This window comes from Chloroflexus sp. MS-CIW-1 (genome assembly GCF_030444705.1).
Classification (GTDB): domain Bacteria; phylum Chloroflexota; class Chloroflexia; order Chloroflexales; family Chloroflexaceae; genus Chloroflexus.
The window spans coordinates 1897573-1955243 of sequence record NZ_JAUBWR010000001.1 but is presented as its reverse complement, the minus strand read 5'-3'; the positions used below and the strand labels follow the sequence as shown (position 1 = coordinate 1955243).

Annotated in this window: 46 protein-coding genes and 1 pseudogene (2 of these 47 only partly in view); 19 read left to right on the top strand and 28 right to left on the bottom strand. The window is 54.7% G+C overall.

Annotated features, from left to right (window positions below; all coding sequences use genetic code 11):
• The 9 genes from hemB to bchM form a co-directional block, all read right to left on the bottom strand.
• Positions 1 to 596, bottom strand: the 5' portion of a protein-coding gene (gene hemB / locus QTO31_RS07895) for a porphobilinogen synthase (RefSeq protein ID WP_031459126.1). 463 nt of this gene lie to the left of the window's left edge; the window shows 596 of its 1059 coding nt (coding positions 1-596); its start codon is at positions 594 to 596; its stop codon lies beyond the left edge, outside the window.
• 4 nt (positions 597 to 600) lie between these two features.
• The gene (locus QTO31_RS07890) at positions 601 to 1353 is read right to left on the bottom strand and encodes a uroporphyrinogen-III synthase (protein ID WP_301428656.1); all 753 of its coding nucleotides are present in this window, start codon (positions 1351 to 1353) and stop codon (positions 601 to 603) included.
• Positions 1350 to 2324 carry a hydroxymethylbilane synthase gene (gene hemC, locus QTO31_RS07885; RefSeq protein ID WP_301428655.1) on the bottom strand — a complete coding sequence of 325 codons (975 nt, stop codon included), beginning with the start codon at positions 2322 to 2324 and terminating at the stop codon, positions 1350 to 1352. Before hemC ends, QTO31_RS07890 begins: the two co-directional genes overlap by 4 nt.
• A 9-nt stretch (positions 2325 to 2333) precedes the next feature.
• The gene (hemA, locus tag QTO31_RS07880; RefSeq protein WP_301428654.1) at positions 2334 to 3638 is read right to left on the bottom strand and encodes a glutamyl-tRNA reductase; all 1305 of its coding nucleotides are present in this window, start codon (positions 3636 to 3638) and stop codon (positions 2334 to 2336) included.
• A gap of 181 nt (positions 3639 to 3819) precedes the next feature.
• Entirely contained in the window at positions 3820 to 5118 is a 1299-nt protein-coding gene (locus tag QTO31_RS07875) for a BCD family MFS transporter (RefSeq protein ID WP_301428653.1), read from the bottom strand.
• On the bottom strand, positions 5115 to 8852 hold the full coding sequence (locus QTO31_RS07870; protein WP_301428652.1) for a magnesium chelatase subunit H: 3738 nt from the start codon (positions 8850 to 8852) through the stop codon (positions 5115 to 5117). Before QTO31_RS07870 ends, QTO31_RS07875 begins: the two co-directional genes overlap by 4 nt.
• Positions 8853 to 8971: 119 nt before the next feature.
• Positions 8972 to 10099, bottom strand: coding sequence for a magnesium-protoporphyrin IX monomethyl ester (oxidative) cyclase (gene acsF / locus QTO31_RS07865; protein WP_035419164.1), 1128 nt, complete (start codon positions 10097 to 10099; stop codon positions 8972 to 8974).
• Between the two features lie 62 nt (positions 10100 to 10161).
• Positions 10162 to 10497: a hypothetical protein gene (locus QTO31_RS07860; RefSeq protein WP_031459133.1), complete on the bottom strand. Its 336-nt coding sequence runs from the start codon at positions 10495 to 10497 to the stop codon at positions 10162 to 10164.
• 44 nt (positions 10498 to 10541) lie between these two features.
• Positions 10542 to 11222 carry a magnesium protoporphyrin IX methyltransferase gene (bchM, locus tag QTO31_RS07855; RefSeq protein WP_031459134.1) on the bottom strand — a complete coding sequence of 227 codons (681 nt, stop codon included), beginning with the start codon at positions 11220 to 11222 and terminating at the stop codon, positions 10542 to 10544.
• A 560-nt stretch (positions 11223 to 11782) separates the two neighbouring features.
• Here bchM and ltaE point away from each other — a divergent pair.
• The 7 genes and pseudogenes from ltaE to QTO31_RS07820 all read left to right on the top strand — a co-directional run bounded on the left by ltaE (position 11783) and on the right by QTO31_RS07820 (position 18120).
• On the top strand, positions 11783 to 12865 hold the full coding sequence (gene ltaE / locus QTO31_RS07850) for a low-specificity L-threonine aldolase (protein ID WP_301428651.1): 1083 nt from the start codon (positions 11783 to 11785) through the stop codon (positions 12863 to 12865).
• A 176-nt stretch (positions 12866 to 13041) separates the two neighbouring features.
• The gene (locus QTO31_RS07845; RefSeq protein ID WP_301428650.1) at positions 13042 to 14799 is read left to right on the top strand and encodes a sensor domain-containing diguanylate cyclase; all 1758 of its coding nucleotides are present in this window, start codon (positions 13042 to 13044) and stop codon (positions 14797 to 14799) included.
• The gene (ilvA, locus tag QTO31_RS07840) at positions 14786 to 16306 is read left to right on the top strand and encodes a threonine ammonia-lyase, biosynthetic (protein ID WP_031459137.1); all 1521 of its coding nucleotides are present in this window, start codon (positions 14786 to 14788) and stop codon (positions 16304 to 16306) included. Before QTO31_RS07845 ends, ilvA begins: the two co-directional genes overlap by 14 nt.
• A 136-nt stretch (positions 16307 to 16442) precedes the next feature.
• Positions 16443 to 16634: pseudogene (locus QTO31_RS07835) on the top strand (DNA methyltransferase); the annotation flags it as partial.
• Between the two features lie 392 nt (positions 16635 to 17026).
• Positions 17027 to 17281 (top strand): BglII/BstYI family type II restriction endonuclease, encoded by a 255-nt coding sequence (locus tag QTO31_RS07830; RefSeq protein ID WP_201771204.1) that lies wholly within the window; start codon positions 17027 to 17029, stop codon positions 17279 to 17281.
• A 103-nt stretch (positions 17282 to 17384) separates the two neighbouring features.
• Entirely contained in the window at positions 17385 to 17738 is a 354-nt protein-coding gene (locus QTO31_RS07825; RefSeq protein WP_031459139.1) for a nucleotidyltransferase domain-containing protein, read from the top strand.
• Complete coding sequence (locus QTO31_RS07820) at positions 17716 to 18120, top strand: HEPN domain-containing protein (RefSeq protein ID WP_028459752.1); 405 nt, start codon at positions 17716 to 17718, stop codon at positions 18118 to 18120. The genes QTO31_RS07825 and QTO31_RS07820 overlap by 23 nt, the downstream gene beginning before the upstream one ends.
• Before the next feature lie 36 nt (positions 18121 to 18156).
• Here the strand turns inward: QTO31_RS07820 and QTO31_RS07815 are convergent, their stop codons facing one another.
• The 6 genes from QTO31_RS07815 to QTO31_RS07790 all read right to left on the bottom strand — a co-directional run bounded on the left by QTO31_RS07815 (position 18157) and on the right by QTO31_RS07790 (position 24517).
• Positions 18157 to 18693 carry a class I SAM-dependent methyltransferase gene (locus QTO31_RS07815; RefSeq protein ID WP_301428648.1) on the bottom strand — a complete coding sequence of 179 codons (537 nt, stop codon included), beginning with the start codon at positions 18691 to 18693 and terminating at the stop codon, positions 18157 to 18159.
• Complete coding sequence (locus QTO31_RS07810) at positions 18671 to 18925, bottom strand: hypothetical protein (RefSeq protein WP_301428647.1); 255 nt, start codon at positions 18923 to 18925, stop codon at positions 18671 to 18673. The genes QTO31_RS07815 and QTO31_RS07810 overlap by 23 nt, the downstream gene beginning before the upstream one ends.
• Before the next feature lie 404 nt (positions 18926 to 19329).
• Positions 19330 to 19833: a DinB family protein gene (locus QTO31_RS07805; RefSeq protein WP_301428646.1), complete on the bottom strand. Its 504-nt coding sequence runs from the start codon at positions 19831 to 19833 to the stop codon at positions 19330 to 19332.
• 53 nt (positions 19834 to 19886) lie between these two features.
• Complete coding sequence (locus QTO31_RS07800) at positions 19887 to 21122, bottom strand: AI-2E family transporter (protein ID WP_301428645.1); 1236 nt, start codon at positions 21120 to 21122, stop codon at positions 19887 to 19889.
• Between the two features lie 28 nt (positions 21123 to 21150).
• Positions 21151 to 21696: a helix-turn-helix domain-containing protein gene (locus QTO31_RS07795; RefSeq protein ID WP_301428644.1), complete on the bottom strand. Its 546-nt coding sequence runs from the start codon at positions 21694 to 21696 to the stop codon at positions 21151 to 21153.
• Positions 21697 to 21928: 232 nt separating this feature from the next.
• Positions 21929 to 24517, bottom strand: a complete 2589-nt coding sequence (locus tag QTO31_RS07790; RefSeq protein ID WP_301428643.1) for an FHA domain-containing protein — start codon at positions 24515 to 24517, stop codon at positions 21929 to 21931.
• 337 nt (positions 24518 to 24854) lie between these two features.
• On the opposite strand from QTO31_RS07790, the gene QTO31_RS07785 reads away from it, so the two are divergent.
• From QTO31_RS07785 to QTO31_RS07765, 5 genes are all read left to right on the top strand, one after another.
• Positions 24855 to 26003: a PP2C family serine/threonine-protein phosphatase gene (locus tag QTO31_RS07785; protein WP_301428642.1), complete on the top strand. Its 1149-nt coding sequence runs from the start codon at positions 24855 to 24857 to the stop codon at positions 26001 to 26003.
• A gap of 183 nt (positions 26004 to 26186) precedes the next feature.
• On the top strand, positions 26187 to 27737 hold the full coding sequence (locus QTO31_RS07780) for a PP2C family protein-serine/threonine phosphatase (RefSeq protein WP_301428641.1): 1551 nt from the start codon (positions 26187 to 26189) through the stop codon (positions 27735 to 27737).
• Complete coding sequence (locus QTO31_RS07775; protein WP_301428640.1) at positions 27734 to 29044, top strand: serine/threonine-protein kinase; 1311 nt, start codon at positions 27734 to 27736, stop codon at positions 29042 to 29044. Before QTO31_RS07780 ends, QTO31_RS07775 begins: the two co-directional genes overlap by 4 nt.
• Before the next feature lies 1 nt (position 29045).
• Positions 29046 to 30293, top strand: a complete 1248-nt coding sequence (locus QTO31_RS07770; protein ID WP_301428639.1) for a vWA domain-containing protein — start codon at positions 29046 to 29048, stop codon at positions 30291 to 30293.
• A gap of 85 nt (positions 30294 to 30378) precedes the next feature.
• Positions 30379 to 31860 (top strand): zinc-ribbon domain-containing protein, encoded by a 1482-nt coding sequence (locus tag QTO31_RS07765; protein ID WP_301428638.1) that lies wholly within the window; start codon positions 30379 to 30381, stop codon positions 31858 to 31860.
• Between the two features lie 58 nt (positions 31861 to 31918).
• On the opposite strand, the gene QTO31_RS07760 is transcribed toward QTO31_RS07765, so the two are convergent.
• The 4 genes from QTO31_RS07760 to QTO31_RS07745 form a co-directional block, all read right to left on the bottom strand.
• On the bottom strand, positions 31919 to 32311 hold the full coding sequence (locus QTO31_RS07760) for a hypothetical protein (RefSeq protein WP_031461448.1): 393 nt from the start codon (positions 32309 to 32311) through the stop codon (positions 31919 to 31921).
• 334 nt (positions 32312 to 32645) lie between these two features.
• On the bottom strand, positions 32646 to 33677 hold the full coding sequence (locus QTO31_RS07755) for a Uma2 family endonuclease (RefSeq protein WP_301429451.1): 1032 nt from the start codon (positions 33675 to 33677) through the stop codon (positions 32646 to 32648).
• Between the two features lie 353 nt (positions 33678 to 34030).
• The gene (locus QTO31_RS07750) at positions 34031 to 35062 is read right to left on the bottom strand and encodes a Uma2 family endonuclease (protein WP_301429451.1); all 1032 of its coding nucleotides are present in this window, start codon (positions 35060 to 35062) and stop codon (positions 34031 to 34033) included.
• A gap of 353 nt (positions 35063 to 35415) precedes the next feature.
• A complete protein-coding gene (locus QTO31_RS07745) occupies positions 35416 to 36531 on the bottom strand; it encodes a Uma2 family endonuclease (RefSeq protein ID WP_301428637.1) in 1116 nt (371 codons plus the stop codon).
• Positions 36532 to 36996: 465 nt separating this feature from the next.
• On the opposite strand from QTO31_RS07745, the gene bchN reads away from it, so the two are divergent.
• From bchN to bchL, 4 genes are read left to right on the top strand one after another with little or no spacing between them, the layout of a single operon-like run.
• Positions 36997 to 38277 carry a ferredoxin:protochlorophyllide reductase (ATP-dependent) subunit N gene (gene bchN, locus QTO31_RS07740; RefSeq protein ID WP_301428636.1) on the top strand — a complete coding sequence of 427 codons (1281 nt, stop codon included), beginning with the start codon at positions 36997 to 36999 and terminating at the stop codon, positions 38275 to 38277.
• A 14-nt stretch (positions 38278 to 38291) separates the two neighbouring features.
• On the top strand, positions 38292 to 39929 hold the full coding sequence (locus QTO31_RS07735) for a ferredoxin:protochlorophyllide reductase (ATP-dependent) subunit B (protein WP_301428635.1): 1638 nt from the start codon (positions 38292 to 38294) through the stop codon (positions 39927 to 39929).
• Positions 39926 to 41206, top strand: coding sequence for a Coenzyme F420 hydrogenase/dehydrogenase, beta subunit C-terminal domain (locus QTO31_RS07730; protein ID WP_031461185.1), 1281 nt, complete (start codon positions 39926 to 39928; stop codon positions 41204 to 41206). Before QTO31_RS07735 ends, QTO31_RS07730 begins: the two co-directional genes overlap by 4 nt.
• 58 nt (positions 41207 to 41264) lie before the next feature.
• Positions 41265 to 42086: a ferredoxin:protochlorophyllide reductase (ATP-dependent) iron-sulfur ATP-binding protein gene (gene bchL, locus QTO31_RS07725; RefSeq protein WP_031461186.1), complete on the top strand. Its 822-nt coding sequence runs from the start codon at positions 41265 to 41267 to the stop codon at positions 42084 to 42086.
• A gap of 369 nt (positions 42087 to 42455) precedes the next feature.
• Here the strand turns inward: bchL and QTO31_RS07720 are convergent, their stop codons facing one another.
• The 6 genes from QTO31_RS07720 to QTO31_RS07695 form a co-directional block, all read right to left on the bottom strand.
• Positions 42456 to 43445 carry an ABC transporter permease gene (locus QTO31_RS07720; protein WP_031461393.1) on the bottom strand — a complete coding sequence of 330 codons (990 nt, stop codon included), beginning with the start codon at positions 43443 to 43445 and terminating at the stop codon, positions 42456 to 42458.
• Positions 43429 to 44379: an ABC transporter ATP-binding protein gene (locus QTO31_RS07715; RefSeq protein WP_301428634.1), complete on the bottom strand. Its 951-nt coding sequence runs from the start codon at positions 44377 to 44379 to the stop codon at positions 43429 to 43431. Before QTO31_RS07715 ends, QTO31_RS07720 begins: the two co-directional genes overlap by 17 nt.
• Before the next feature lie 101 nt (positions 44380 to 44480).
• Positions 44481 to 45650, bottom strand: coding sequence for an NEW3 domain-containing protein (locus QTO31_RS07710; RefSeq protein WP_301428633.1), 1170 nt, complete (start codon positions 45648 to 45650; stop codon positions 44481 to 44483).
• A 362-nt stretch (positions 45651 to 46012) separates the two neighbouring features.
• Positions 46013 to 46765: a class I SAM-dependent methyltransferase gene (locus QTO31_RS07705; protein ID WP_301428632.1), complete on the bottom strand. Its 753-nt coding sequence runs from the start codon at positions 46763 to 46765 to the stop codon at positions 46013 to 46015.
• Between the two features lie 300 nt (positions 46766 to 47065).
• Positions 47066 to 50131 carry an O-antigen ligase family protein gene (locus tag QTO31_RS07700; RefSeq protein ID WP_301428631.1) on the bottom strand — a complete coding sequence of 1022 codons (3066 nt, stop codon included), beginning with the start codon at positions 50129 to 50131 and terminating at the stop codon, positions 47066 to 47068.
• A 294-nt stretch (positions 50132 to 50425) separates the two neighbouring features.
• Positions 50426 to 51022: a DUF4126 domain-containing protein gene (locus tag QTO31_RS07695; RefSeq protein WP_301428630.1), complete on the bottom strand. Its 597-nt coding sequence runs from the start codon at positions 51020 to 51022 to the stop codon at positions 50426 to 50428.
• A 615-nt stretch (positions 51023 to 51637) separates the two neighbouring features.
• Here QTO31_RS07695 and QTO31_RS07690 point away from each other — a divergent pair.
• Entirely contained in the window at positions 51638 to 53509 is a 1872-nt protein-coding gene (locus QTO31_RS07690; protein ID WP_301428629.1) for an ABC transporter ATP-binding protein, read from the top strand.
• Positions 53510 to 53730: 221 nt separating this feature from the next.
• On the opposite strand, the gene QTO31_RS07685 is transcribed toward QTO31_RS07690, so the two are convergent.
• From QTO31_RS07685 to QTO31_RS07675, 3 genes are all read right to left on the bottom strand, one after another.
• Positions 53731 to 54852 (bottom strand): hypothetical protein, encoded by a 1122-nt coding sequence (locus QTO31_RS07685; RefSeq protein WP_301428628.1) that lies wholly within the window; start codon positions 54850 to 54852, stop codon positions 53731 to 53733.
• Positions 54853 to 54984: 132 nt separating this feature from the next.
• Positions 54985 to 55167 carry a hypothetical protein gene (locus QTO31_RS07680; RefSeq protein ID WP_031460935.1) on the bottom strand — a complete coding sequence of 61 codons (183 nt, stop codon included), beginning with the start codon at positions 55165 to 55167 and terminating at the stop codon, positions 54985 to 54987.
• Between the two features lie 98 nt (positions 55168 to 55265).
• Entirely contained in the window at positions 55266 to 56159 is an 894-nt protein-coding gene (locus QTO31_RS07675; protein WP_301428627.1) for a prenyltransferase, read from the bottom strand.
• Positions 56160 to 56448: 289 nt separating this feature from the next.
• On the opposite strand from QTO31_RS07675, the gene QTO31_RS07670 reads away from it, so the two are divergent.
• Together QTO31_RS07670 and QTO31_RS07665 are read left to right on the top strand one after the other, a co-directional pair.
• A complete protein-coding gene (locus QTO31_RS07670) occupies positions 56449 to 56997 on the top strand; it encodes a DUF305 domain-containing protein (RefSeq protein WP_301428626.1) in 549 nt (182 codons plus the stop codon).
• A 276-nt stretch (positions 56998 to 57273) separates the two neighbouring features.
• Positions 57274 to 57671: the 5' portion of a response regulator transcription factor gene (locus QTO31_RS07665; RefSeq protein ID WP_301428624.1), read on the top strand. The gene runs 298 nt beyond the window's last position; the window shows 398 of its 696 coding nt (coding positions 1-398); its start codon is at positions 57274 to 57276; the stop codon falls past the right edge of the window.

The window sequence follows — 57671 nt, the reverse complement described above, 5'->3', positions numbered from 1 at the left end:
CCGTCAATCATTCCTGACGGCGCAATAATGTCGGCGCCAGCTCTGGCATGCACAACCGAAGCCTCGGCGAGTAACGCCAGTGTCGCATCATTAAGCAGATAACCCTGGCCGAGTTGCGGCTGATAGTCATTCCGATCAGGGGTATTGAGAACACCGCAGTGGCCGTGGTCAGTGTACTCACAGAAGCACATATCACTGATAACAACCATACCCGGCACTTCGGCCTTAATCGCCTGAATGGTTTGCGGGACAATACCTTCGGGATCATAATTTTCGCTACCACAAGCATCTTTACGGGCCGGAATGCCAAAGAGCAGTACCGCTCGAATCCCAAGTTCAGCCAGTTCCTTTGCCTCTCGCGCAGCCTGATCGGGCGACATCTGATACTGACCGGGCATTGAGCGAATAGCTACTCGTAAATTGTGACCATGACGCACAAACATCGGCGCGATCAATTGGGCCGGCGTCAGGCGCGTTTCACGCACAAGATCACGGAGCGCCGGGCTGACACGTAACCGGCGTGGCCGGTATACCGGCGTTGGAATGTTTGTTGTTGTGCCATTGGCAACTGATACGTGACGAGAGAGAAGATCCACCTTTTTACTCCTTGGTTTCACAGTGCGGGATAAAGACCTGTTCCAAAGCAGCAATCAGCGCGTCATCGTGTGGACGGTCGGCAATGGCTGCGACCGACAGACCAAGTTCAGTGCAGACAGCAGCCGTGCTGGGGCCGATACAGATCAACGGTGGTAGTTGATCAGGCGTACACAGAGGCTGAAGTTGGCGCACTGCTGAACCACTGGCGAGCACAATCGCATCAACCGCCTGAGACTGCAACGCTGAGCGAAGTTCATCGACCCCCGAACCGGCAACTGTACAGTACGCGGTGACCCGTTCGACATCGGCGCCTGCCGTGCGTAACGCCTCGGCAAGAGTGGGAGGCGCAATATCCGCACACGGTAACAAAACCCGTTTCCCGGCCAGATTTCCCATCGCTGCCGGTAAGGCTGCTCCCAGTTCTAACTCAGGGACAACCGCCGGTTCACGCCTCCACACGCGCCGACAATCAGCCGCCGTCGCTTTGCCAACCGCAGCAATCGCAGTGGCGGTAGGGATCACCGCTTCAGCTAACACCTGTACCGTCTGGCGACTGGTCACAACCAGCCAATGGTATGCACCGGCAGCGAGACGGGCGATGGCCTGTTGCAGAGGATATTGATCGGCAGGTGGTGCATACGCGATCAACGGCGTTACTAACGGTAGTGCGCCAAGAGACCGCAACCGCTCGGCCAGGGTATCGCTGCGTCCAGATGGACGAGTAATGGCTATCCGGCGACCAACAAGGCCACTCATCGGCGTGCCTCCAGTTGATGACGAATAGTCGTCAGGATTGCCTCACCACCGCGGGCCAGCAACAACTCGGCAACCGCAACCCCCAGAGCTTCTGGCTGCGCTGGATCACCGGTTTGCTCGGCAAAGACAAGGGTCTTACCGTCGAGTGAACCAATCATACCACGCAGGTGCAGACCGGCATCAGTAACCACTGCATGCGCAGCAACCGGTATCTGGCAACCACCCTCTAACCGCCGCAAAAGCGCCCGCTCGGCCAGAGCGGCTGAACGCGCAACCGGATCGTCGAGGGTCGCCACTAACGACTGGGTTGCGGCATCGTCAGCACGAATCTCGATAGCCAGAATGCCCTGGGCCACTGCTGGCAACATCACCTCCGGATCGAGAGGATAGATAACCGCGTCGCCGATCTGCGCACCAGGCGTACCATCCCACAACCCCAGCCGACGCAAACCGGCAGCAGCCAGAATCAGTGCATCGTACTGACCGGAAGCCAGCTTGCGCAAGCGGGTGTCAACGTTCCCACGCACATCGCTAAGCTGCAAATCGGGTCGATGATAGCGTAGCTGGCTGGTGCGTCGCAAGCTCGACGTTCCGACCCGTGCCCCGGCCGGTAATGTTTTGAGATCGGTGCCGATGGTAGCATTCCTCACGACTAAGGCATCGCACGGATCGGCCCGGACCGGAAATGCAGCGAGCATCAACCCATCGGGCGTCACAGTCGGCATATCTTTCGCACTGTGGACACAAAGATCAACTTCACCGGCTAATAGGGCCTGCTCAAGCTCCTTCACAAACAGACCCTTATCGCCAACCGCCGATAATGCGACATCCAGCACGCGATCGCCGGTAGTTGAGATGATCCGCAGCTCAACCTCGAGATCGGGAACAGCGGTACGGAGCGCACGCGCAACCCATTCTGACTGGACACGGGCAAGAGCCGAACCGCGAGTACCAAGCAAGACACGCGCCATAAACGCCTCTCAATGTTCCAGATTAAAGAGTTCGGCCAGAATCGAAGCGTAACGTTTACCCTGACCATGCGCCGCCGCTTCACGTAGACAGCGGGTTGGCGGGTGCAACAGCTTATTGATAATACTCCGTGACATTCCTTCAATCACCGCCCGCTGTTCGGGGGAAAGATCGTGCAAGCGGCGTAGTGCACGGGTCAACTCCTCATTCCGCACCTCTTCCGCTCGCTGTCGGAGCATTGTCAGGACCGGTAGCGCCTCTTGGGTGCGCATCCAGGACATAAACTCTTGAACTTGCTCTTCAACAATCTGTTGGGCAATGTCCAGCACGGTACTTCGCAACTCAATCGTGTGACTCACCACTTCACGCAGGTCGTCAACGGTAAAGAGATAAACACCAGGAAGTTGCGCAACATCAGAAGCAATATCACGCGGCACGGCTAGATCGATCAGGAGCATCGTCGGTGGCTCACAATCGCCACAAGCGTGCGTCCGTTGTTTGTGAGCAATCGCTTCGGCCACATGGTGGCGATAAATAATCGGTACCGGTGCGGCTGTCGAACTGATCACAATATCAGCGCGGGCCAACGCCTGCGGCAGAGCACCGAAATCGAGCATCTCGGCACCATAGCGCTCGGCAAGAGCCGCAGCGCGAGCCGACGTGCGATTGACAATCGTCAACCGATCAGCACCGTTGGCAATCAGGTTCTGGGCGGCCAGCTCACTGACCTCACCGCCCCCAATGAGCAACACTTCCCGACCACGCAAATCACCAAGCCGACGACGGGCAAGTTCAACGCCAGCCTGGGACACACTAGCTGCCCCTTTGCCAATGGTCGTTTCGTGACGAACCCGCTTGCCGGCGACCAGGGCAATCTGGAACAAGCGATGCAGTATCGAACCGACACTCCCGATCCGTTGCGCAGCTTCGTAGGCACTCCGAACTTGCCCCTGAATCTGCGCCTCACCTAACACGAGCGAGCGTAGCCCGGCCGCCGTTGCACATAAATGCCGGACCACCGCTTCGCCCTGATAGAAATAAAGCGTATGGGCAAAACTCTCTGCTGGGCGCTGGTGAAAAGTAGACAGAAACTCCACAACGTGTTGGGCTGTCGTGCCTGGATTGGTCACTCCGTACAACTCAACTCGATTGCAAGTTGAGAGAATAACGGCCTCACTGAAGAGGGGTGGTGCGCCGGTTTCAGGCTTGGTTAGTTGTAGCAAGGCTGACGGCAAATCGGTCTGACTGAACGCAAGCTGTTCACGAATCTCAACCGGCGCCGTGGTATGATCGAGACCGGCAAGGAACAGATTCATACGCCTGATCCTCTGCGTTGCAAAACATTCACGGTACGACGCTAAACGGAAATCCACCTTCTCCAACCGGACGCATGGCAACAGAAGGCCCGGCATCCTCGCCTCGGCGCACCATTGCGCTTTTGGAGGCCTTAGTATTATACCGCGGATTGTTTCATAATCTACACATTTCTATACTTTTCTAAGCATCGCCCATCGCAGCCACCAACTGCCCCAGATCACGACGCTGGCTACGGAAGGCGCTGACATCAATTGCACGGAGCATCACCAGCGCTGTGCAGAGAATGATCGCCTCGATCAGAAAGACCGTTGCATACGCACCAGTTGGCCCAACGACTAGGGCTGCCAGGTCGCGGATGATCCCGGCCAGTAAGTTCCCTAAACCGCGCGCAGCCGCATCGGCGACGCCCCATGCACCGATAAAAAGACCCACCTGCTGCGGCGTGGTCATATCGAGCATCAACGCCAGATTCGTTGCCGTTGCAATACCGGTACCAAAGCCGAGTAAAGCAACTGCTGGCACAAAGATCGGCTCAAGATGTAAGATACCACTGAGCGCAATCAGGGTAAGGCCGGTAGCCGCAATGATGCCACCGACCATCGCGCCGTGTTTGTTGCTTAGCCAACGGCTTAACACAATGCCATGCAACAAAAGGGCTAATAAGGTGGCACTTCCCCATGTCGCTGTCAATTGCGTTGTCGAACGAACATCCATCGCGAAAGCCTGCGCGCCATACGGTTCAAGTAATACGTCCTGACCAAGAATCGCCGACAGCATAAACATCAGATAGACGAAAAACCGCCGGGCGAGCGGATCGCGAACAACAGTGCGCACTGACGCTGTTGCACTGTAACGCTCTTCGTGGCTGAGTGGCACCGCGTTACGCGGCTCAAGTCCGATCAGGCCAAGCGTAGCAATTGTTAAAGCAACCCCAGCACAAATCGCGAAAACCTCGATCAAACGCTCCGGCGAATAGGGTTCGAGCGCACGCCCGGTGCCAATCGCCGTACCGATTACTGCTGTAATCATCATAAACCACATGACGGCAATTGTGCGCGAACGGTATTGGGCAGGCGATATATCGCTTGCTAGGGAGAGGTAGGAGACAACCGCTGTGTTGAAGCCTACTCCCCAGAGTCCGAAGACCAGGAGGGCAAAGGCCAGACCCGGCCAAAAATTAGCGTCCATCGCAAAGGCTGCAAAGGGAGTCAGGGCTGCACCGACAACACACAGCAGAATGCCCAACGCGATGTAAGGAGTACGGCGATAGCCCCACAGCGGATGCCGATCCGAGAATTGACCGATGAAGACCTGAATCGGCGAAAAGAGATGCGGCAAAATGATCAGCGCCGCTACAATACTGGCCATAATCCCAAGCTCGTGGATCATGATCCGATTGAGAACCCCAGTAATCGGCACCAGACTAATCGCAACGGCGACATGCAGCATTCCGAGCCGAATCATCTTCAACCAGCTCATCTGACACTCCTCTCTTCACTAATCCCTTCGAGACGATCTTCGAGGTCCTGGTAGATTTCCTGCAAGCGGTTGAGCGTCGCTTCGTCAGCTGCCCAGAAACCACGACCGGCAGCTTCAAGCAATCGACGAACGACGCCAGCGGTTGCCGATGGGTTGAGCGCCGCCATCCGCTCGCGCATGGTGTCATCGAGGGCATAAGTGGCTGCGATCTCGTCGTACACCCAACCTTCAACCGCATTGGCGGTTGCACTCCAGCCATACGTATGCCCGACACGGGCTTCAATTTCACGTACCCCGGCAAAGCCGTGGGCAAGCATGGCTTCATGCCACTTTGGATTGAGCAGCTTGGCGCGGGTTTCGAGACGCAGCATCGTTTCAATCGAAGCCACTCTACTGGCGCCGGGTGTATTGATCGCATCGGCAACCAGCACTGGTGGCGCCTGACCACGCAATCGTTCAACACTCTTCGCGACACCTCCGAGATTCTCGTAGTAGTTGTCGATGTCGGTTAGACCGACCTCAAAGCTGTCAATGTTCTGGAAGGTCGCTTGCACGTGCCGCAACGCCCCCTCAAGCAAATGCCGTGCCTCACGCCATTGCCCGTCAGCCGTGCGGACAAAACTCTTGCGCGACAAGAAGGCGTCACTCAGTTGTTCATCATTCTCCCAGGTACCGCTTTCGACCAGGAAATTAACATTTGCGCCGTAGCTACCAGGAGCGTTGGTAAAGACACGAATCGCCGCTTCTTCGAGCGAGATGCGTTGTTCAGCGACTTGCGCCAGTACATGGGCGCGCACGAAGTTCCATTCCAGCGGCTCATCAGCAGTTGCCGCCAAATACGCCGCACGGTCGATCAAGCGCATCTGGTTGCCGAGCAGATCGCGGAAAATACCGCTGACGGTGACCACTACGTCAATCCGTGGACGACCGAGTTCGCTTAATGGCCGAAGTGTTACATCGGCAATGTTCCCCAGCTCATCAACAACCGGACGGGCGCCGATTAATGCCAGCACTTGCGCCACCCCTTCACAGTCGCTCTTGAGATTGTCAGTACCCCATAACACGATCGCGATACTCTCTGGCCAGCCGCCTTGCTCGCTACACAAACGAGTAAGTAGTTCAGTCGCCAGTGCTTCCCCACGCTGCATTGCTGCCGGCGTCGGCACCCGATAGGGGTCAAGCGCGAACAGGTTGCGTCCGGTTGGGAGAACAGCAGGATTACGCACGGCATCGTTACTCGGTGAAGGTGGAATGAACCCACCGCGCAAACCGTGCAACAAGTTTTGCAGCTCGTGATTGGTCAGCAGGCCGGTGCGCAGTTCGGCCAGTTTGGGCCAGAACGGCTTTAGCTGCGCTGCGGGGACGACCTGAGCCAGGCGCGCCGTAGCGGCTCGTGCTCCAGCTTCAACATCCGGTGCTTCGGCATAAGCCAGCATTGCCGAACGTCCCAGGGCTTCGATCTCGCGCATCTGACTCTGCGCCACCAGATCACTGCCCAGGCGCGCACAGAGATCTGCGTAATCGATCCCCATCCCACGTGCGATCAATGCTGGCAAGCCGCCATCAGGTTGTAAGCTCGCGTAGAGCCACAAGAAATCGGCTAGCTCCGCCGGTGCTGGTGGCTGACCGAGCACATGCAACCCAACCGGAATCATCCGCTGCTCAATCCGAAGCAGCTCATGGGCTAACCCCGCCACATCGGCGTAATCATCACCACTCGTCGCCATGGGAATACCGAGCTGCGCAGCCCGCTCACGCAGATCGGAGACCAACGCCGGGTCAGGACGACGTTCGTACTGATCAATCGCATCACGTAGCGCTCGCAACCCTTTGTACAACCCAGCTTGCTGAACCGGCGGCACCAGATAACTGACCAGCGTCGCCGCGCCGCGTCGTTTGGCAATCGCCGCCTCACTCGGATTATTCACGCTGTAGAGATAGAAGTTCGGTATTGGCCCGATCAGGCGCAACGGCCAACAACGAGCACTAAGCCCCACCTGCTTCCCCGGCATAAACTCCATCGCGCCGTGTGTCCCAAGATGAATAACTGCATCGGCACGGAATTTGTGGATCAACCAGGTGTAAAACGCAGCAAAAGCGTGGTTTGGGGCAGCATCTTTGGCGAGCAATAATCGCATCGGATCACGCTCGTAGCCAAAACTGGGCTGTACACCAACAAAAACATTCCCGAACTGACGGCCCAAGATACGGATGCCCCGACTATCACGTAACAATTCACCCGGCGCCGGTCCCCAATACGGTTCGATCTCGGTATAAGCAGGGAATAGACGGCGATACTCATCGGCACTCAACCAATCGGCAATGTTGGCATCAGCGCCCTGGGCTGGACCAGTATCTAACAGCAAATGGCGCAATTCATCAACAGTGCGTGGCACCTCAACCTGATAACCATCGGCAGCCAAAGCCTGTAACAGATGAAACAGACTGGCGAAGACATCGAGATACGCCGCCGTCCCAACCGTGCCCAAGGCTGGCGGGAAATTGTAAATCACTACTGCCAGCCGCTTCTGCGCATTCGGCAGATGACGTAGGGCAACCCGACGGGCAATTCGGTCGGCGATCTGCTCGATCTCAGCTTGTGCCGGTGCAAAGCGTTGTCCGTCAGCGGCGGGACCACCGAAAATCAGCGGTTCGGCCGCACCTTCCAGCTCAGGAATCGCCACACTCAACGCCTGCTGCACCGGAACCAGACCATTATCATCGGCACGCCAGTCATCTATCCGCTGAAACGCCAGCGGCACCAATCCCAGGTACGGACGATCAAACCTGATCAGCGCCTCAGCCGCCTGGCGGGGCTGGCTCTCGGCTGGGCCACCGACCAGGGCAAAACCGGTTGCGTTGACCAGCAGATCGACATCAGCCAGCTCTTTCTCTAGGAGCGGACGCATATCCAGACCGGCTGCATACGCGATACGCGCCTCGAGACCGCGCGCCTCAATGGCACGGGCCAGCGCATCGATATGAGGAGTATTCCCACTTAGCACCACGGTTCGTAGGGTGAGAATACCCACTTTACCGCGTGGCGCAAATCGATTCCCCCGCCAGCGTCGGTAATCGTTCAACGACGAAAAAAGGTCAGGGGTATCAGGATGATAAAGAGCAGTATCAGGGTAGGTGAGTGGATCGAGCTGAGGCAGTTTTGGACGTGGTGCAGGACCGTAACGACTGATCAAGACACAGAGCAGGCGATAAAGATTTTCGGGTGAAGCATTGAGCCAGTACTGATGGCTGGTAATATACGTATACAAATCGCGCGACGTACCGGGAATAACTTTCAACACCTTACTCAAGTTGCGTAAAATCGCCAGTTGGCGACGGGCCTCGCCAGCGCCACCTTGGGGGCGCAATTTCTGCACCCAACTGCGCAATGGACCCGGTTCATTTTCACTCTCACGCCGAAGTGAAAAACCACCAATGCGCGTACAACGGATCAGAGCCGGATTCGAGGTAATGATCAGCGTCGGCTTGTCATAGTGCGCCAATCGATCCGCGAGTGGCCGAACCAGTTCCTCGCTAAACAGGCGCGCTCCAAAGACTAGATCGGCCCGCGCCAGGTCTCGATCAAGCTGCGACCAGCCTGCACCATCGCGTAGTGTCGCGGCATCGTAAACCGCCAGACTCAACGCCACCTTGTGCTCGCGCCGCAAACGATCGGCAGCCGCCAGAAGTGCCGGACGATGGTTTCCGTCGATGGTCAGAACCACAATATGCATGAGCAATTCCCTCATCTCGTACCAGGCGAAACCAGAATCACGGCCAACAGACACCCCAGGCGGCAGGATCATTCCTGCCACCAGGGCACAACATCAACGGAGAGATGCAAGAACTATCACTAATCGGCCGCTATCACACGCTGCGGTCGGTTCGGACCAGGATAATTGGGGAAGCCGGGTAGACCTTTCCAGCGAATAGCTTCAGTCGTCTTGCGTGTAGGTAGCCGATAAATGGCCAGTAAGCGCAGTGCAATGGCTGCCTTCAGACGAGTTGACTGCGCCAGCGCAATCGGATCGTTTCGCCCTTCCAGAGCACGCAACTTACGGTCATACTCAACCAGCTTATCCATGTACCCAAAGAAACGCGGATCGTCGAGGTTCATTGTCTCAGGGTAGACCTGCGTCGCAATATCGTTGCACAGGCGGATGACCCGCTGGTCGTAGTCGCGCCAATCGAGACCGAGGGCAGCGTAGAAATTAGACCGGCGGGCATCGTTGAGGTACATCGTTGCGTACACAGCGAGCAAGAAGAAACGGATCCAGCGCCGGTTCACACCCTCAAGCATCTCAGGCTGCGAGCGCATCAAGAGGGCAAAGAACTCACCATGGCGGTATTCGTCGTTGCACCACTGCTCAAACCACTTGAAAATGGGGTGAATACAGTACTGCGGATTCCGTTCTAGGTGGCGATAGATATGAATATAGCGCGAGTAACCGATCTTCTCCGACAGATAGACGGAATAGAAGATAAACTTCGGCTTGAAATAGGTGTACTTCTTGCGCTTCTGTAACACGGTCAGATCAAGCGCAACGTTCAGATCAGCCATCGTGCGATTGAGAAAGCCGGCGTGACGGCCTTCATCGCGGCTCATATACTTGAAAATGGCTTTCAGCGTCGGATCATGGAGATGTTTTACCATCTCGGCATAGAGCAGACAACCGCTGAACTCTGCGGTACACGAGCGCTCGAGGAAATCGATGAAGGCATCGCGCTCAGGCATATCATCAAAATTCTGCAAAAACTCATCGGTACGCCGGAAGTGGGTGCGGTTGTAATCGTAGGCAAACTCGTCACGGATCCAGTCAAACTCGTCGCGCAGCCCATTGCGGTCAATCTCGAGTCTGTCGATAGCCTTAAAATCGGTAGTGTAAAAGCGCGGAGAAAGAATGGCCTCTTTCAGAGCATGGCGGGTCGTGCGACTGAACTCACCGGGCATTTCCATCATTAACGGATTAATCCAGAACATCCCTGCGCTCCTTTGCGATCTGGTAACTCCTATCTTGCCACGGGCATAACGCCCGACCAACACTACGGATGCTCGACAAGCTCATTGATCTCGATCAGACTGCTCTTCTTGGTCAGAAACCGTCGCAGAGCACTGGCCTTGTAGAGGCGAATCGGGCTGCGATAACAGATTTCACCGTTGGTACGCCCATCTTCGGTCGGTGGGAGATGCATAATCTCAAGGGTATCGCCAGGTTGAATCTCCATTCCAGGTGGTAGATCAACGTGGAAGTGGAAATGCTCGTGCTCACTCTGCAAGCGAACAAACCCCTCACCCTCGAGCAATACCTCACGGTTGTACCACTTGTGCAGCAAGAACGCCGCTACTCCCAATACGGTCACCGCCAGTAACTTCCGCATATCTTCCTCCTGTAGTCTCGTTTCTGAACTACAACCTTATCAAACTAGGATCTCCTGGCCTCGATCAACGTCACGTGATAGAAGCGACTGCGAATGGGCTGAACCCGTTGAACGCGCAAACCAGACTGAGCCAGAATACTCACTACATCACTGTCACGGATCATCTGAATCCCGGTGCGACGCTGACTATGGGGAAACCAACCGCCGATCCGGTGCAATGCGGCCAACAACGTACTGTACGGCGCATAAGTAAGGAGCAGCGTGTGTTCGGTCAGACTGGCTAGATGATGGCAAAGTTGCGTAAACGCCGGTTGGGGATAATGGATTAAGACATCGAAACAGGCCACAAGCTGAGCCGGTTCACACAACGATTCAATATCAGCTTCGATACACTCAACCCGATCAGACAAACCGGCTTCGGCGACTGCCCGACTGGTAGCGGCGACCATTTGCGGTGCAATATCGGCGGCCCGCACTCGATAGCCGCGTCGGGCCAACATCAGGCTAAACAAACCAACCCCACAACCAACGTCAAGTGCCGTGGTTGGCGGCGGTTGATCGTCGAGCCACGTATCGGCTATCTCCAGCATCCGGTTATGACCATCACGAATGCTCTGCCGAATGAGGGAAAGTGGGGCGTTGCCGTAAATTGCCGACCAGCGTTCAAAGCCCAGACCATTGAAATACTCCCGTAATTGGGCTTTGTGCCGAGATAGCTCGAGCACGTCTCCCTCCTGTCTGGTACCTGTGTAGTCCAAACTTGGAACTACGTTCACAAATAATCGATACGTGCAGCTATTCCGAATCGAATGACCAATCTGTGAATTGATGATGTAGTGCAGAATCAAAACTACGAATGTTCAAGCAAATTGTAGCATGAGAGTCAACAAAATGGAATATAGACAATGTTTGTGCAAAATCTTTGCGATTTATTCAAATGGCTCATGATTGCGTTGTGATGCTCAAAAAATCCATTATCTGAACCTTGAAATATGTTCACAGGACGGGCAATGGTGCTGCACGAGCGTCTGTCTGAACCTGACACCTGGAACTATGACCCGTGCTATAATTGAGCAACGGAAATGTGCTATCGCTCCACCACATTGACTGCCAGGCCAATCAACGCGCCACAGCTAGCCGAACGGTGGTGCATCAATTTTGAATGATGAAAATCATTATCTGCACTTCGTTTCCGTTGATGGTTTAGACTGTGCGGTATGAGTGTAGGGGTGGGCCAGACTACCGCGTAGCCAGAGTTTTACGCTGCTACTGGAGGCTTACAAAGATGGAAGGCTATACACTGCCCCGTCGCGATGGATCGGATAGCGCACCTGATCTGATCGACTTGCGAAGCGATACGGTCACTCTGCCCAGTGCCGCGATGCGAGCCGCAATCAGTGCAGCCGCCCTCGGCGACGATGTCTATGGTGAAGATCCAACAGTGAACGCGCTTGAACAACTGGCCGCTCAGCGCGTCGGTAAAGAAGCGGCTGTACTGGTCGTCAGTGGAACGATGGGGAACCTGGCTGCACTGCTGGCGCATTGTCAGCGTGGTCAGCGCGTTATTCTGGGTAACGAAAGCCACATTTACCACTATGAAGCTGGTGGCGCCAGTGCCCTGGGTGGATTAATCTACCACCCATTGCCTACCGATCCGAACGGATGTATCGACCTGTCCGCACTGGAAGCAGCTGCAACCACGATCAACGATCCCCATTTTTCGCCTCCTGGTGTCATTTGTCTGGAAAACACCCATAACCGCTGCGGTGGCGTCGTTTTGACACCCGATTATCTGGCACAAGTCCGAACGATAGCCTACAACCACGGCTTACCGGTTCATCTCGATGGTGCACGAATCTTTAACGCCGCTGTTGCCCTTGGCGTACCGGTTACCGAACTGACAAACCACGTTGACACGGTGATGTTCTGTCTGTCGAAAGGACTGGCCGCACCGGTTGGTTCGTTGGTTGCCGGCCCGGCTGAGGTGATTGCCCGTGTACGACGGATACGCAAAATGCTCGGTGGTGGAATGCGACAGGCCGGTATTATTGCTGCCGCCGGTATTGTGGCGTTGACCGAGATGGTTGATCGCCTGGCCGAAGACCATGCTCATGCCAGACTACTGGCTGCCGGTCTGGCCGAACTACCGGGTGTGCAGATCGACCTGAGCAAAGTACAAACAAATATTGTCCGCTTCCACCTGAATCATCCGCGGCTGCGGGTGGCTGAGTTCCTGGCAGCACTCCGTGCGCACGGTATTTTAATGGGAAGTTTGAGTACCACGAGTATCCGCGCAGTGACTCACTATGGGATTGAGCGGACGCACATTGAGCAGGTTATCACGGTAGCAGCCGAGATTCTGGCATGACCCGCAAATGGAACAGGGACGCGATCCTTACGGTTCATCGGTGTACGTTACCATTAAGAATGTAACCGGTTAGGAAAGAGACCTGGCGCAACAGTATCACCCGCGTAGCTATAAATACCAATGATCACCAGCTCAGTAATATGCTTGAGTCACTATCCTCAAACGTTGGGGATGTTATGAACCGTAGCGTTTCTTCTGAATTATACGTGCTATCTTCACCCACCGGCCAGATTCTGGCTGTCAGTGAGGCGATGCGTCCCTTACAAGCGCAGGTCTCTAACCTACTAGCCGATCTGACGCAATCGGGGGAGAATACAGAGGTCGTACTCAGCGGGCGTACATACAACGTGCAACGGCAAGTTCTATGGAGCGAAGACGGGCAAGTCTTTGGCATCATGCTCTCATTTCGCACTATGAAGTCTGATGCACGACTCGGTGAAATGGCTCTTACGCTTTCTAGCAAGCTGGAAATTGAACATGTGTTAGAAAACGTTGTCCGTTTCGCAATGGAACTGCTCGATGCCGATGCCGGCGCACTACCAATCTACGACGCAGAGCTAGATCGTCTGTTACCCGGTCATCTGGTCAATTTGCCGGTTGATCTGATAGTACCGATAACCGGAAAACGGCGCGGATTGATGTGGCAAATTATTGATCAACGAACGTCACTTTTGATTGCTGATTATGCCGATCATCCGGCGGCATTACCAGAACTGGTGAATATCGGAGTACGCTCACTCCTGGCGACACCGATTCTGTACGGTCAGACTCCCCTGGGTATTTTGGCCATCTACCGCATGCGCAATGAGCCATTCCGCGAGAGTGATCGCGATCTTTTACAGGCCATTGCGCAGCAAACTGCCATTGCCTTGCAAAGCGCCCGTCTGTACCGGCGTGCCATTCGGGATGCCGATGAACGCTTTGCATTGTACCAGACCAGTATCGAGCTGGGAGCGACGCTTGATTTGGAACAGTTGTACCAGGTGATCCATCGCGCAGTGACACGCCTGGTGAACCATCAGCGCTTTGTGATTGCAATCCTCAACGAGCAACGGCTCGTAGATTATGTCTACATCATCACACCCGATGGCCGCCGGACTCACCAACGACTACCGCTACACTGCGGTCTGGCCGGATATGTGTTGCGCTTCGGCGTCTCGTTACGCTTATCCGGCGCCCATGCTATCCCTGAGCCAGCGATCCAACTCCTGCCTGACATTGAAGGTGATCCGGCCCAGGGCACGCTGATGGCTACGCCCCTGAGCTTAGGCGACCGCATCATTGGTGCGCTTGTTGTGTGGAATAATCAGTATGATGCCTATTCTAAAGCCGATCTGAACGCACTTGAACTCCTGGCAGCGACAGTAGCGGTAGCTTTACAAAATGCTTTTCGCTTCGCCCAAATCCAAACGTTAGCTATCACCGATAACCTGACCGGCCTGATCAATCGGCGTCACTTTCTCAATATCCTGCACCACGAAATCGAGCGTTCCCGGCGTTATCACACACCGGTGAGCGTTGCAATGATTGATATTGATTACTTCAAGCAGATCAACGACACCTACGGCCATCTGGTCGGTGACCATGTTTTACGTGAAGTAGCCCAACGTTGTCGCCAACACTTACGTGATGTTGATATTCTGGCCCGTTATGGCGGTGAAGAGTTTGCTTTAATTTTACCGGAAACAACCTACGAACAGGCCATGGTGGCCAGTGAACGACTCCGCAAGACAATCGCTGCAATGCCAATCATGCTCGATGGGAAATCGTTACACACGACCTTGAGCATCGGCGTAGCCTCGTTTCATCCAACGCTGTATCCCGATCCATCTTCATTTATCGCCGACGCCGATCGCGCCCTCTACCTGGCCAAACAGCGTGGACGCAATCGGGTCTGTGGTGTACAGGAGCTGACGAACAATGCCGAATCCTGATTTTACGTATGTCCAACGCATTCTTACCAGTCGGGTATATGATGTCGTTAAAGAGACGCCACTCCAGCCGGCGCCACTGCTGAGTAGCCGACTTGGCATGCCGATTTTTTTTAAGCGCGAAGACCTCTTGCCTATCTTTTCGTTCAAGCTTCGTGGTGCATACAACCGGATGGCACATCTCAGTGCCGCCGAAAAGGAACGCGGTGTCATCACCGCTTCTGCCGGTAATCACGCCCAGGGTGTGGCCTATTCCGGGCAACAGCTCGGAGTACGGACGCTGATTGTGATGCCAGCAACGACGCCAGAAATCAAGGTTGCCGCCTGTCGACGACGGAACGCTGAAGTTGTGTTATACGGCGACAGCTACAGCGACGCTGAAGCACATGCCTATCGCTTACAGCGAGAACTGGGATTAACCTTCATTCATCCCTACGATGATCCGTTGGTGATTGCCGGTCAGGGTACTATCGGCCTTGAGATTTCTCAGCAGATGCGCGCCGAGCGGTATCGGGTCTTCGTGCCGGTTGGTGGCGGTGGGCTGATTGCCGGTATCGCTATTTTCCTCAAGAGCATCAATCCAAACATCGAGATTATTGCCGTCGAACCCGATGACTCAGATGCGATGTATCAGAGTATGCGGGCCGGCTACCGTGTCACCCTCGATCAAGTTGGCATCTTTGTCGATGGTGTCGCAGTGCGGCGGGTCGGTGAACACACCTTTGCGATTGTCCAGCGTTACGTCGATGATTTTGTGCGGGTCACGACTGATGAGGTCTGCGCCGCGATCAAAGACGTATTCGAGGATACGCGCGCGATTATGGAACCGGCCGGTGCGCTGGCCGTCGCCGGATTAAAGCGTTATGTCGCCGAGCGTGGCGCTGCCGATCTACCGGCGGTTGCCCTAACCTGCGGTGCAAATATGAATTTCGACCGGCTCCGTCACGTTGCCGAACGAGCCGAGATTGGCGAACAGCGTGAAGCGCTGTTTGCCGTGACTATTCCCGAACGGCCTGGCTCATTCAAGCAATTTTGCCGGGTCATTGGGCCGCACAATATCACTGAATTTAACTACCGCTATGCACCAAGACCCGATGCAAATGTCTTTGTAGGTGTGCAACTGACTCATGCAAATCAACGCCACGAACTGGCCGAACGCATGCGCAACGCTGGTTATACCGTCCTCGATCTGACCAATGATGAACTGGCAATCATTCATCTACGACATATGGTCGGTGGACGAGCACCAGAAGCGACAGATGAGCGTCTCTTCAGCTTCGAGTTTCCAGAGCGGCCAGGTGCTCTCTTGCAATTCCTCGAATCGCTGGATGCCTCATGGAATATTAGTCTCTTCCATTACCGCAACCACGGCAGCGCCCACGGTCGGGTGCTAGCCGGAATACAGGTTCCTGATGCCGACCTTGACCGCTTCTACGCTTCGCTGGCCCGGCTCGGCTATCCGTATAAGGAACAGAGTGACAACCCCGCGTACCATTTGTTTCTGAAGTAGAGCGCCTCGGCAAATACCGTAGCATCCCTGCCTCGCCTAATCTCAGGCGAGGAAAGGGCACTGATGTAGCGGTAGACTGAGATAAGAGCAAATTACACAGCGCGATGAATCGCGTTCAGTACTCACAACCCATTATATTATGACCTCCCCGCCATATAACCAGGGAAAAGCATACGAACATTGGGTTCCGATAGATCAATACTTGCAGGAACAGAGTCAGATTATTGCCGAATCGTATCGCATTCTGCATGAGCAAGGGAGTATCTGTTGGCAAGTGGGAAACTTTGTCGAGCATGGGGAAGTGTATCCGCTTGATATTCTCTACTATTTTTAAGCAACTCGGGATGAAGCTACGTAAGTGGCAAGAACAGTATCAAGAACAACTCATTGAATTGAAGAACAGGAGGAATATATGAAGATCGTGCAAAGTATTCTTTCAATGGGGGCGAACATATTGTTTCGTCATGATTCGCAGAACAACTGAAAGAAGTAGAGGAGATTATCAATACTGTGAACAGCCAAGCATGTAAGAATAAAGTTAGTCGAGAAAGAACTAGTTCTTGAAGATTCTTATATAGTCCAAGATTGTTAAACGTAGCTTTTACGAAGGAATTTACCAAACGGCGAATGGCAACCACACAGAGTACAATGTAATTACTCGACAAATTACTACATAGATGGATTTCAACCTTCTACCCCTTACAAGGAGCTTTTCGTGAAATGGATTTTGTTAAAAATCGCGCAGGGGTTGAAGTACAATTTGGCAAGTATACCTTCTACAACGTTTGTGCAAAGATGACCATCTTCCACAAGCAAGGTATTATCGATGTTGGAATTGAGATCGTGCCGGTTAAATCCTTTGCTGATGAAACGTCTACTAGCGTATCATACTTTGAACAGTTTGTCCGTGATTTAGAGCAGTGTGGAGTAGCTGATATAGATATACCCGTATTGATTCTCGGCGTGACCGCATAAAAAATCGTTAAAGATCGGTTCGCATACCTGTGGAGTGTCACATATTTGTCGGTCATGGCACAACGGCTTGAAACCATATACCATTCTTGTATGGGATAATTCTATGTTTGACCTGTCAGATGCTCGTAAACGCCATGTTGAATCGTTAGAACATACTTTGCACAATCTGGTAGCGCAACTGCGGACAATACCATCTGTTCACCAAATCATCTTATTTGGATCCTACGCAGCCGGTCGGCGCGATCTGTTTACCGATCTGGATATCCTGGTTATAATGGATACATCATTAGACTTCGTTTCGCGCACAGTGACACTGTTCCAACAACTCACGATTGAAGCGCCAGTCGATCTCCTCGTTTACACTCCCGAGGAATTACAAGCGATGCGCGATCGTCCTTTCCTACGTCACGCATTAGCAACCGGAAAGGTACTATATGAGAAACGATCCGAAAGCTGAAGGGGCGCGCTGGCTGCAACAAGCGCAAATCGATCTCCACTGGTGTCGTCATTTACGTGACCAGGGTGCGTGGTATCTGGCCTGCTTCCTCGCTCAACAGGTAGCAGAAAAGGCGCTTAAAGCATTTCTCTATGCTCAGGGAGAAGAACTTGTTGTCGGACACTCAGTACGTCAGTTATGTCTCCGCGCCGGATCATACCAGCCGACTTTTCAGCAATCAGTATCCCGCTGGGGCATTCTTGACAGCTTCTATATTCCGACCCGTTACCCGAACGGCCTTCCTGGTGATATTCCGGCCAACGTGTATCAGCAAGATCTGGCTGACAATGCCGTCAAACTCGCCGAGGAAGTAGTTGCAGCAGTAGAGGTGTACTTTGCCTGACATACCGGCAAGATGCTGATTCTGATCTGACCTACATTACGCCGCTCTCCGACAAACAAAGAGAGTCTCTTGAACTGGCAAACCCATATAGTCAATTTCCATCAAATCGGTAACCACATCGTTCACCTGCACCGGTTTCACCGTAAACCCAGCCGCTGCCAGACGTGAGACAACGTCATTACCATAACGACGCACATGATCAAACTGACCAAACAGACGTTCGCGTAATACCGGATCGGTGATAGTAGGGTCTTCAACGGTGGTGTTCACAGTGATTGGTACCATAACCAGTGCCAGACCGGTAGGCTGAAGTATGCGATGTAACTCATACATTGCCAGCCGATCATTAGGCACGTGTTCGAGGACATGCATACAGAGAATGAGATCAAACGTATGATCAGAAAAAGGTAACTTCGTTATATCAGCACATACGTCAATCCCTAAACCTGCAACATCAACATCAGTAGTAACGTAGCGAAGATGAGGATATTGAAGGAAATGTTGCCTGATTGCCGGTTCAGGAGCGAAATGTAATACTCTGGAATGAGGTTTAACGACGCGATACCGCTTCAAAAAAACGATGATAGGGGCGATGCAAGTTTAGGAATCGGTTGAGAGGTGTTTCACAGATCGGACAGAAGTGATTCTGTCCGGTAAACAATTGTTTACGCACTGAGATGGGAAGATTGAAGAGGGTATTACTGATTATCAGATCACGCAAGCGCTGATATGGATTCGGTGAATGAAGTGCGATATGAGCATATTTGAGAAATCTATAGATACGTTGGGCAAATTGCGACATCATAATCCTACACTCTCACATTTTGAATACGAATGAGATCATTTTGACGTATCTAAGCCCACTTCCTGGTCACCCGTTTGCACAAAGGAGAGCTGATCTGGTCTTCTCGCTCTCGAACGCCGCGAGAAGTGACAGAAAAAACGTGCATTGTGTCGAGCAACATACGTTCGATTTTGAGACAAATTCTCTGTAAAGCGACCTATTTCACAGGAATGGGTACATATTGACTGTGCACAACGCAGTTAATATCATCAGAGATGGAGTGCTTATAACCCCCTCGAAAACATCTCAACAATTTCCATGTATTTGTATTTTTTCTCTACATTGTACACTGGATATTCTACACTGCCAAAAAACCATTCTGCGCCAGAAAACTAATGAACGTATGCAAAATACACCAGGTACATCTAATCAGACATGTTTAATCCCAGATCATAAACATAAAATACATAATCCTGCGAAGTAGTTTTGACGCCTAAATCATGGAGTATTCTCAGAATCTGAGCGCGATGATCAGTTCCATGATTGATCACATGGATCAAGACCTGCCAGACCGCAAGATTTCTATCTTCAATAGGTTCCTGAATAGGCTTTTCAAACAGCATATCGTCGCGTAACCCGGCAAGATAGGCACGCATCCTCTGTTCAACGCTATCCCAACGAGCACGAATCGCTACACGATCATCAGTATCAGCAGGCTGATACGGCACTGGCAGTTCGATCCCAGATAGCTCACAGAACCAGACTTCATCGACATTCATCAAATGCACGATCTGGTTTCGTACCGATCCTAGCGAGTAGTTGAAATGCTGGACAAATTGATGATAAGGTAGTTGGATAATGTGGTGCCAGATATTACGATTTTCAACAAAGTGATAATTGTAGAGCTGACGAAACGCATCTGCGTTCATAGGGTTACACCATTTTTCCAGAGACTGCTGGACTAGAAACTGACCACCGCTTCTTATTCAGTTGAGCTATCAGCGGTGTGTGGAGGTAATTCGGAAGAAGGCTGCTCAGCAGCTTTCGTCGCTTCAGTTTTCGCCGACGTCATCAATGGACGCAACCGTTCAGGTAGCACACCCGCAGGAGTGGGAGGATCGCTTAAGCGTCCGTACAGATAGAAAAATAGATCACGGGCCATCGCACTGAGCGGTGCCGAGAGAATAGCGCCCAACAGACCGAAAACTTGAGAACAGACGACTAACACAACCATTAAGACAGCCGGATGTACACCCACACTTTCACCGATAATGCGCGGTACCAGGATATGATTTTCAAGCTGCTGAATCACAATGTACAGGATCGTCACAGCCAGCGCCGTCGTTGGCGAGTCGGCCAATCCGAGCAAGATCGCCGGAATTGCACCGATAATTGGTCCAATCACTGGGACTAATTCAGTAACTCCCGCTACCACTGCCAGAAGCACTGTATAGGGTACCTTCATTCCCGCTATATTGAGGGCCGTTAAACCAATCCAAGCAGCCAGGCCAACGGAAGTACCGAGAATCAACTGACCGCGTAAATATCCGCTCAGATCGTGATCGATGATCGTAATCATCGCCCAAAAATCGGCCCGTAATCGCGGATGGATCATTCGATCAAGGTAATCACGCCCGGCCCGCTGATCCATCAACACATAGAACAGCCAGAACGGGATCAGAAAAAAACCGAGCAAAAAGGTCACGGTATTTACTACCGAGAGCACACTATTAACCAGAAACTGCCCGATGCTCTGCAAGTAGTTCACAAAGTTTGCCCGTAGTGTGCTTAGGCCTTCCGAAGCTGCTGAAGCAATCGCGTTCTGCACTTCAGACTGCACTGCTGGTGGCAGGCTGGCAAGCAACTGTTCATACTCTTCAAGCAAGCGGTTAGCTTCTCGTTGAATGGTCGCAATGTCAGGCAGCGAGCGAATGAGATCGGCGATTTGAGCTATCAGGGGCGGGATCACCAATGCCACCGCAAGCACTAGAATCCCGAAGGTCAGCAGGTAGACGGCAAGGATTGCCAGCCAGCGCGGAAGCCAGCGATTGAAGAAGTTAACCAGGGGCAGAAACAAATAGGCGAGAACACCACCAAAAATGAATGGTGTCACTGCCGACCCGGCATGAACCAATAACCAGCCGATCAGATAGAGCGAAACGATGATCAGCAGCCAACGACCGATGTGGCGAAGCAGCGGAGGGGACAAGAAATTCATTGAACCTCAACCGATATTATGCCATACATCAACGATCATCTCGTGAATTGAGGGTACTGACCGTGAGAATCGTGGCAATTGAGTGACCAATGTTCGTCCAGCTATAGGCCGTATCATCGCGGAAGAAGAGCGTATCACCGGCGTCAAGTTCATACTGCTCTTCCCCAAGGATGTAGCGCACACGACCGCTCAGAACGTGAACCATCTGACTTCCCCGCGATGAAAAACCTTGTTGACTGCTTCCGGGGTAGGCCTCGATCAGACGCGCATCAAGATCGCTGTTGGGCGGTAAGAGCGAAAAGACCTGTACCGGTGCATCATCGAGCGAGAGGCGAACCCGGTCAGCCACCCGCACAACCTGACCGACCTGTTGATCATCTTCGCCCTCAAAGAAATGCGTCATTTGAACACTAAAAAATTGCGCCAGTTTGCGCAGATTCGCTACCGAGATATTCACTTTATCGCGTTCAAGACGGCTCAGAAACGATGGTGTCAGACCCGAACCCTCTGCTACTTCTTGCAGGGTCAGCCCTCGTTCCTGACGTAACCGACCGATTTTTTGTCCGAGTGACATATGCCCACTCTATTGCAATACGAATGAATCCACTCCGTCATCGTCGTGCAGCACGCTATTTTATCATTGCCTCAAAGGTTGCTATTCATCACTTGTGATTATACGCTACCACCTGTTCAACGTCAAGGTTTTGCACAGGAAGAAAAGAATGATTTTAGCCTGTCTCAAAGCACGATGACGTAAACAATACACAGGTGTCATTTATGAACATGACATATCATTCACAGCCTCTCTATACCCGCCGATCACGACGCTGCAATACCCATCCGGCGATCAACAGACAGACGACGGCATAACCTACCAGGATAACCCACCTTCCCACCAGATGGAGAGGGTCATGGCTAAAGGCAGCTTCGGTTTCGAGAAAGCCGGGCGTACAACCGGCTGGAATACTTCCCTGATCATCGGTGTTGGGCAAATGACAGAGACGGTTCAGATCAAGACTGGCCCCAAGCGCATCCATCGACCAGCGACTGATCGTGAGCCACGAGAGAGGGGTTGCCAGCCCCTCGATAGTGAAGATCAAACCGGCAAACAGTATCTGGGGGATCAGCGCAAAGGGAACCAGACTGATCGCCCGATCAGGAGTTACCGATACCGCACTGATCGCCAGACCGAGCGCCATCCCGGCTCCTGCCGAAAGCAGGAGGGTGATGAAGGTTTCGCTGAGTGTTGGCAGCAAGATACCGGTTTCTGTAGGGAATGCCACTTTCAGCAAGATCATCCCCACCAGTACGAGCGTTTGGATCAAAATGAGCAGACTGAGCACGGCTACCTTTGAGAGCAGGTACGGTACAATCTGCAAATTGACCAGACGTTCACGCTGATAGACAGCCTGCTCCTTCGTGATTTCGCGGGCAGCGTTGATGATCCCAAACCAGACGCTCACGATTGCCAGCATGAAGAGCACCTTTTTCGCTTCGCTACGCTGAATCAGGTCTTGTGCCTGTACACCGGTGAGGGCATCACTCCGCGCTACGAGCATCAGGAGCAAAGCGATAATAGGCGCCTGCAATAATAAGATCGTCAGATTGCGACGATCTTGCAGCATCAGATCAAAGTAGCGCTGGCTGAGCAGACGAAATTGCCGCCAGGAAGAGATACGTTGCCTAGTCTGGCCTACACTATTATTCGTACTGTGCAGGCCAGTCGGTGCGGCAGCAAGCCGATTCACGACATACTGCTGGTAGAATGGCGATTGACGGTAACGTATTTCCCACAGCTCGGCCAATGTCGGTGGCGAAGCTGCTTGCGGATGAGCGGCTTGCCAGGCTTCGTATTCAGCCCGTACATCCTGCCGTACTACCGGATGGTCAGGTGAAGCAATCCCTTCGATTTTGGTGTAAATATCGGCAAAATCGCCACTCGTTACCTGAAAGAAGCGGAGCGCTTCATCGGGTGGGCCAAAGAAGACCATCCGCCCATTACCGGCCATAAAGATGACGTGATCGCATTGCGTGATGTTTGCCGTGGCATGCGTTACCAGGATCACTGTCCGTCCGCTGTCGGCTAGGCGTCGCAGAGTATACATCATTTTCTTTTCCAACCCAGGATCAAGCCCACTGGTTGGCTCATCGAGGAAGAAAAGGCTCGGATCGGCCAGCAATTCGGCGCCAATGCTCACCCGTTTCCGTTGCCCGCCCGACAGCGCGTCAATTGGTTTGTCACGATGGGCGGTCATCTCAACATCTTCAAGCACCCGGTCGATCCGGGCCGCCACCTCCTGGTCGGTGGTATCAGCCGGTAGCCTGAGACGCGCTGCATATTCAAGCGCCCGTTGTACCGGTAGCGGACGATGCAAAATATCATCTTGCGGCACGTAGCCCAATACCGAGCGGTAGGCGCCAAAATTGCGGTAGAAATCGTCGCCGTTGACTAGTACTTGCCCCTGATCGGCCGGAGCGTAGCCGCACAGTGCCTTCAAGAGCGTGCTCTTGCCGGTACCCGAACCTCCAACAATTGCGACAAACTCCCGTGGCTCGATTGAAAGCGAAACATCATGCAGAATGGCGCGCTGCACGCCATTGCGTGTTACAACCCGCGACAGGTTGCGTGCATCGATCCGCAGCGCACCGCGCTGATCGTAGCGATCAAGACTGGTAATGTTGTATACCAGCTTGAAGGCCCCAATCTGAATTACGTCACCCGGCTTGAGCACGACCGGTGCAGTAACGCGCTGACCGTTCACAAACGTGCCATTTGTACTGCCCATGTCGCGCAAGACCACAGTACCACTAGGGGCACGATCAATCTGGGCATGGAAACGCGAAACTTGCGGATTATCGAGAATGATGTCACAGCCAACACGCCCTATCGTAATTTCAGGATCGTTTGGATCGAGTGGAAACCGACTCGGCGCCTCGTGAAGGGCAGGTGCTTTTACCAACGCTGGATTATGATAGGTTAGCGAGACAAAATTACCGGTTGCCGGATCGCCGATACGTAATACGTCGCCGTCAGCTAGTTCGCGCTCGGTGATGCGTCGCCCGGCAAAAAGTAAACCGTTGCGGCTCCCAACATCAACGATGCGGTGCCCCTGGCCGACAGGCTCAATACGAGCATGATGCCCGCTGACGAAGCGTGATTGCAGGACAATATCGTTATCCGGTGCCCGACCGATTGTAAGCGGCTGTAATCCCAGCACAACATCGCGGGTGCTGCCCGGCTCGGTAATGTGCAACACCGGACCACTGCTTATAATCGTCGTCGACGAAGCAGTTGCGGCCAGGAGTGAGTGACCACACGATGGGCAAAAGCGAGCATCTGTACGAGCGAGAGGAGTTTGGCAAAACGGGCATACTGAGGGCTTTACGGGCGCCACAAGCGTAGCTCCTGTGCTATAATGCGAGGCGTTCCGGTCAAATGTTTCCTACCTTGTGATAGCACAGATTAACCCGATTTGCAAGACTGGCGCGAGCCAAGAATACGCACAGCGATACATTGGGCCACCGATCAACGCAGGTGATGATGCATCCAATACGCTCGGTGCAACGTCATACGCCGTAGACAGAGGACTGGCATTTCAGCAGCGACAAGGATAACCGGTGACAAGGCACGTTCAAGGGCAATGTAGGGTTTGCGGAACAACAGTTGGGGCCACCCAGCAGGTATGTCCGCATTGTGGCGCTCCTCTCATACCGTTGCCTGAACAGGTAATCGTGACCGGTGAACGACAGCTAACGCTCACCGGTGACACGATGAGCATACGCGATCTGATGATCATCGTCGAGGCCGGGATCGCTTTCTGGCGTCGGCAGTATGAAGCCTCTATCGGTGTAGCGCGTGAACAAGCCGGACAGGCGTTAAGAGAACTCTCCCAGATCCTCGCTAGTCTCGCCCAACAGATTAGTCAGGGACGAGAAACGGTTCGTATTACCAGCCGTTTGCCAGCTCAACGGCAATACCCGCTTGCCTGTCCACTGTGCGGACGCGGGAATCGAGCAGGCGCTCGCTTTTGTGTCTCGTGTGGTTCGCCGCTGTCGGCACCATGGCAGATAAACCTATCACTTCCCCCGTTGCAAACTAGAATTGCAGTGCGCAGTCATGTTGGTCAGGTGCGAAGTACCAACGAAGATGCCGTTTACGCGGGGATGTTCAGTCTCGGTGAGCAACAGCCATTCGCAGCCTTACTCCTGGTAGCTGATGGTATGGGTGGAGCTGCGGCTGGTGAAGTTGCCTCCCAACTGGCAAGCGAAACGATCAAGACATTTTTGCAGCAAACGCTCAACGAAACCTTGCCAGACACCGATGAACAATGGTTAGCATGCTTGCAAAGCGCAATGCAGGCAGCCCATGAACGCATTGTAGCTGCGGCTCGCGCCGATCCTCGTCGGGCCGGGATGGGAACAACGGCGACGTTAGCGCTGATTACACACCGCCATGCGTACCTTGCCCACGTTGGTGATAGTCGTGCATACCTGATCACACCTGGCACCGGCGATGAAGCACCGGTGTATATCCAATTAACCACCGACCACACCATTGTTGCCCGTCTGGTCGATATTGGGCAGCTTAGTCCAGAAGCTGCGCGTACTCATCTGCAACGACACATCCTTTACCGTTCACTAGGTGCCGATCAACCGCTGGCAATCGATACCCGTGTCCAACCACTGGCTGCGGGTGATGTCTTATTGATTTGCTCTGATGGCTTGTACAACCATGTAACCGACGAAGAATTGGCGCGACTGGCCCTGGCCGATGAACCGACCCAGGCGGCGAGTGCGCTGATCGACTTAGCCAATCAACGTGGTGGACACGATAACATCTCAGTTGCCCTGGCACGCATCGAGACTGCGCCAACAATGTAGGTCAAAAGTATGCGTTGTTCGATCTGTGGCAGAGAAAATCGCTCACACGCTCGCTGTTGTGCAGGCTGTGGACATCCTTTACCTGGTCATCACCCGTTACCGGTTACCGAAGGTTGGTTGTACACACTGGTAACTCAGACGATTGAACCTATCACATCACCGTCTAATGGTGAGGAGGATCATATGGAAGCGCACCCTCCACTCTTTGCTGATCGCTTTGCGCCAACCCATCCATTGAGCGACCCCTGGCCGGTTGGCCCGCTAGAGGTACGTGATCTGGCACCGTGGCAACAGTGCTGGGCTTGTGGATCAACTGCTAACGAAGCCAATGAGTCGTACTGCATTGATTGTGGTGCTGCGCTCGAAGTCCGTACTTATCCGGCTTTCCTGTCAATTCGTGCTGATCCCAGAGGGCCAGCTTTGATCCCGCGCCTGGCCGATCCACTGGCCCGCGCTATGTTGCCCGATGTATTGGAGCAGTGCGATATCGACGAGATGCAATTAACGGTTCTTATCGATCCTGAACTCAAACCACTGCCTGTTCCCGTTGATGAGACGACAGCTCTCGTGTTCGGCACTGCCCTGGCACAATTGCTGATCAGTCTTCACAGCGTCGGGATCAGCCTGGGGACATTGACGATCGATGATCTCGGTCTGAACAGCGTCGATCAGATTGCGCTCAGACATGCCCATCAGCTCAGACTGGTGAGTGATAACGAACGGACAACCGCATTCCAGGCCGATTTGCGGACACTGGCTGACGTACTTGAACGCCTAACAGAGACACCACGAATAACCCAACGCCTAGACGAGATTACTCCCATCGACAATGACCAACCAGGCGAGAGCCTAGGAACCATCCTCCGTCAGATCCGTACTGGGGAACTTCCCGACGCAACTGCTGTAGCGCATCGTTTGAGTGCACTGCGTGATGAACGGATGCATCCCGTACCATTGCTGCAACTGGCCGGCTCATACACTGATACTGGCCTGGTACGCGATCACAACGAAGACAGCCTGTTTAAACTCACTCTTTGTCTGGAAAACAATGGTCAACGACAGAGTTGGGGGTTGTATATTGTTGCCGATGGCATGGGTGGACACGCTGCGGGTGAGGTGGCCAGTGGTCTGGCAATACGCCATGCAGCCCGCACGATTATCGATTCGTATCTGCAACAAATGTTGAGCGGTCAGCGTCTGTATCACGAGGCAGAAATGCGTTCGCTGGTACAGCAGGCTGTGCTGGAGGCAAACGCGGCAATTGCCGGTGAAGGACGCGCCCAGGCCAACGATATGGGATCAACGATCACGATGGCACTGGTGATAGGTGATCGAGCAGTCATTGCCAATGTTGGTGATAGCCGAACGTATCTGTATCGGGATGGGAAACTACAACGGATCACGAAGGATCACTCACTGGTGATGCGGTTGGTTGAGCTAGGGCATCTGCAAGAAGACGACATTTACACCCATCCACAGCGGAACGCCGTTTTACGATCACTTGGTGATCGTAAAGAACCACAGGTCGATCTCTTTAGCTTACGGCTGCGCCCTGGCGATGCCCTTTTACTTTGTTCGGATGGGCAATGGGAAATGACTCGCGATCCACTTATGGAGCGGATCATTGCTGAGGAAGCCGATCCGCAGCAAGCGAGTAAGATGTTGGTAGAGGCGGCAAATCAGGCTGGCGGCGAAGACAATATTGCAGTTATCCTGGTGAGACTGAGTCTATGAGATGTCCACAATGTGGCGCTAATGTCCATGACGAGATTATTTTCTGCCCGGAATGTGGTACCCGCATTCGTGGTCAGACATCAGCAACAGACACACCGCCGCTGATGGTCTTACAAGGACGCTACGAACTGCGCAGACGCCTCGGCGCTGGCGGTATGGGATCGGTCTATCTTGCAACTGATCGGCGTCTCAGTACCGCCTTGTGGGCGGTCAAGGAGATGAGCGATGCTGCGATTACCTCACCGATTGACCGACAGCAAGCGCAAATGGCATTTCGGCAAGAGGCTGAATTGCTGGCCAAGTTGAACCACCCTGCCTTGCCACGAGTAACCGATCACTTTGAAGAGAACGGCCGTCATTATCTGGTCATGGAGTTCGTACCCGGTGAAAATCTACGAGATTATGTAAATCGAGTAGGGTTACCCCGCCCGCTGCACGAAGTTCTACGCTGGACAACGCAAATCTGCGGGGTTTTAGCCTACTTGCATGCCCAACAACCGCCGATCATCTTTCGTGATCTGAAGCCAACCAATGTCATGATCACACCGGAAGGCACTATCAAGCTGGTCGATTTTGGAATCGCCCGCCTTTTCAAACCGGGGAAAGAGCGTGATACCCAGGCATTTGGTACTCCTGGCTACAGTGCACCCGAACAGTACGGACGCGGTCAGACAGATGCCCGTTCCGATATTTACAGTCTCGGTGTGCTGATGCACCATCTCTTGACCGGTCATGATCCGAGCACGACGCCATTTCGCCTGCCACCGGTCAATCAACTGAACCCATCGGTGCCACCATACATCGCCGCAGCCATTGCCCGTGCCACCGATAACGAACCATCACGCCGATTCGCCAGCGTGATTGAACTACAACAAGCGCTGCTTGGCAGTGGTCAACTGGTGAATGTGCAACCCCAGGCTCAGCCAAACCTGGCAGCAGCCATTGCTGCACGGGACGGAACTGCCAATCCCGGCCCTGTTGTTGTGCAGGCCAGTACCGGTATGGCCACTGCTGGTCTCTGGATCGGAATTATCAGCGATATTCTGATGGTCATTGCTATTGCGCTTACCAGCCTTACCGCCGCTGATCCTGAGAGTGCGATGGCTGGACTCGGTGCCATCATCGCAGTAGGCGCTCTTATGTTTGCCTTTATCGGTGGTCTGCTGAGTATAATCGCCCTGGTCAGTCCCAATACAGCACAGACAAGGCACGGACGACGTGATGCAGCCATTGGTTTTGCCGCCAATAGCGGCGCATTTCTTCTCTGTTGTATTTTGAGTTTTGTCATTGCACAGATAGGGTCATAGTATGTCTGACGCAATCACGCTTACCTGCAAGTGGGGACGCACACCAATTCCGGCCAGCTCAACCTCTCAAGCCGGATATCTGCTGGTAGAGGCAATAGCCTCTTCCGCATTGGCTCCCTCACTACCGCTGAACGTTTGCTTTGTGCTCGACCGTTCAGGTTCGATGCAGGGCGCAAAACTTGACAATCTGAAAGCAGCAACTCGCCAGGTCATCGAACGATTACAACCAAACGACATCGCAGCCATCGTTATCTTTGACGATAACGTTCAAACGCTGGTACCGGCCACACCGGTCGGTGATCGTTCGCAATTCATAGCAGCAGTTAATGCGATCAGTGAGGCCGGCGGAACGGCGATGTCCCTTGGGATGCAGGCTGGTCAGGTTGAACTGCAAAAACACCTCGGTCCTGATCGCCTTAGCCGAATGGTCCTCTTGACCGACGGGCAAACGTGGGGTGACGAACCACTATGTCGTGATCTTGCACGCACGTTAGGACAGTCGGGAGTTCGTATTGCCGCGTTCGGCCTGGGCACAGAGTGGAATGAGCAGTTGCTCGACGATATTGCAGCGGCCAGTAATGGATATGCTGATTATATTGCTTCGCCTGCTCAGATTGGAGATTTCTTTCAAAAAGTTATTCAAGATGATCGAGCAACGGTTGCCACCAATACCAGACTGTTATTACGATTTATACGTGACGCAACACCACGTACTGTCTACCGGGTAAAGCCAATTATCGAAAACCTCGGCTATCAACCAACTGGTGAGACAGCAGTTGCTGTACGTCTCGGCGACCTGGTTGGTGGACAACCCGTAGCAGTACTCATCGATCTCGTGTTGCCCCCACGCGCAAAAGGTCGTTTCCGGATTGCACAGGCTGAATTGCATACTACACCAGTTCAGCAAACTGGTGAAGTGGTGATCAAGCAAGATATCCTGCTCGACGTGGCAGACCAGGTAGGGCCGGAGAGTTATGTTCCCGAGGTGATGAATCTGGTTGAGCGGGTCACAGCTTTCAAATTGCAAACCAAGGCGTTGCAGGAAGCCGCAACCGGAAATGTGACCGGTGCAACCCAAAAGCTGCGAGCCGCAGCCACGCGCCTACTCGATTTGGGCGAACTAGAGTTGGCTGAGAAGGCGCAACAGCAAGCTACAGCACTTGAGCAAGGACAGCAGCTTAGCCCGGAAGCGCAGAAAGAGTTACGCTACGCAACACGTCGCCTTACCCAACGTTTAGAAGAACAGTAGGATTCTTCAGGCAGAAGTTACGCTTACGCTACGTCGAATAGTCGCTAGAGAAAGAGCGACTACTATCCAGTATGAGGAAACAACTATGATTATCTGTCCCTCTTGCGGTGCTCCAAACGATCCAACCAACCGCTTCTGTGATCAGTGCGGTCGGCGCTTAACCGAGCCTGAGCCTGTACCGACACCCACTGCCACGGCCCATGATCAACCCACAGCCCTCGCCACGTCGTGTCCGTCGTGCGGTACTGCCATCTTGCCCGGTGAGCGCTTTTGCAGCATCTGCGGCGCCGATTTGCTGGCAATACCACCATCATCAATGCCTGCTTCCGAGCAGGCAACCCTCATTACACCACCACCATCACCAAAACTCGTGTGCCCCGAGTGCGGCGATCCAGTATTACCAGGCGAACGCTTCTGCGACAATTGCGGCGCCGATCTAAAAGCATCTACGTTATCATCCACCGAGGCGCCAACCGTCATCGCTCCACCCACCGAGGCGCCGACCCTCACTGCCCCACCCGCCGAGGCGCCGACCGTCATTGCTCCACCCGCCGAGGCGCCGACCGTCATCGCTCCACCCACCGAGGCGCCGACCGTCATTGCTCCACCCGCCGAGGCGCCGACCGTCATTGCTCCACCCTCCGGGGCGCCGACCGTCATTGCTCCACCCACCGAGGCGCCGACCGTCATTGCTCCACCCGCCGAGGCGCCGACACCGGCAACATCATCGACACCATCAATCTCGCCAACAGCAACTGAGTCATCACCACCCCAGGCATCGACGACAAGTGACATTGCCGCTGAGCGTGCACGACTCGAAGCCCTGCTCGCCGCTCATCGTGAAACAGTAGCACAATACGAACAAATGGCAGCCCGCTACCCGGCAGGGAGTGTCCCAGCCTTCATCACGGCTGGCCTTGATGCGGCACGAGCCGAGCTAGCAAAGACTGAAGCTGAGCTAGCGGCGTTACCGCTTGGTCCAGACCCGGCAGAAGTAGCGCGACTTGAAGCTCTACTCGCCGCTCATCGCGAGACGGTAGCGCAATACGAACAAATGGCAGCCCGCTACCCGGTAGGGAGTGTCCCGGCCTTCATCACAGCCGGTCTTGATGCGGCACGAGCCGAACTGGCTAAAACTGAAGCTGAGCTGGCGGCGCTCACAGGCAGCACACCCTCAGCTCATACACCAGCACATCCGGCAGCCCCTACACCCATCGCTACACCAATAGTTTCTCCACCACCGGTTACAGCACGTCTGGTGTTAGCTGATGGCAGTGAGATTATCTTACCGCCCGGCAAGAGCGAGTATATTATCGGACGCGAAGACCCAGTGAGTAATATCTTTCCTGAAATCGATTTGACGCCCTATGGTGGTGAACTCGGCGGTGTCAGTCGTCAGCATGCCAAAATAGTACATATCGGCAATCAGTGGAGTATCGTTGATCTAAACAGCACCAATCATACGCGCGTAAACGGGCAGCGCATCGAACCACAAACCCCAACACCGCTCAGTGACGGCACCAAACTCCAATTCGGTCGTCTCGTTGCTACCTTTCATCTTTCGTAAGCACCGACTGGGATGATGAACAGACTTGGGACACCCTGAGAGACGTCCCAAGTCTGCATCAGGACAGACGCGGCGCCGACGCTCCACACAGACCACAAACTGGCGGATCGCCGACCGCCGATGTCCATAGGTTGCAGGTACGACAACGAAAACTCAACACTCGTGGCACCGGTGTTGGTTCGATTGGTTGCGGACGCAGTGCCATTTGTAATGAAGTGTAATCGGGAGCAGCAAGCAAACTTGCGTGTTCAACTCGATCACCGCTCAATACCAACTCTAGCACCATCCCCGGTGCCAGAAGATGACGGGCAGTGACATTAGTCAGCGCAGCATCATCAATGGTTAGTGTCTGCTCAGGACCACCATCGGGCCAGGATTGTACTGCCAGCGTCACAGTTTCACCGGCAAAAAAGCCACCAACATTCAACACTTCACGAATGATCACCCGCATTGACCATACTCCTGGGATACAGCAACGGTTCAATCAGCTATAGCATGTTAGTACACTTCAGTGCAAGAATAGCAGCGGGCGGTAATGTTTCCCATTCATCGTGTTTTCCTGGGGCTCAAAACGGTGCTCGATAGAGAAACCGTTTGAACGGCCAAAAAGTTACACGAAAAAACACGGCAATTGCGAAGGAAGGCACGGAGCATATCGGAGATACCGACAGTGGCGAGGGAATGGACACTGCGGTCAGATAGACACGGGTGCAGCACCAACACGAAGGGGCACCTGCGTTGGGCATCTCCGCGTGTTGTCGTCGCATCGGTTGCGGTGTTTTCGCCTACGTCCCCTGTAACCGCTGCAACTTGGCTTCCAATTCACGCAGACGGGCTTCAAGCTCGGCCCGCGCTGCCGCTTCGCGTCGGGCTTGTTCCTCCGCCTCGGCCCGCGCTGCCGCTTCCCGTCGGGCCTGTTCCTCCGCCTCGGCCCGCGCTGCCGCTTCCCGTCGGGCCTGTTCCTCCGCCTCGGCCCGCGCTGCGGCTTCCCGACGGGCTTGTTCCTCCGCCTCGGCCCGCGCTGCCGCTTCGCGTTGTGCTTGTTCCGCTGCTATACGCGCCAGCACTTCCGCCTCGGCCCGCGCTGCCGCTTCGCGTCGGGCTCGCGCCTCAGCTTCTGCCGCCTGCTGTACCACCGTCGCGTAGTCGCCAAACGCCGTGCCGTCGTCGGCGTAGCACACCACGTGGTCGCCTTCCACCCCCACCCACAGGTCGGCCAGTTCCAGATACACCCACCCCCGCTCGTCCGGCGGTTGCAGCCGGTAGGTGTCCCCCACCAGCCGGTAATCGAGCAACCGGAGCTGCCGCTCCCCCCGCCGTCCAATGTTGTCCACAATCACATACTGCGCCACCCCCGCCCGTGCGTAGTGCGCCACCTTCCACACCACGTCGTTCTCCCGCGTCTCCGGCGAGGTGATTTCAATTATCAACGCCGGTCGCACCCCCTCCTCCGCCACGTCAAACGTGCTCCAGTCGCGCCGCTCGCGCAGTCCCGGAATGACCATCACGTCCGGTCCGTGCGGCCGCAGGTCAGGCACGTCCCACGCCACCCGCACGTCGCTCAGCACGATGGCCCGCCCGTGCACTTCGAGCCGAGCGCGCAGCACTGCGGTGAGGTACATCCGGTCGGTTTCGTGGCGGTCACTGTGCACGATGAAGTCTCCCTCTTCGGGATGCAACACATCTTCGAGGGTGAGCGGCACCGGTTCGAGGTGGTCGGGGTCGTCGGGGGTAGGCCGACGGACGTAGCGCCAGCCGTAGCGGAAGGGGTCGTCGGCCGGTGGCGGCGCCGGTGTGGTGACGGTAGGATGGGTCATCACGGTTCCTCCTTGCTGTGGTAGGTGGGTCTGCCGGTATTGTAGCATAGCGCTGGGCAGCGTGCAGGGGCGAGGGTGACAGCGCAACGGGCAGCGGGTAGTGGCATGTTCCATTCATCGTGTTTTCCTGGCGCTCAAAACGGTGCTCGATATAAAAACCGTTTGAGCGGCCAAAAAGTTACACGAAAAAACACGGCAATTGCGAAGGAAGGCACAGAGTGTATCGGAGATACCGACAGTGGCGAGGGAATGGACACTGCGGTCAGATAGACACGGGTGCAGCACCAACACGAAGGGGCACCTGCGTTGGGCATCTCCGCGTGTTGTCGTCGCATCGGTTGCGGTGTTTTCGCCTACGTCCCCTGTAACCGCTGCAACTTGGCTTCCAATTCACGCAGACGGGCTTCAAGCTCGGCCCGCGCTGCCGCTTCGCGTCGGGCTTGTTCCTCCGCCTCGGCCCGCGCTGCCGCTTCCCGTCGGGCCTGTTCCTCCGCCTCGGCCCGCGCTGCCGCTTCCCGTCGGGCCTGTTCCTCCGCCTCGGCCCGCGCTGCGGCTTCCCGACGGGCTTGTTCCTCCGCCTCGGCCCGCGCTGCCGCTTCGCGTTGTGCTTGTTCCGCTGCTATACGCGCCAGCACTTCCGCCTCGGCCCGCGCTGCCGCTTCGCGTCGGGCTCGCGCCTCAGCTTCTGCCGCCTGCTGTACCACCGTCGCGTAGTCGCCAAACGCCGTGCCGTCGTCGGCGTAGCACACCACGTGGTCGCCTTCCACCCCCACCCACAGGTCGGCCAGTTCCAGATACACCCACCCCCGCTCGTCCGGCGGTTGCAGCCGGTAGGTGTCCCCCACCAGCCGGTAATCGAGCAACCGGAGCTGCCGCTCCCCCCGCCGTCCAATGTTGTCCACAATCACATACTGCGCCACCCCCGCCCGTGCGTAGTGCGCCACCTTCCACACCACGTCGTTCTCCCGCGTCTCCGGCGAGGTGATTTCAATTATCAACGCCGGTCGCACCCCCTCCTCCGCCACGTCAAACGTGCTCCAGTCGCGCCGCTCGCGCAGTCCCGGAATGACCATCACGTCCGGTCCGTGCGGCCGCAGGTCAGGCACGTCCCACGCCACCCGCACGTCGCTCAGCACGATGGCCCGCCCGTGCACTTCGAGCCGAGCGCGCAGCACTGCGGTGAGGTACATCCGGTCGGTTTCGTGGCGGTCACTGTGCACGATGAAGTCTCCCTCTTCGGGATGCAACACATCTTCGAGGGTGAGCGGCACCGGTTCGAGGTGGTCGGGGTCGTCGGGGGTAGGCCGACGGACGTAGCGCCAGCCGTAGCGGAAGGGGTCGTCGGCCGGTGGCGGCGCCGGTGTGGTGACGGTAGGATGGGTCATCACGGTTACTCCTTGCTGTGGTAGGTGGGTCTGCCGGTATTGTAGCATAGCGCTGGGCAGCGTGCAGGGGCGAGGGTGGCAGCGCAACGGGCAGCGGGTAGTGGTATGTTCCATTCATCGTGTCTTCCTGGCGCTCAAAACGGTGCTCGATATAAAAACCGTTTGAGCGGCCAAAAAGTTACACGAAAAAACACGGCAATTGCGAAGGAAGGCACGGAGCGTATCGGAGATACCGACAGTGGCGAGGGAATGGACACTGCGGTCAGATAGACACGGGTGCAGCACCAACACGAAGGGGCACCTGCGTTGGGTACCTCCGCGTGTTGTCGTCGCATCGGTTGCGGTGTTTGCGCCTACGTCCCCTGTAACCGCTGCAACTTGGCTTCCAATTCACGCAGACGGGCTTCAAGCTCGGTCCGCGCTGCGGCTTCCCGACGGGCTTGTTCCTCCGCCTCGGCCCGCGCTGCCGCTTCGCGTTGTGATTGTTCTGCTGCTGCACGTGCCAGCGCTTCTGCCTCCGCCCGCGCTGCCGCTTCCCGTCGAGCTTGTTCCTCCGCCTCGGCCCGCGCTGCCGCTTCGCGCCGAGCTTGTTCCTCCGCCTCCGCCCGCGCTGCCGCTTCCCGTCGAGCTTGTTCCTCCGCCTCGGCCCGCGCTGCCGCTTCGCGCCGAGCTTGTTCCTCCGCCTCGGCCCGCGCTGCCGCTTCGCGCCGAGCTTGTTCCTCCGCCTCGGCCCGTGCTGCCGCTTCCTGTCGCGCTCGCGCCTCAGCTTCCACCGCCTGCTGTACCACCGTCGCGTAGTCGCCAAACGCCGTGCCGTCGTCGGCGTAGCACACCACGTGGTCGCCTTCCACTCCTACCCACAGGTCGGCCAGTTCCAGATACACCCACCCCCGCTCGTCCGGCGGTTGCAGCCGGTAGGTGTCCCCCACCAGCCGATAGTCGAGCAACCGGAGCTGCCGCTCCCCCCGCCGTCCAATGTTGTCCACAATCACATACTGCGCCACCCCCGCCCGTGCGTAGTGCGCCACCTTCCACACCACGTCGTTCTCCCGCGTCTCCGGCGAGGTGATTTCAATTATCAACGCCGGTCGCACCCCCTCCTCCGCCACGTCAAACGTGCTCCAGTCGCGCCGCTCGCGCAGTCCCGGAATGACCATCACGTCCGGTCCGTGCGGCCGCAGGTCAGGCACGTCCCACGCCACCCGCACGTCGCTCAGCACGATGGCCCGCCCGTGCACTTCGAGCCGAGCGCGCAGCACTGCGGTGAGGTACATCCGGTCGGTTTCGTGGCGGTCACTGTGCACGATGAAGTCTCCCTCTTCGGGATGCAACACATCTTCGAGGGTGAGCGGCACCGGTTCGAGGTGGTCGGGGTCGTCGGGGGTAGGCCGACGGACGTAGCGCCAGCCGTAGCGGAAGGGGTCGTCGGCCGGTGGCGGCGCCGGTGTGGTGACGGTAGGATGGGTCATCACGGTTACTCCTTGCTGTGGTAGGTGGGTCTGCCGGTATTGTAGCATAGCGCTGGGCAGCGTGCAGGGGCGAGGGTGACAGCGCAACGGGCAGCGGGTAGTGGTATGTTCCATTCATCGTGTCTTCCTGGCGCTCAAAACGGTGCTCGATATAAAAACCGTTTGAGCGGCCAAAAAGTTACACGAAAAAACGCGGCAATACTGAACCTACCTGCAACCACTCGTTGCGAAAGATGAGCGAAGGTCATCTCCTGATCGGCAGTGCCACTTCGAGAGATCAGAAGCGGGTGATTAAGCAGGTACCTCTCGGAGACAAACGCCATCTCCACACCCGTCACTGTTCAAACTTACCTTTGCACCACTTTTGCACCGAATTTGTTTATACTTCACCTTCTTGCTTTTTATGCTAAAATGTTTCTAAACCTGGTAGTTCCAAATCGGCACTACAATCTTTAAGGAGGCGCTATGCACTCAAAAGCGACTCCCATCCGCGAGGATGGCATTTACCACTCGTTTTGCGGTCTGGTTAGCGTTGGTTGGCTCTACCAAAAGATCAAAGACAGCTTCTTTCTCATCCTTGGTACTCATACCTGCGCCCACCTTCTGCAAAACACCCTCGGCGTCATGATCTTTGCTCGACCGCGCTTTGCCGTTTCGCTGCTTGAAGAATCTGATCTCAGTTCATCGCAGCCTGACATCGCTGCGCAAATCGAGGAGATCAAGCGCGAGCATCATCCTTCGGTGATTTTTCTGCTCTCGTCGTGCACCCCCGAAGTGATGAAGGTTGAGTTTGAAGGATTGGCAGCTTCGGTCAGCACCCCCGAAGTGCCGGTTTTGTTTGTTCCTGCCTCCGGCCTGGATTACACCTTCTCGCAGAGTGAGGATTCGGTCTTACAGGCACTGATCCCCTTCTGCCCACCAGCCCCACCCGATGACAAGCGAGTTGTCTTTCTCGGTTCGGTCAACGATGCAATTGCCGATGATTTCTCGCTTGAAGCGGCCCGGCTAGGCATTCCGGTTGCCGGCTTCTTACCGGCCAGCCATTTTACCGAGTTGCCACCCATCGGGCCGGGAACCGTGATCGCTCCCTTGCAACCGTATCTCCATAAAACCGCCACTCAATTGCGCAATGAGCGAGGCTGTACCGTTCTCTCGTCACTCTTCCCGTTTGGGCCTGACGGTACCCGCCGGTTCTGGGAAGATTTAGCTGCTCAGTTCGGAATGCGGGTTGACCTTAGCGACCGTGAAGCGGCAGCATGGGAACGGATCAAGCATCACACCGATCTCTTGCGGGGCAAGAAGGTCTTCTTTGCCAGTGATACGCTGATGGAGCTACCACTTGCCCGTTTCCTCAAGGCCTGTGGCGCTGAAGTAGTCGAATGCTCGACCCCATACATTAATCGGCGCTTTCACGCTGCCGAACTGGCTGCGCTCGAAGGTGTGCGACTGGTCGAACAGGCTAATTTCCATCGTCAGTTGCGCACCATCGCTGAAACGAAGCCCGACCTGATAATCTCAAACATCATTACGACAAACCCGCTCGTCGGTCAGGGAACAGTCGCAAAATGGGGAACCGAGTATTGCTTCCTGCCAATCCACGGTTGGGCTGGCGTCAACAACCTGGTGACGTCGTTCACTCGTGCACTGCAACGCCACGCACAGCTCGACCCGCTCGGTTCTGATCCAATCTGGTTGACCGGTATGATGCCCAGCTCAGCCGGTGGTGTGATCTCGTTGCAATCGTGAGAGGAGACGACTCCATGCGTCTGGCTTACTGGATGTACGAAGGAACTGCCCATCACGGCGTTGGCCGGATTGCCAACAGTATGCGGAATGTCCACGCTGTGTTCCACGCACCGCAAGGTGATGATTATGTCAATGCAATCTTTGCAATGCTTGACCGTACTCCCAACTTTCCGGCGATGACAACGAGTGTGGTGAGTGGAACCGACCTTGCCCGGGGCACGATCCGCCTCCCGGATACACTACGACAGGTGGAAGAGCGGGTGCATCCCGATCTGATCGTCGTGGTAGCCTCGTGCTCGACGATCTTGTTGCAAGAGAATCTGGAAATTGCCGCCCAACATGCCGGCTTGCAATGCGATGTGATGGTCTACGACGCCAATCCGTACCGCATGCAAGAAATTGTCGCCGCCGAGAGTTTGTTTACCGATCTGGTCAAACGCTACGCCCAACCCCAACCGCGCACCGAGCGCCCAACCGTGAACATTCTCGGCCCGGCCTCGCTCGGTTTCCATGCCCGTCACGATTTGATCAGTCTGCGCCGTATGCTCAAGACCTTGGGACTAGAGATTAACGTGGTTGCACCGTGGGGTGCCAGTATTGCCGATTTACGTCGTTTACCGGCTGCCTGGCTGACGATTGCACCCTACCGCGAGTTGGGTCTGCGGGCTGCAACCTATCTTGAAGAGCAGTTTGGCGTGCCGGCCCTGCTCGATGCACCTATCGGTGTCCAGCCGACGCTGCGCTGGATCGAGCGGTTGCGTGAGCTGCTAGCGCAGGCCGGCGCCGAGATTCCGATGCCACCACTTACCGCTTTTTCGCTCGATGGGATGTCAGCGCCTTCTGCCGTACCCTGGTTTGCACGCACTGCCGACATGGATAGTTTTTCCGGGAAGCCGGCCTTCGTGTTTGGTGATGCCACGCATGTTGTCGGTATTACACGCTTCTTGCGTGATGAGTTGGGAATGCCGATTGCCGGCGCCGGTACGTATGTAAAGCATCAGGCCGATTGGGTACGCGAACAACTGACCGGCTACGTCGATGATCTGCTGGTGACCGATGAGTTCCAAACGGTGGCGAACCGAATTGCCGAGCTGCGCCCCGAACTAGTCTGCGGCACACAGATGGAACGCCATACCTCGCGACGCTACGATCTAAATTGTATGGTCATCTCGCCGCCAACCCATATCGAGAACCACTTGCTGGCGTATCGCCCCTTCCTCGGCTTCGACGGTGCAGATGTGATTGCCGATGAGGTGTATACCACCTGTACGCTCGGTATGGAGAAACACCTGATCGATCTGTTTGGTGATGCAGGGCTTGATCTGCCGGAGAAAAGGGAGGGGGTAGCGGTCGCTGAACCAGCGCCTGTGGCTCCACCGGTTGAGAGTAGTAAACCGCTCGCTGAATCACCGGTTGCCGTTGCTGTAACGTCTGCACCTGCCCCAAGCCAAACATCGCCTGCCGCCGTTACATCAGCACCGGCGCCAGTTGATCCGGTTTGGGCTGCCGATGCTGAAGCGATGCTCAAGAAAGTTCCCTTCTTTGTGCGGGGGCGCGTGCGAGGCAACGTCGAGAAGTATGCCCGTCAGCGTGGTCACGCGGTCATTACGGCAGAGGTCTTGCTGGCTGCCAAAGAGGAGCTTGGAGCATGAACACGACGCTGCCATCCAAGACACCCCATCAGCCGCGACCATCCCGGCAACTGGCCGAGATTGCCCTCTTGAGCCGCGAAGAACGGCTGGCCGGGCGTCCGAAATTGTGTAGCGACTGCGGTATCTGCACCGGCGAGTTACGACCTTTCATGGCGCAGAGCTGCGTCTTCGTCAACAATCGCGCCGAGGAGATTGAGCGCCGTTTACACGGTCGCAACCGCCACGACGGCGATGAACTGCTCTTCGGTATCTACCGCGAGTTGCGCGTCTTCCGTATGCGCCCACCCGTTCCTGATGCCCAGTGGAGTGGCGCCGTTACCAGTCTCGGCGCCCTCTTGCTCGAGCGCGGTCTGGTTGAAGGGGTGATTACAACCGGTGCAGTACCCGGCACACGCTACGCGCCGCTACCGATCCTGGCTCGAACTCCCGATGAAGTGCGGGCGACGCGCGGTAACAAACCCTGCCTTGCTCCTACCCTCGACGTGCTGACCCAGGTACGGCAAGCCGGTCTGCGTCGCATTGCCTACATCGGTACCGGCTGTCAGGTGCACGCCCTGCGCGCTATCGAGGATCAGCTCGGTCTGGAACGACTCTACATCATTGGTATCCCTTGTACAGACAACACAACGTATCCCGATCTTCAGCGTTTCTTGCAGGTCGTTTCTCGCTCGCCAGCAACGGTCGTCCACCACGAGTTTATGCAAGATTTCCGCATCTGGCTCAAGCATGAAGATGGTTCGGTCGAGAAGGTTAACTTTGTCGATCTCGATGTCAATCGGCTCGGTGGTGAATTAGGGGTTTTTCCGCCCGCCTGTCTGAGCTGTTTCGATTATCAAAATGGCCTGTCCGATCTGACCATCGGCTACATGGGAGCACCACTCCCACCCGAAGAACGCTGGCAATGGACGCTCATTCGTACCGAGCAGGGGGTAGAATTGTACAACCTGCTACGGCCTTACGTTGAAGAACGAGAACCGATCAGCAGCGGTGATCGGACTCGTGGCATGCCTGCATACATCCAGATGCTGGGTCAGCCGCGGAAGCGACCACCGTGGCCGGTTCGGCAATTAGTGGCATTCATCCAACGCCGGAGCGGGCCGAAAGGACTCGAATTCGCCCGCTCGGTGATCGAGATGAAACTGCTCCGGAACTTGCAATTCGTCCGCGAGCGACACGGTCGGCTCGAACGGCGGATTGTCCCCGGTTATGTGTACCGTGCGCTGGCGCGCTACGCTGATGTCTATCAACGTACATTTAACCGCACATTAGCACCGTGAACGGCATTGGAATGGTCATTCGCTGCCGGCACTGCCGGCCCAACAGAAGGAGTTGTCCATGTCCCTTATCCTCGCGATCTACGGCAAAGGTGGAATTGGTAAATCGACAACCTCGGCCAATCTTTCAGCAGCGATGGCTCTCAAGGGCGCCAAAGTACTCCAGATCGGCTGTGATCCCAAGCACGATAGTACCTTTCCGTTGACTGGTCATCTCCAACCAACCGTTATCGACGTGCTGGACAGTGTTAATTTCCATTTGGAAGACGTGAGTAAAGATGATGTCATTCATACCGGCTTTGCCGGTGTTGATACACTTGAATCAGGTGGCCCACCGGCCGGTAGCGGTTGCGGCGGCTATGTTGTGGGTGAGACGGTCAAACTCCTGAAAGAGTTTGGTCTCTACGACAAGTATGATGTGATTGTGTTCGACGTTCTTGGCGACGTAGTCTGTGGTGGCTTTTCAGCACCTCTCAACTATGCCGACTACGGGTTGATCATTGCGTGCAACGACTTCGATAGCATCTTTGCCGCCAACCGGCTCTGCCTCGCGATTGCGCAAAAGTCACAGCGTCACAAAGTGAAGTTAGCCGGCATTATTGCCAACCGAGTCGATTATGAGTACGGCGGCGGTACGAACTTGCTTGATCAATTCGCCGAGAAAGTTGGCACCAAAATTATCGGGCGCGTCCCTTACCACGATCTCATTCGTCGTTCACGCCTTGCCGGTAAGACACTCTTCGAGATGGAGGGGCCGGGGAAAGAGGAATGCACGCGACCCTTTGAGGAGATGGCTGAGTATCTACTGGCACAACCTCAAGCAACGGTCCCCAATCCGTACCACGATCGAGCGATCTTTGAGGCAATCGGCGGCTGGCGTTGATTGCCTAACCAAATAACCCTCGTGGCATCACGACGGATGACGGCATCGGGGCAAAGCTGTGCCTCTTGCTAGAATCGTACCCCTCACCTTCCCCCTGGCCCCTCTTCCTCTCCCATACAGGGCGAGAAGGGGGAAGGTTGCTCCCCTCACCTTCCCCCTGGCCCCTTCCTCTCCCACACAGGGCGAGAAGGGGGAAGGTTGCTCCCCTCACCTTCCCCCTGGCCCTTCCTCTCCCACACAGGGCGAGAAGGGGAGTTTTTTGATCAGACTCTAATGGCAGGTCAGGGCAAAGGCCTTGCTGACCCTATCTGCCCAACCTCCTGTGCCCCTACGTTTTGGCGTCAACCGATACGTCCGATACGTCTCCTACTACGCCCGCACTTCCTGACGTTGAAACAGGATGTAACCGACGGCAAAAAGCACAATTGTGGCCGCAATCAGACCGGTTGCATGGGGCCATGTCAGCAGAATGCTCTGTGCAGCCGGTAGCGGCGTTCCCGGAATAGCATTGTGTAACTGAATGGGTAAGATCAACCCCAGCGCACGCACTGCCGGATTAAGCATCGCCAGTGCCACCTCTGAGAAGAGCGTGTTAGGTGAGAGCCGGGTTAGCATCAGCTCAAGCTGAATCTGGTTGACCAGTGCCTGAAGATCACCGGGCGGAACCGGTTGCAGTGTGCGTGCCAGGAGACTAGCTATAATACCCCAGAAGACGGTGAAGAAGAGCCAGACGGCAATTGCCGCCAGAGCTGCGGTTGCTGGCTGGCGAAAGATTATTGAAAAGAGCATTGCTAATGCCAACCAGATTCCGCCGTAAAAGATGGTGACCAGCAGAAACCATAGCATCCGCACGGTCTCTTCACCGGTTGGCGGCACACCCAACTGCAATAGTCCCATTCCAATGATCAATAACCAGATCGCTGCCAGCGCCAGCGCCAGTGTCCCTAAACCGGCCAGAAACTTACCCATCAAGAGGGCATCGCGATAGATCGGTTGAGCCAATACCTTCGACAACGTGCGCTGGTTAAACTCACCATTTATCGAGTCGAAGGCCAGCGCAATGGCCAGCAAAGGCACCAGCAAACCGAGAAAACCGACAAATGCCGGTAGTGGATCGCGAGCAGTGGTAAACAAACGCAAAAACAGGAATTGATCACCACTGCCGGTACCGGCCCGCAGATTTTGCGCTGCTGCGTAAACCGTTCCAAAAGCGGTGAGCAAAATCAACGCCTCCAGGATCAGCATGCGCACACTGGTCAAGTAATCGGCCATTTCTTTCGCTACAACGGCCCACAACCCTGTCCAGGGCGATCCTTCGCGCTGCTGACGAGCCGGCGTACTACTACGTTGTCGCTGCATAGGCTGCTCCTTTCTTGAAGTAGCGAGCGTAGACCTCATCAAGACTAGGAGTGTCAATGCTTAAGCCTAGCAACCGACCGCCTACTTCGACCACTTTCCGTGCGATCTCGGCTCGCAGATCGGCACGTGCTTCGATGTTGTAGAAGCGTGTGCCTTCCTGAGATACACTTAGCACATCGGGAAGTGCACGCAGAGCCGTCGCGACCGCATCACCGCCCTCTACTTCGAGATGAATGCGGTATGCACCGCCCAACACTCGTTGCGCCAGCTCGCTGACCGTCCCTTCCAGTACCATTCGACCTTTGTGGAACAGACCAACCCGATCACAGACCGCCTGCACCTGTTGTAGCAGATGCGACGAAAGCAACATCGTGATCCCACTCGTCTTCAATTGTCGAATCAGATCGAGAAATTCACGTACCGCTTCCGGATCGAGCGCCAACGTCGGCTCGTCCATGATGATAAGTTGCGGTTGTTTGATCAACACCTCAGCCACACCCAGGCGCTGACGCATACCGCGCGAAAATGTTTTGACCCGACGGTCAGCAACCTGGCTCAAACCTACCTGTTCGAGCGCAGCGTTGATCCGTCGACTCATTTCCGGCTCGCGCATACCGTTCAGTTTCGCAATATAATTCAGATTCTCGCGAGCGGTAAGGTTATCGTAAAACCCGACCTGATCGGGCAGATAGCCAACCCGTGCCTTTACGCTCAGAGGCTGACGTGCCGGGTCTAAGCCAAGTACCCGCACACTCCCGCTGGTTGGCTCAGTCAGGCCGAGAAGCATCAAAATTGTCGTCGTTTTACCGGCGCCGTTTGGACCTAACAGACCGAACACTTCACCCTTTCGCACCGTTAAATTGAGATTATCAACAGCGGTGAACGAGCCGTACTGTTTGGTAAGGTCACGGCACTCTACTACAACCTCTGCCATATCACCACCTCATAGGATAGAGGAGTGAGAAGTGAGAGGTGACGAGTATTGAAACATCCTCATCTCACAACCTTCTCGCTTCTCATCCTCTTATAGACTGCTCAGCGACGACCAAAGCGCATCACGGCCAGACCAACCCCAACGACCGCAACGGCGATAAGTGCAATCCCAACCAGACCCCATAGGGTTGATGTTAGCACGGTGAAGCGGAATTCACTGGTCGCTGCTGAAGCCTCAGCCGGACGTGCAGTAAATGTCACCAGATAGTCGCCCGAAATGGCCTGATTCGAGGGCTGTACTTTAGCCGTCACTTCGATCTCCTGATTGGCTGCCAGCTCTGCAATCTGCTTCGGCTCAAACTCAACCGTCCAGCCGATAGGTGGTGAAGCACTCAGTTCAATATTGCGCGCTGGTGCACTTCCTCTGTTACGCACAACCAGCTTTACTTCAGTTTGTTCACCAATACGAGCCTCACCGGAAAGTCGTCCATCTGGAGTTGTAAGCACGAGCTGTGGCTGACCGGTAATATCGGCCACCAAGCGTGTGGTTGCCTGAAGATCACCGCCGCGCGCCAGGATATTGATCTCGTATGTACCGGCCGGAACATCGGTGAACGGGCGCACCTCAATGCTTAAGCTCTTCGACTCATTTGGACCAAACGGCACGCTGGTAATACTCTGACCAGAGAGCTTAAAATCAACCTGGAAGCCACGTGGAGCTTCGGCCAGTAAGCTCACCGGCACTTCTTCACTACTCTCATTCTTGAGAGTTACATTGTAGCGGAAGGTGGTTGTGGGAGAACCGCGCAGAGTCGGTAGATCAACCTTGAACGAGAGACCAGCCGGATTCATCGTCTTTTCTTTGAGCGTTAACGCAATCGGTAGTGTAACCTCTTGTGCCACACCGGTTGCCACTGCCACCATACGGTATTCACCGGCCTTGACATCGTTCGGCGGCTCAATTCGCAGATCGAACGTAGCATTATTATTCGGTTCAACGTACACCGATTGGATCACCCGTCCATCACCGCGGAATGTAGCATTCCAGCCAGTCGGCACATCACGCAAACCGAGCCGAACGATCTGCGGCGTCGTCTCAGTTCCGAGCGTCAGCTTAAAGGTGATCGTATCGCCAACGGTAGCTTCCTGATCCGGATAACGAGTGTAGAAGAAGAGACTACGCTGGCCCTCTTGAGCCAGCACTGGCGCTGCGCCCGCAATCATCAGCAGCGCCAAAACAACAAGGACGTTGATCATGCGAAATATGCGCATCGTCTACCTCCCTTGTGTGCGCAACTGAGTGTCTGTTGCAATGATCCACTCAATTCTGGCAAGATAGACATTCAGGATTAGAAGAAGGTTAACAGAGTATTAGCGTTGTCTATGAAGTGAATGTCGAATTACAAGTGGCAACGAAAATCAAGCTGAATGTTGTCAGGCGCCATCCAACAATTCAACCCGTCAACCGACAGGAGCAAGTTTTACACTTACCGCTAATGTTCTAATGCTGTCAAAATAGGGAACACATAGCACTCACCCTATCGCTCTTAACACAGCAAAAATGGTTGGAGAAAGTTGAGGAATACCGACCATCATGCTCTCCTCAGACATATACACTGTGTGTCTATGAAACCTTATTTTGAGGAGATATGTTCACCACACTTGATTAGTCCGTATTCCCATAACTGATGTGGAGCATCAGGAGGAGAAGAACGGCGGGAGATCAGAGGTTGTAGAGAAAGCGTCTGCAGATAACGTTGCAAAGTTTGATAAGGAACTGCGTGAACCGATTGGGGGTATAGTTTAAATCGATAAAATAGATGATAATCGAGGATGCCAAATCGCTTACAGAGAAAATACAAACGCCGACGTAGCTGCAAACGATACCTCCAACGAATATAATGGCAAACATTGAAAAAGATCAGTCCGTTTGGTTTCAACATACGGACAAATTCAGTAATAGTATGAAGTACCGACCGATGATTCGGTATATGTTGAAAGACACCAAACGAAAAGATGAGATCGAAGCTCTGATCTGGTAAGTCGATTCTATCTGGCTGTAACAACAGAAAGCGTGTCTGTGGCAAATGGGCATGAAGCTGACGCGCTTTCTGTATTAGACTTTCGGCTACATCGACGCCAACATACTCATCGAACAATGTACGAAAAGCTGGTGCTAACCGGCCAATCCCACAACCAAAATCAAGTACACGGTTAAACTGCTTGGGATACCCAATTTGTGACATTTCCTGGTGAAGCTGTTCTACCTGAACGTAGCCGGTCTTCCAGAAAGCACTTAAATCCCAATTGCTGATACCCGTCATTGCCCAAAAAGGATCGAGCCTACCAAGCGCTTCCCACTGTTGTCGATTATAGTTCATGTTCATAGAGAATCTTCGCAAATAGCAAAACTACCAGAACAAAGGATTCATCGCCATGCCGTATTATGCAGAGGGTCAACTGTTGAGAAGGTCAACGATAACATTCCCAAAGCGCACGCCAATCCGTCTGTAGGTATTTACAGCTTATAAACATACAGCGTGCATACAGCATTCGCCTGAATCATGACATCTTCAGAGAAAACATGCGATAGTAAAATCTCCGTGAACCTGAGTGAATTTTTTCCTTACTCAATGGTTGAGGAAGCAAGTTGCGTACCCATGAGTTATGCAGATTACCAGCGTACCTTACTCTTGTTTTGCTGAAAAGGATGAATTGGCGTTACCCCATCCTCCTCTCCAGTGCGCACTGCACACCACCAACAGCCAGAAACTAAACGCCAGATCAGGCCAGAAGTAGAAAGCATCGACGAGGCCGTGCATCAGTGCACCAGCTAGTGTCGCCGCAGCACCGATGCTCAGTGGCGAGGGGGAGTGTACTGGCGCACGCAGAATACGCCATCCAGCCCATCCCAACCCGATGAAGAGCAGTGGCCCACCCCGTAGCAGGAGATCAAGCACCAGGTTGTGGGGATGCGCTGTGTAGACTTCGTTGGTGTTGAGGAGCGCTGGATCGATATAACGCTGATAGACGATCAGAAACTGATCGAGACCAATTCCAAATGGATGGTCAATGAATATTGCTAACGCCGCACGCCACGTCGCCAACCGGATGGTGCTACTTCCGGTAAACAGACTGAGTCGTTCAATACCGAAGATGGTCGCCGTGATGACAATCACTGCCACGACAAGGACCATCCCGATGATGAGCCGAGAACGGATACGCGGCGTCGCAGTAAAGAATAGAAGTCCACTCGCGGCTACCAACGCTCCTAGGTACGCGCCACGCGAGAAGGAGACCATCAGCGCGGCTAAGGATAACACAGCGATACCAGCCAAGATGATGGTTGGCCAACGCCGGCGCTGCTGCCAAACGCCCCACGCTAGCACCGTAGCAAGCGGCCAGACCCGCCCCATCGCTAGACCAAGATTGTTAGGGTGTCCGTATAAGCCAGTCGCCCGTACCACACCCTCGGTGGCAACCAGATCGGCACCGTGGCTGATTTTGGTACCGATGAGCGCCGTCAGGTCTATACCGCCAAATTGCGCCAGCGCTACCAGTGCTGAGACAGCGCCACCGGCTAACCAACCGAGCAGGACTGGGTAGAACACTGCCCGACCCTGCCGTTCGTGCCACCAGAGTAATCCGATAAAGAGCAGTGGCTCGATGATCATCCAGCGCAGTTCACGCAGGGCCGGGCCACGTACCTCGGCAATGAGTACCCCCCAGAGACCGCCAAGCAACACTAATCCGGCCGGTAGCAGCACCCATATTGTTGTCTGTAGAACCTTGAAACCCGGCCAACGCAACTGCCGCCAATCGCGTATGATAGTCGCAATTGTCGTCGTCCAGAGCACAACTTCATGCAGCGGAAGGTAGATGCCACTGTCACGAATGCCAAAACGGGCATCGAAGATTCCTTTTGGTATGAAATACAATGGAACAGTGATCGCTACCCAGCGAATAGCCAGATCGGGACGCGCAATGCTCAGACCGAGAAAGGGGAGAAAGCCAAGCATCGTTATGGGAAGCTGCGCCGATGCCCGGTACGCAATCGCCAGCGTGATCCCTTGCAAAGCAAAGATGATCCATTCGCGTCGTTCGTCAGCGATCTGCTGCCAGTGGTGTAAGAGGTGATCAAGCATCTGTAGTGCGGTGCGCATCGTGAGCGCACCCACTACTGCTAAACCTGCCACAAGAATGAGTGGCCCATAATCGCCGAGCGATCGCCAGGGCAGGTCGCGAATAACGGCAAAACCGGTTGGCGGCGTTTCACCGTTCACCTCAATCGTGTGCAACGTATCGGCCAGACCTTGGATTGCCTGACCATTCATTGATGTCTCTTGACCGTCGATGACAACGTTCATGAGCTTGCCACCGTGCAACTCAATACCGGTGCCAACAAAACGGAGCCGCCAACCGCTGCTTGTGCGCTCAACGGCCGGATGTTCCCAGGGATGGACACCAATGTGGGCTACTACTGGCGCACGCAGATATTCCTGCACGATGTGGTACGATGGCCTGAGCTGCCAGTCACGACTGACGAGAGCGAAATAGGGCGTGGGATCAGCCGGATCAGGTTCGGCATACCCACCGTAGCGCAACATCCAGACGTTCATGACCCCCATCCAGGGCCATTCACGACGGGCACGCTCGATCTGTGCAACCAGGTAGCGACCTTTTGTTTCTTCATCGACCGGTGGCCCCCAGACGAAGCGTCGTTCTGGCGGAATATCAGCAGGCGCCGCATTGTAGCCAAACTCTGTCACCCACACCGGTGTTGACCAGTCACCGTGACGTTCCATGACCTCGCGAAGCAGGACGACCCGACTAACATCGTTGCGGGTATCAATCGGACGTTGCCAGTTCCAGTTGTCACGACCACGTAGAAAGATGTAGCGATGCTCGGTTGGTGGCTGCCCCAAACCGTAATTCTGCGCCGCCATAATGTCGAAATATGCCGCCCCGCCCAACGTATAGATCGCATCGAGATATTCAAGTTCGGTCATCGGTGCTCGCGGATCAAGACCATCGGTTGGCGCCAGACCAGGGAAGAGAACAACTGCTTCGGGATTAGCCGACTTTACCGCTTCATAACCGACTCGGAGCAGCGCGAGAAAATCTGCCGGTTTTGGCTCTTGCCAGCCCCACTCGTTCTTGAGGTTTGGTTCATTCCAAATCTGAAAAAAACGAACCTGACCACGATAGCGTTCAACTAAGGTAGCCAGAAAACGGCCATAATCGGCTAAATCATCCGGCGGTCCGGTCGAATTGCCATCGACGGCCAGACCGGCCTGAAATTCCGGGGTCGCACATCCTCGCTCACAGGCCCAGGCCGGAGTGCGATCAACACGCATAATCAACTCAATGTTATGGGCTACCGCTGAAGCCACAATCCGGTCATACTTGGTCCAGCTTGATACCATCCCAATTGTCGCCTCGTTCCGGCGGTCAGTAAAATCACCGCGCCCGTGAATTTCAATATCTTCCCAGGGTACCTGCATTCGCACGTAGCTTGCACCTAATTCGCGAGCTAGCTTGAACGTGCGATCAACCACTGCGGGATCGGGTTCAAGGTGGAGGTTAAACACATTAACCCCTAATGCCGGGCCGTTGCTATAGGGAAAAGGTGTAGAAATGGGGGAACGAGATGCGATGCCGCGAAAAGCGGCATTATCCAACCAGACGGCAACGCCGAGGGTGACAATCAGCAGCACCCCCAAACCGGCTTGCCAGATAAAGCGAATGGTCATATTGCGCAGCATAGCGCAGAGAGTATAGACGGGTGAGCGATCAATGTCAAGCGATCCAGGTTTTTCCCTACCAGGCAGTGGTGAAAAGAGGAGAGGGGAGTGAGCGGGCAGGGCAGGTTATACCCTCGCCCCCACGGGCAGCGAAAGCTAGGGCGATGGTGACCACCTGCATCTGCCAAGACACGGGCTCGCGCTCCCAGGTAACCACATCAGGCAATGGTGACGGAAGAAGAGAGACAGGAAGGGCGGGTTACATAGATTGTACACCTCGTATCCAACAAGCCCGAATATGGTTCATGGTACGTGCGAAACACCGTTGCGCCGTAATTTTGCCTCGCGCCAAACCCGTACTGCACCACGAATGAAACGGAAGGCGACAAAACCCAGAATCAGAGCAATTATCAGAGCCACCATCGGTAAGAAGATCGCTAGCAGGCTCAGCACAAACGATAGCGCATCTTCCAGAAAACTCACAAAAGGATTAGCAGTACCACCCGTTGCCGCAGTCACCGCCGGGCGGATACTGGTACGCGCACTCTGGGTGCCCGTAGCAGCAATGATCGCAGCCACCGCAACAACTGCTGGATGAATAGAAACGGCATCAGTTGCCGTAGCAAGGGCAACAATCGCTCCAGCAATCGGGCTAATGACCAGACCGATGATATGGAGCACGCTATCGACCGCTGGAACTTTGTCACCGATAAAATCGATCAGCGCCAGGATTGCCAACACAACCATCGTGATTGGATGACTGAGTAGATCAAACGGCTCGCTAAGCTGGATCAGACCCAACCGCGAAAGTACACTGACGGTAAGAAGTGGGAGATAGGCATTGAGACCGGTAGCTGTCGCTAAACCCAGCGAACTCGCAAGTGCAATGATTGTCTCCATACGAATGCTCCAGGGTCACGGATTCCATCAATCGCCACCTACACCTTACAGAGCGTGTCGGCAAGTCTCGGTGCTCTCACCCATTAGTGAGCAAGCGAGATCGGGCTACTCAAGTTTTTAGTGTCTGTGCTACAAAGCACGCTCGACCTTTCACCCTGTTCTCTGACATACAAAAAGGAGGAAGAGGAGCTTGAGGCAGGTTGGTCACCCACCTCTCCCGCTCACTCCGCTGGCACGAGCTGAAAAGCCCTGGTGTCCCGAAGCGATGTTACTATCACAGCCGGTTGTAAACCAACAACAATCAACAATATTGTAGCTTATGCTGTCATTCACACCACTACCCTATTAAACGCTCAATGGTAACAAAAAGTTGCAAAGTGATTCGGCCTGCACTCGAGACATCACCACGTGGCGCGATGAATGCCTCGAGACGAAAAGAGAACTGCCATACCTGGCATGAACACAGGTCAGACAAAGTTGTGAGATACTTTTGAGTAACGAGCGCCGCGACACGGCGCACCAGCATCGCCTTGCCATAGAAGCGGTGCGCGAATCGGCCTTCTTTCGACAACGGGATATTTCGGATAGGTTCTAAGAACAGTACCTGGAGATATTATGACCGGTCGAATTCACCGTCGTCCACGATCATCACCTGGCCGACCACACCCGCAGAACTGGCGGCAACGAATTGGTGAAGCGCGTCAAACGTTATCCAACATTCCGGCTGCCTTTCGCCTGGTCTGGCAGGCCGACCGCAAGCATACCACGGTGATGGCAATGATCACGCTGGTAGCAGCAGGCTTACCATTAGCACAGGCGTATGTTGCGCAGCAGATTGTTGACAAAGTAGTTGCAGTCGTACAACAAGGACTCGACCCACTGACCGGTCTGGAACAGACGCTCCCATGGCTGCTGAGTGAGTTTGGATTGATCACAGCCGGGGCAGTGTTCATGCAGCTTCGATCATTGAGTGAGCATATCTTGAATGCACGCTTGAGCAATCTGATTAATGTCACGATCATGCGAAAAGCACTCTTGCTCGATCTCCACTATTTTGAAGACGCCCAATATTATGACAAATTGCAAAATGCACGCCGCGAAACGAACTGGCGTGCTATGGCCATGGTCAACACCGTGTTTAGCGCTATTCAGCACATATTGACATTGATCTCATTCACGACCAGCCTGCTCTGGTTTAGCCCACTGATAGCACTAATTTTGTTTGGTGCGACGATCCCTGCCTTCCTCGCCCAGACTCATTTCAGTCGGCTCCGTTTTCGCTTGCTGACCTGGCATGCACCGGAGTTTCGGCACATGCAATACCTCGAATATCTGTTGACTGTCGATACTGCGGCGAAAGAGGTCAAGCTCTTCGGGTTAGGCGAACCACTGATCGCACGTCATCAAGTTCAGTTCCAGCGCTTCTTTTACGAAGATGCTACGCTGGCCAGGAAACGATCACTGATCAGCATGTGGTGGGGGATAGTCGCTAGCGCCGGTTATTACGCCGCGTATGGCTGGCTGATCTGGCAAACAGGAGCCGGCGTGATCACGATTGGTGCTATGACCTTCTACCTCACCATTTTTCAGCGCAGCCAGTCGGTCGTGCAAACCCTCTTCAGCAATCTGGCTCAGCTCTACGAAGGGGGATTATTCCTGAACAACCTCTTTGATTTTCTCGCCCTGGAGCCACGCATATCAGACGGGCGCAATCTGCCGGTACCTCGCCCGATCCGACAGGGGATCGAATTTCGTAATGTCAGCTTCCGCTATCCAGATCGGGCTGAGTGGGCGTTACGCGACATTAATCTACACATTGCACCGGGTGAGAAAATTGCCCTCGTTGGCGCAAATGGCGCGGGGAAAACGACACTGATCAAATTACTGACTCGCCTCTACGATCCGACCGAAGGCCAGATCCTGCTCGATGGTATTGATTTGCGCGATTACAATCTTCATGAGCTTCGGCAACGCATCGGCGTCATTTTTCAAGATTTTGTTCGCTATCAGGCTACGGCACGCGAGAATATCGGTTTCGGGCAGATTGAAGAGGTCGCGAATGAAGCAAGGGTGCGCGCCGCGGCTGAACGTGGTGGTGCTGACGAGATCGTGCGTCGTTTAGCAAACGGCTACGACACCATGCTGGGGCGTTGGTTTGAAAACGGTGCTGAGCTATCCGGTGGTCAGTGGCAAAAAATTGCATTGGGACGCGCTTTCATGCGCGATAGCGAGGTCTTGGTGCTCGATGAGCCAACGGCGGCCCTCGATGCTGAACAAGAGTATGAAATCTTTCAGCGTTTTCGTGATTTAACAGCCGGACGCATCGCAGTGTTGATCAGCCATCGCTTTTCAACGGTACGGATGGCAGACCGGATTGTTGTGCTCGACAATGGCCGTATTATCGAAACAGGCACGCATCAGGAACTGGTGGCAGCCAACAGAATGTACGCCCGTTTGTTTCATCTTCAGGCTGCCGGATACCGGTAATGTTCTTGGGTTGACACGCTCGATGGCAGCAAACATGAGCGCGTTTGAGAAACGCGCTCCGCATAGACTGCTGCGGAATACGCCGGACAACCTTCACCTTTCCCCAGCCCCATCTTCTCCCCTTGTGAAAGAAGATAGTGGAGACAACGAGCGGCTTGGAAAGAGGTACTTCCCAACAACGTTCGTGCAAAACCTTCACCTGCCAACCTGCGCTGCGCCAACTACCGCGCATACGTCTGAATCGTTTCGCCAAAAGCACGCTCGGCAGCGGCAGCTCGTCGGAGCAGATCAGTGACCGATCCTGATTGCGGATCGCTAGCCACCTGGTCGTAGAATGTCGCCGCTTCTTCAAGATAAGCGGCAGCCTGCACCAACGTTGTATCAGCAGCAAATCGCTCGCGCAAAAATGCAGCGTTATCGTGGCGGAACCGTGCTGTGGTGGCAAACAACTCGCCAAGCTGAGCAGCATGCACTCGCTTTTGTTCGATCTTCTCAATCAGTCGTTCAAGTGCAACGACACCCGACGTTAGACCGTACTGATCTGCGCCAAGCGTCACTCGCGCTAATTGCTGCCAGATTGGCCTTAAATCATTGGTCGGCGCAACAGGCGTAAAAACGGTCAGATTGTACCGCCACGGATAGCTAAAAACCGCCGCCTGAGACTCCATTGCGGCTAGCAGTTGTGCGTGAGTTCGATACAAACCGCTTGCTCCTGCCGGATATTGACCAGGCTGACAGGGAGCCGGGGGGATGCAGACTGTCTCGTAAACGAAGAAACCTTGCTGATCGTAGCCAACCAGCACTTCACTATGTCCGATAAAAGTAGACTGATCGTACAATCGCCCCATATCCAGCGCAACCCGTACCGGATACCCCCGCGCAAGAAATGACTGTGCCGCCGCTATCCATAGATCGGCATCGTCGGTCACGTAGTATTGACGTTCCAGGCCCAGATACGGCGCTGCCACGAGCATGCCGATTTCCGGGTCTTGACCAAAGGGAATGAGCTCATCACTATCGGGAATAGCGGTAAAACCGTAAGTAAAGGCCATCAGCAGATCAATTGCCGGTCGCGGCTGGTGATTCCCGTGCTGAGCAGCAATCATCTGTAGACTGGTTGACTGACAAACCGGCAAATCGGCGGCAATCCAGGGCATATCCTGGAGGGTGCTTGCAGCAGGAGCAGGCTGAATATCGGCTGCGGTCAGGGAACGAGCCTGGTAGGTGCTTTTGTAGTAGTACGCTACCATTGCACTACGCAGCATTGGCCAGCCAATACCGACCCCGATCCCTACGATGACAATAATGCTGCCAATGGTAATGATAATATTACGCCAGCGCACGATGATCCTCGCTTATGCTTCCATGTCTCTACCTCATCGTAGCATAAGCCTGGCGATCCTTACACGATAAAGATATTCATCGGGTGAGATCAAATCTCAACAAATGCTGAGAAACTATCGCTAGCACGAAAGCTAACTTTCGTGACGTTGCCGCAAGAGCTTGATCCGCCGTACCTGATGTTCAGTAGGCGAAGAATCAGATTGCCAACGCGACCGCCGCCATGGAGCACAACATGCGACCAAAAACCAGGCTAGACCGGCAATCACGAGCACTAACAGCCCCTGAACGAGGGTAATGAGACCGGCCACCTCCATAGACGTACCTCCGTAATCTGACGTTGAGGATGATCTTACTCGCAGAATAAGTATATGCTAATAAAAAGATTTTGTAAACCATTAAGTGTGTAAATTCCTCAACGGATGACCATCCACCAGAGGTAACCGGCAATATGGGCCAACATCAAAACCACCATTGTCGCGGCCCCGGCAACAGGCGAATCGGTACGGGTAAGGCGGAACGCGGTATACACCCCAACCGGCAGCGTTATGACAACAGATAGCGCCACGGTAGGCGGTACCAACCATGGACTGAAAAACACCGGCAATCCATAGGCCAGAAGCAGACTCGCCCACCACCACCAGCGAACCTTTTCGCCGTAGATCACGGCAAGCGTGAATTTTCCTACCTGAGCATCGGCCTGCCGGTCTGCCCAGTGCACACCGATAATACAGACGAGTGCAGCAGCAACCACCGGTAGCAACTGAAGGTAGACCCGCAATGACGGCATACCATGCGCACAGGCGTAAGCCATGAGTGGCATGAGCAACCCCCCGAGTAGCGCATTCGTCAACTCACCCCAGCCGCGTCGTTCGAGTGCTATAGGCGGTACCGAATACAACCAGCCACCGAGTAAGCCAAGCACGAGGATCATCCCAGCGACCACGGGGATCGTCCCCGTTATAACCGCCCATACGCCAGAAAGGATGGTTAAGAGACTCACCACCAACGCCGCCTGTAGCGCCAATGCTCGATCCGCGAAACCAGCCGCAATCGCTCCGCTGCCACCAGACATACCGGTGTGACGAGCCAGCGCATCGGTATCGGCATCAGCGTATTCATCGGCGTAATGGGCAGCCAGATTCGCCAGCATCGTCAGCGCTAAACCAACCGCTTGCGGTTGCCAGGCCACTGGCCCATCAGCGGCGGCGATGACAACTCCTACCGCATACGCCAACACACCACTCGGTAGAATAAGCGGACGACTCATCAGCCATAAGCCGTAGAGTTTGGTCAGAGAGAAAGCCATCGCAAACAACCTCTGAAATGTTCCCAGACCATCAAAGAGTGAGAAGATAAAGACATTGTATCATCAGTGGCACCTCTAAATCGGCAGCGAGGAGTGAGGAGAGAAGTGCATTTCAACACGCGCTCGCCGAACACAGTCACCCATCATGTCGCGATCCATAGCAGAGGCTATACTGCTACCTGCGCAACAGAACCCTCTCAGCGAATCCTAACCCTCCCTTGAGCAAATCTTGAACTTCGTGCTCCATACTAATACAGGCAAACGTTTTCTTAACCGGAGAGGTGACACGATGCATCGAATGTTTTTCCTGCTGCTCCTGATTCTTGCTGCGTGTAGCCAGACACCCGCCCCAACACCGATGAGCGGGATGGATCACTCAACAATGAACATGCCTTCTGCTGATGTTCCGTATGATGCACTCTTCATCGATAGCATGATCGTCCACCACGAGGGCGCAGTAACAATGGCCCGTCAGGCTTTGCAAGAGAGTCAACGCCCTGAGATTCGGCAACTGGCAGAAGCAATCATTGCTACTCAGGAAGCAGAAATAACCAAGATGAAAGCCTGGCGGCAGATATGGTACCCAGATGTGCCCTCAACTGATGGTATGGGAATGGAGATGGGGCCGATGACGTTTGCTGAAGGCAATGCACCTTTTGACCAACGCTTTATCGAGGCCATGATCCCGCATCATGAGGGCGCTATTGCAATGGCACGTGATGCACTACAAAACGCCGAACATGCTGAAATAAAAGAATTAGCACGTGCTATCATTACAGCCCAAGAAGCCGAGATTAGCCAGATGCGAGAGTGGTTACGCACCTGGTTTAATCAGTAGCAATACACTGGCGAGAAGGTATTCCCGTTTCTTTGCCTGATTTCGCAGACTTCTGGCCCATATCTGGATAAGTGGGTAAAATCAGTGCAAGCGCAGCATCATACACTGGAGGGCAGACTCGGAACCTGCCCCACCGGTGTGGTGACGGGTATGATCGGCAAGTCATGCTATTCTGGCAGTAGCACGAACGACCAGGTATGAGGTAAAGGGGGCGTGGCTGCCAACAACTGGCGGAAAAGGATTTTTCAGATACACTCCTGGCGAGAAGCATAGTATATGACCGTACCGGTGATCTTAATTGTCGATGATGAGAAGCGCCTGCGCGACCTGGTGGAGCAGTACTTGACTCAGGCTGGCTTTCGGGTCTTCCAGGCTACCGATGGTGTGACCGCACTCACCCAGGCCCGAATACTACACCCTGACCTGATCATCCTCGATCTTATGCTGCCAGGACTAGACGGTTTTGCGGTATGCCGTCACCTGCGTACCTTTTCTGATGCCTATATCTTGATGCTAACTGCCAGAGCAGAGGAGGCTGATCGGATCAGCGGATTAGAGATCGGCGCTGATGATTACCTCGTCAAGCCATTTTCGCCACGCGAACTGATTGCCCGAGTACGAACATTGTTGCGCCGACCGCGGCACACGATGGACAAAGGTACGCCACGAATTAT

What these genes read in the sequence shown, in the direction of transcription:
- QTO31_RS07820 (WP_028459752.1), top strand. Translation starts at nt 17,716, where the DNA reads ATGAGAAACGATCCGAAAGCTGAAGGGGCGCGCTGGCTGCAACAAGCG.
- QTO31_RS07715 (WP_301428634.1), bottom strand. Translation starts at nt 44,379, where the DNA reads ATGGCAGAGGTTGTAGTAGAGTGCCGTGACCTTACCAAACAGTACGGC.
- bchN (WP_301428636.1), top strand. Translation starts at nt 36,997, where the DNA reads ATGCACTCAAAAGCGACTCCCATCCGCGAGGATGGCATTTACCACTCG.
- QTO31_RS07770 (WP_301428639.1), top strand. Translation starts at nt 29,046, where the DNA reads ATGTCTGACGCAATCACGCTTACCTGCAAGTGGGGACGCACACCAATT.
- QTO31_RS07720 (WP_031461393.1), bottom strand. Translation starts at nt 43,445, where the DNA reads ATGCAGCGACAACGTAGTAGTACGCCGGCTCGTCAGCAGCGCGAAGGA.
- QTO31_RS07670 (WP_301428626.1), top strand. Translation starts at nt 56,449, where the DNA reads ATGCATCGAATGTTTTTCCTGCTGCTCCTGATTCTTGCTGCGTGTAGC.
- QTO31_RS07705 (WP_301428632.1), bottom strand. Translation starts at nt 46,765, where the DNA reads ATGAACATGAACTATAATCGACAACAGTGGGAAGCGCTTGGTAGGCTC.
- QTO31_RS07805 (WP_301428646.1), bottom strand. Translation starts at nt 19,833, where the DNA reads ATGAACGCAGATGCGTTTCGTCAGCTCTACAATTATCACTTTGTTGAA.
- QTO31_RS07825 (WP_031459139.1), top strand. Translation starts at nt 17,385, where the DNA reads ATGTTTGACCTGTCAGATGCTCGTAAACGCCATGTTGAATCGTTAGAA.
- bchL (WP_031461186.1), top strand. Translation starts at nt 41,265, where the DNA reads ATGTCCCTTATCCTCGCGATCTACGGCAAAGGTGGAATTGGTAAATCG.
- QTO31_RS07765 (WP_301428638.1), top strand. Translation starts at nt 30,379, where the DNA reads ATGATTATCTGTCCCTCTTGCGGTGCTCCAAACGATCCAACCAACCGC.
- QTO31_RS07700 (WP_301428631.1), bottom strand. Translation starts at nt 50,131, where the DNA reads ATGACCATTCGCTTTATCTGGCAAGCCGGTTTGGGGGTGCTGCTGATT.
- QTO31_RS07845 (WP_301428650.1), top strand. Translation starts at nt 13,042, where the DNA reads ATGAACCGTAGCGTTTCTTCTGAATTATACGTGCTATCTTCACCCACC.
- acsF (WP_035419164.1), bottom strand. Translation starts at nt 10,099, where the DNA reads ATGTTCTGGATTAATCCGTTAATGATGGAAATGCCCGGTGAGTTCAGT.
- QTO31_RS07680 (WP_031460935.1), bottom strand. Translation starts at nt 55,167, where the DNA reads ATGGAGGTGGCCGGTCTCATTACCCTCGTTCAGGGGCTGTTAGTGCTC.
- ilvA (WP_031459137.1), top strand. Translation starts at nt 14,786, where the DNA reads ATGCCGAATCCTGATTTTACGTATGTCCAACGCATTCTTACCAGTCGG.
- QTO31_RS07755 (WP_301429451.1), bottom strand. Translation starts at nt 33,677, where the DNA reads ATGACCCATCCTACCGTCACCACACCGGCGCCGCCACCGGCCGACGAC.
- QTO31_RS07795 (WP_301428644.1), bottom strand. Translation starts at nt 21,696, where the DNA reads ATGTCACTCGGACAAAAAATCGGTCGGTTACGTCAGGAACGAGGGCTG.
- QTO31_RS07890 (WP_301428656.1), bottom strand. Translation starts at nt 1,353, where the DNA reads ATGAGTGGCCTTGTTGGTCGCCGGATAGCCATTACTCGTCCATCTGGA.
- hemA (WP_301428654.1), bottom strand. Translation starts at nt 3,638, where the DNA reads ATGAATCTGTTCCTTGCCGGTCTCGATCATACCACGGCGCCGGTTGAG.
- QTO31_RS07690 (WP_301428629.1), top strand. Translation starts at nt 51,638, where the DNA reads ATGACCGGTCGAATTCACCGTCGTCCACGATCATCACCTGGCCGACCA.
- QTO31_RS07735 (WP_301428635.1), top strand. Translation starts at nt 38,292, where the DNA reads ATGCGTCTGGCTTACTGGATGTACGAAGGAACTGCCCATCACGGCGTT.
- QTO31_RS07870 (WP_301428652.1), bottom strand. Translation starts at nt 8,852, where the DNA reads ATGCATATTGTGGTTCTGACCATCGACGGAAACCATCGTCCGGCACTT.
- QTO31_RS07710 (WP_301428633.1), bottom strand. Translation starts at nt 45,650, where the DNA reads ATGCGCATATTTCGCATGATCAACGTCCTTGTTGTTTTGGCGCTGCTG.
- ltaE (WP_301428651.1), top strand. Translation starts at nt 11,783, where the DNA reads ATGGAAGGCTATACACTGCCCCGTCGCGATGGATCGGATAGCGCACCT.
- QTO31_RS07830 (WP_201771204.1), top strand. Translation starts at nt 17,027, where the DNA reads ATGGATTTTGTTAAAAATCGCGCAGGGGTTGAAGTACAATTTGGCAAG.
- QTO31_RS07810 (WP_301428647.1), bottom strand. Translation starts at nt 18,925, where the DNA reads ATGATGTCGCAATTTGCCCAACGTATCTATAGATTTCTCAAATATGCT.
- QTO31_RS07675 (WP_301428627.1), bottom strand. Translation starts at nt 56,159, where the DNA reads ATGGCTTTCTCTCTGACCAAACTCTACGGCTTATGGCTGATGAGTCGT.
- QTO31_RS07775 (WP_301428640.1), top strand. Translation starts at nt 27,734, where the DNA reads ATGAGATGTCCACAATGTGGCGCTAATGTCCATGACGAGATTATTTTC.
- QTO31_RS07780 (WP_301428641.1), top strand. Translation starts at nt 26,187, where the DNA reads ATGGAAGCGCACCCTCCACTCTTTGCTGATCGCTTTGCGCCAACCCAT.
- QTO31_RS07800 (WP_301428645.1), bottom strand. Translation starts at nt 21,122, where the DNA reads ATGAATTTCTTGTCCCCTCCGCTGCTTCGCCACATCGGTCGTTGGCTG.
- QTO31_RS07875 (WP_301428653.1), bottom strand. Translation starts at nt 5,118, where the DNA reads ATGAGCTGGTTGAAGATGATTCGGCTCGGAATGCTGCATGTCGCCGTT.
- QTO31_RS07760 (WP_031461448.1), bottom strand. Translation starts at nt 32,311, where the DNA reads ATGCGGGTGATCATTCGTGAAGTGTTGAATGTTGGTGGCTTTTTTGCC.
- QTO31_RS07695 (WP_301428630.1), bottom strand. Translation starts at nt 51,022, where the DNA reads ATGGAGACAATCATTGCACTTGCGAGTTCGCTGGGTTTAGCGACAGCT.
- QTO31_RS07750 (WP_301429451.1), bottom strand. Translation starts at nt 35,062, where the DNA reads ATGACCCATCCTACCGTCACCACACCGGCGCCGCCACCGGCCGACGAC.
- hemC (WP_301428655.1), bottom strand. Translation starts at nt 2,324, where the DNA reads ATGGCGCGTGTCTTGCTTGGTACTCGCGGTTCGGCTCTTGCCCGTGTC.
- QTO31_RS07860 (WP_031459133.1), bottom strand. Translation starts at nt 10,497, where the DNA reads ATGCGGAAGTTACTGGCGGTGACCGTATTGGGAGTAGCGGCGTTCTTG.
- QTO31_RS07730 (WP_031461185.1), top strand. Translation starts at nt 39,926, where the DNA reads ATGAACACGACGCTGCCATCCAAGACACCCCATCAGCCGCGACCATCC.
- QTO31_RS07745 (WP_301428637.1), bottom strand. Translation starts at nt 36,531, where the DNA reads ATGACCCATCCTACCGTCACCACACCGGCGCCGCCACCGGCCGACGAC.